This is a genomic window from Actinotignum schaalii, from assembly GCF_028864145.1.
GTDB classification, from domain to species: domain Bacteria; phylum Actinomycetota; class Actinomycetes; order Actinomycetales; family Actinomycetaceae; genus Actinotignum; species Actinotignum schaalii_B.
The window spans coordinates 1-45,454 of record NZ_JARBHJ010000017.1 but is presented as its reverse complement, the minus strand read 5'-3'; the positions used below and the strand labels follow the sequence as shown (position 1 = coordinate 45,454).

Here is a 45,454-nt window from a genome sequence, read left to right as displayed (position 1 = left end):
AGGAACGTTGATACCGACCATGCCAGCTTCAACTTCCAGCTCGAAACGACGTGCCAGGCCACCATCGTTGGTGAAGATCGCTGCTCCGTTACCGTAAGGCGAGGAATTAACAAGAGCGATGGCTTCTTCGTAGGTGTCTACCTCGACGATTGCCAGGACCGGCCCGAAAGTTTCTTCCCGATACAGGATGGAATCGCGCGCGACATGCGTGCAAATAGTTGGGCCAAGGAAATACCCGTTCTCATGCCCGCTCACATTGAGAGAACGCCCATCAAGGATGACTTTCGCACCTTTGCTTTCCGCATCAGTAATCGCGTCAATGATCCGTTCTTTAGCCTGGGCGTTGATAACCGGGCCCATCTGCACGCCTTCGTCCAGGCCGTAACCCACTCGGATAAGCTCAGCGTGTTCTTTGACGGCTTTTGCTAGTTTGTCACCAACCCCGCCCACAGCCACAGCAACAGGTAATGCCATGCAGCGTTCACCAGCAGCTCCGAAAGCCGCAGCTGAAAGGTGTTTGCCAGCGAAGTTGATATCAGCATCGGGCATAACAATCGCATGATTATTAGCCCCGCCCAATGCTTGGACACGCTTGCCCGCCCGCACCGCACGCTCCTGAATCAGTTTCGCAACCGGGGTTGAACCCACGAAAGAAACAGCCTTGATATCCGGGTGGTCAATCATGGCCATCGTGAAATCATTCGACCCGGAAATAACCTGGAAGATCCCGTCAGGCAGACCAGCTTCCTTATACAAACGCGCAATCAAAAGAGAAGCCGAAGGCGTGGCCGGTGCCGGCTTCAAAATAAAAGCATTCCCGGTAGCAATCGCAATCGGGTGCATCCACATAGGCACCATAACCGGGAAATTAAACGGGCAAATCCCGCCAACAACACCAAGAGGCTGGCGCAGCGTGTGAATATCTACCCCCGTGGAAATATTCGAGGATGTTTCACCTTTCAGGGCAACATTAATCCCGCAAGCAAAATCAAGGGTCTCCCGCCCCCGCTGGATCTCCCCAATAGCATCCGAATAATCCTTACCGTGCTCAGCCACAATCGCTTTCGCAATCTCGTCTTGATGATCAAGGACGAGCTGACGCATCCGATACATGATCTCGGTACGCTTCGCCAACGAGGTACGAGCCCAAGCTTTTTGAGCTTCAACCGCAATCTCTACTGCGTAGTCAAGATCTTCACGGCTTGCCTGTAACAAATACCCGCGAATCTCGCCACTCGCCGGGTCGTCAACCGCGATCTTTCCCTCCGGCTGGCCCGTGTACAGGCCACCATTAATCCAATGAGGTATATCCATTCGTTATCACTCCTTTGTGAGTCCAAACCAGCACCCCACCAGCGGGGTGTCTCATTTGTTCCCAAAATAACCCCAGACCCCCTACTTGTAAATACAAAAGACCAGCCAGAATGGCGGGGAAACTTCGATGAACGTGGCCATATAAACCGCTATGAATCGCTAAAACTACAGAAATACTGGCTAAACATACGACGATCGGCTATGTTTACAATTGGGTGAACAAATAAGAGTGAGAGGGTCACGTTAATGTCAAACCCCCATGGAAAAGACGATGCAGATCAGCTGGATGTTCCGGTTGCTCCCCGGATTAGTTTCGACTCTCGGTCTTCCACTCCTTTACATCAGCAAATCACGCAATCATTAGCGAGTCTTATTGACTCTGGCACGCTCTTACCCGGACAACTCCTTGAAGACGAAGTGTCCATGTCACGCAGGCTGGGTGTCTCGCGCCCCACGCTACGGCGGGCATTACAAGTCCTGACTGATGAGGGGAAACTCTCACGGCGTCCGCGTGTGGGAACCAGGGTGATGCCACGGGTTTTCCAAAGGGATCCTTCCCTGGCTAGTCTTTCCGATGATTTACGGGCCGCGGGCCGTGAACCGCGCACGGATGTTCTCCAGTATCGGGTGGTGTTTGCTGATAGTGGTCTAGCTGCCGATATGCACTGCCCGGAAGGTAAAGAAATTGTGGCTTTAGAACGTTTGCGGTGGGCGGAGGGAAACCGTATGGGGATTATGCGTAACTGGATCCCTGCCGATCTGGCTCCCTCGCTTACCGCTATATCATCGGGTGGTCTCTATGATTTCTTCAAGAGTCACGGGATTGTGTTACGGGGCGGGGTCCAGCGTATCAGCGCGCGCAGCGCAACTCCCGTGGAAGCAGAACTTCTCCACGTGGCATCCGGGGCTCCTCTCTTACGAGTGAGGCGTAGCGCTTACGATGAGTCCGGGCAGATCGTGGATCTAGCCGACCACCTCTACGACGCAGAACAATACGACCTCACCCTGCCACTCAACTTCCCCGCATAGCCTGAAGTACGTGCACAAATTTTCTGTCGCAAGCCCCCTCTAAGATAGGAACGTACCGCCCGAGCCGCAGCACCCGCGCCGCGCCCGGGCCCGTCCGCGAAAGGAGCCGGCCGTGGCCATCACCCTCCAGAGTATTGAGGAGAACGTCAAGAAACTCACCTCCCGTGCGCCCTTCACTCGCGATTTCTTCTTCGACCTCCTCCTCGCTTACGGCATCTCCAAATCCAGCGTCACCCGCCTGCGTTCCACCACCGCCAGCTCGCTCAACGTCGCGGCGAACCCGGAGCGCGATATCGTGTGGAAAAACAAGATCTACCTGGCCGAAACCAGCCGTGACCTCATGGCCGCCGCGCTGGAAATGAAAACCAGCGAAGCCGCGCTCCGCTTCAATACCCGCTTCGTCATCGCCACAAATTACGAATCCCTCGCCGCAATTGATACCAAAACCGGCGATTCCCTCAGCATCCCCCTCGCCAAACTCGCCAGCGATTTCACCTTCTTCCTCCCCTGGGCGAATATGGAGAAACAGCACTTCTCCTCGGATACCCACGCGGACCGCCGCGCCGCCGAACACATGAGCAAGGTGTACGACGAACTCCTCGCCGCCAACCCCAACCTCTTCCACGAGGACAAATCTCCCCACAGCCTCAACATCTTCTTCACTCGCCTCCTCTTCTGTTTCTTCGCGGAGGATACCGGCATCTTCGCAAAAGGCCAGTTCACCAGCGCGGTCGGCTCACACACCCAGCGCGACGGCTCCGACACCGCCGCATTCCTCACCGCACTTTTCCACGCGCTGGACACCCCGAACACGTCCGATAAACCCGTCTACTTGCAGAGCTTCCCCTACGTCAATGGTCGCCTTTTCCGCATTAATAACGACGACGCCGCCTCCTTGACAGTCCCCCAATTCACCAAGCACGCGCGCGATTCGCTCCTGGAGCTCGGCACCCTGGATTGGTCGGAAATCAACCCGGATATTTTCGGCTCCATGTTCCAGGCAGTGGTAGATAAGGATCAGCGCGCTAATCTGGGCCAGCACTACACCTCGGTCCCCAATATCCTCAAAACCATCAAACCGCTCTTCTTGGATGAACTCTGGAACGAATATGACAAAGCCTGCGAATCGGTACCGCGACTCAAGAAACTCCTCACAAGAATTTCAAAAATCAAGCTTTTTGATCCGGCCAGCGGCAGTGGCAACTTTTTAGTTATCGCATATAAGGAATTGCGCAAGCTCGAACACGCAATCCTGGATCGCATCGATTCTCTTTCCTCGGCGGGCCGCTGGGGCCTGCTCGGCATGGGTGAGGAAGAGAAGCTCGGCGCTGCCACCCTGGGCTTTGGCTCCTCGGTGATCAATATTGAGAACTTCTACGGCATCGAAATTGATGATATCTCCGTGGAGATGGCTATCCTTTCACTCTGGATCGCCAAACACCAGATGAACCAGGAGTTCAAAGCCAAATTCGGCCTGGATATTCCCCTCATTCCACTTAAGGAAACCGGGCACATCGTGCACGGCAACGCCACCCGCCTCGACTGGAACGAAGTCTGCCCCAACAACGGCACCGACGAAATTTATTTAATCGGAAACCCACCCTATGTAGGTTCGGCGGGCCAAATATCCTCCCAGAAACAAGATTTTCACTTTGTTTTTGGCACTGAGAAGTATCCTAAGAAGCTCGATTATGTTTCCCTGTGGTTCATTAAGGGTGCCAATTACATTCGCGGCAGCCGGGCCAAGCTCTCTTTCGTGACCACGAATTCCATTACCCAGGGCGAGCAGGTTGCCCTGCTCCACCCCCATGTTTTCACGGGCGGTATAGAGATTGGCTACGCCTACACCTCCTTCAAGTGGAGCAATAATGCCTCCCATAATGCGGGTGTGACCGTGGCAGTTATTAGCCTGCGCAATGAATCCTCCGAGACGAAATACCTCTTCACGGACCTCGTCCAAACCACGGTGGAAAATATTAACGCCTACCTCATTTCCGGAGAGGATACTTTCGTAACAGCGCAAGGTAAGGCTCTATCATCGACTCTTCCAAAAATGACCAAAGGCTCCCAACCGACCGACGGGGGTAACCTCATTCTTTCTGCTCAAGAGGCAGAAGATCTTCTTACCAGCTATCCTGAGCTTTCCGAAGTAATTAAGCAGTTCGTGGGCGCTGATGATTACATCAATGGGAAAGACCGCTACTGCCTGTGGCTCACGGAGGAAAACCGGCACGAAGCAGCCAAGATTCCAGAAATAAAGCGGCGCCTGGAGCACGTTTCCGCCATGCGTTCGGCCAGTACGAAGAAGCAGACCCAAGAGTTTTCTGCCATCCCTTGGCGATTTGGGGAAGTCCGCTACAAGCCCACCGATTCGATTATCGTACCGGCAGTTTCTTCCGAACGCCGACAATACGTTCCTATTGGTTATCTCGATCCTGACACAGTTATCTCTAACCTTGCATTTGCAGTTTACGATGCTGAGCCGTGGCTGTTCGCCTTGCTGACCTCGAAAATGCACATGGCCTGGCTACGCGCTGTTGGCGGGAAGATGAAAACCGACTTCCGGTACTCGAATACCTTGGTTTATAACACTTTTCCCGTGCCAGAGTTATCGGCGTCGTCGAAAGAAGAACTCACGAAACGCGCGCTACGCGTACTCGATGTACGCGAATACCACTGCGAAAAAACCTTAGCCGAGCTCTACGACCCAGACCTCATGCCACGCAACCTCCGCGAAGCACACGAAAAAAATGACGAAGCCGTCGATAGACTTTATAAGAGCACCCCGTTCGCATCCGATGAGGAACGCCTCGCGGTGCTATTCGCGAAGTATCAGCAGATGATCGAAGCAGAAGGGAAATAGCCGTGGCCACCGAAAACGTTGTGGACGTGACCTATGCGCAAACCGGGAAATCGGTTGCCACCGATGAGCTCGGGATGCGGGAAATGCAGGCTCGTGCCTATGAACAGCGCGCCTCCCAGTACCTGCTCATCAAGGCGCCGCCGGCTTCCGGGAAATCGCGCGCGCTCATGTTTATTGCGCTCGATAAGCTCTTCAACCAGGGCCGGCGCAAGGTGATCGTGGCGGTACCCGAACGCTCCATCGGTGCGTCCTTCGCGCCCACCGACCTCACCACCTACGGCTTCTTCGCGGACTGGGACGTCAAACCCGCGAACAACCTGTGCACACCCGGCAGCAACGAATCGAAAGTCGCCGCATTTCTGCGTTTCCTGGAAGGGCCGGATGCCACGCTCGTCTGCACGCACGCCACCCTGCGTTTCGCCTTCGAACAGGCCAAACCCGAGGATTTCAACGGCTGCGTGATCGCGATTGACGAATTCCATCACGTCTCCGCCGACCTGGACAACAACCGGCTCGGCTCCGTGCTGCATGCCATTATGGAGCAGTCCGACGCGCATATCATCGCCATGACCGGCTCCTATTTCCGTGGTGACTCCGTGCCCGTGCTGGACCCGAAAGACGAAGCGAAATTCACGCCCGTCACTTTCAACTATTACGACCAGCTCAACGGCTACCAATACCTGAAAACACTAGGGATCGGCCACCACTTCTACCAGGGCCGTTACACCGATGCCATCGCGGAAGTGCTGGATCTCGACAAGAAAACCATTCTGCATATCCCCTCCGTGAACTCCGGGGAATCCACGAAGGACAAGTACGAAGAAGTCGGGAAGATCCTCGATATTATTGGCGAGGTGCTTCCGCCCGAAGAAGTTGCGCAGGTAGAGCCGCGTTTCCCCGGGGACGACTGCATGATCTTCGTGCGGCGGCGCGACACCGGTGCCGTGCTGCGCGTGGCCGATCTTGTGGATGATAGTGATGAGAAAGCGCGCGCTAAGACCCTGGTGTACTTGACTGATGTGGCCGCGAAGAATCGCGATGCCGCCGATATCATCATCGCGCTCGGCATGGCGAAAGAAGGTTTCGACTGGCCTTTCGCGGAACACGCCCTCACGGTTGGTTACCGAGCCTCGCATACCGAGCTCATCCAGATCATCGGGCGCGTTACCCGCGATAGCCCCGGGAAAAGCCACGCGCAATTCACCAACCTGCTGGCCGAACCGGATGCCACCCAAAACGAAGTGACGCTCTCCGTCAATAACGTTTTGAAAGGGATTACCGCGGCGCTGCTCATGGAACAGGTGCTTGCCCCGAACTACAACTTCCGGGCCAAACGGAACACAGACGAAGCCCCGGATCCCGGCACCCTGGAAGTCAAAGGCCTGGTGGAGCCCACGACGAAGCGCGCCAAGGAGATTATCGCCACGGGTATTGATGACCTGAAGGCCAATATTTTGCAAGATGACCAGGTGGCGCGGGCCGCGGCCGGGGCTGCGGAACCCGAAGTCATCAACAAGGTGCTTATCCCACGCATCATTCGCCAAACCTACCCGGACATCACTGAGAAAGAAGTCGAGCAAATCCGCCAGCATGTGGTGGTCTCCTCCGTGATCAAATCCGGCGAAGTACGGACCGTGGGAGACCGGCGTTTCGTGGAAATGGGGAACAAGTTCGTGGATATTGATGAGATCAACATCGACCTCATCGAATCTATCAACCCCTTCCAGAAGGCCTTCGAAGTGATGTCCAAGCAGGTCTCCAGCCCAGTGCTGCGCATCATCCAAGATGCCATTGCCGCTACCCGCATCACCCTGAAACCGGAAGAAGCAATGGAGATGTGGCCCGCAATCACCGACTGGGTTAAGGTCAATGGCCGCCGCCCGGACGTCCGCAGCGACGACCCCACCGAGAAAATGTACGCCGAAGGCCTGCTTATCCTGCAACGTGAAAAAGCAAAGCATGATGCTGAGAAAGCGGCGGCCGAAGCGGCAGCTGAAGCTGCGGCTGGAGTGGAGCCGATCGAACCCGCGGCAGTGCGCAGCGGTGGCAAGCATGCCGAAGACGTTCCGGTACCGGTACGTACCGCAGGCGCCGATGCTTCCCAGGGGGATAAGAACTAATGGCTGATTTCGATTTTGAAGCAGAATTCGCGAAGATCCTCGCCTCCGATACCGAAGGGCTACTTGACGCACCTCCTGCCCCGCGGCGTTTCACCAGCGAAGACCGGCTAGAACGCGCCTTCCTGGAAATCGTGGATTTCCGGGCCAAAGAAGGGCGCGAACCTGACCCCCACACCCGCGCTATCGGGGAGCGTAAACTCGGGGCGCGCCTGGAGGGAATCCGTGCCGATCCCGAAAAGCTCGAAAAGCTCAAGGACCTCGACACCGAATTCGGGCTGCTCACCCGCGAAGAAGCCCCGCAGAGCATCGACGATGTTCTGGCCTCCGATGAATTCAACCTCCTGGACGACGGATACGGGATCACCGATGTGTCCCGGCTCCCCGCTGCGCCTCCGCGGACTATCGCCACGCCGGAATCAGTTGCGAAACGCGAAAAAGCCAGAGATTTCGAGCAGTTCGAACCACTTTTCAAAGCTAAGCATGCCCAGCTGCGTTCCGGCGCAGCCGAACAACGTTCTTTCCCGGGCATCAGTGCTGTACAAGAAGGGCTCTACTTCGTGCTCGGCGGAGTGATGGGCTTCGTTGCCGCTCAAGGAGCTGACCAGAAATACCACACTGGTGGCGAGCTCCGGACCCGGCAACGGCTCCGTGTCATCTTTGAAAACGGTACAGAATCTGCACTCTACCGGCAGTCCCTAGCTACCGCGCTCGGAAAAGATGGTCGGATTATCGTCGAACCGCAGTCAGCCGCCCTTGATCTTCAGCAAGGGAGCGATGCTGCTATCGCAGCTGACGAGGAAGAGAACCCGGACGAAACTCCAACCGGGTGGATCTATGTGCTGCGTTCCCTCTCCACAGATCCGCAAATCTCCAGCCTGCGCAACCTCCACAAGATAGGGTTCTCGCGTGGGCCGGTAGAAAAGCGCATCGCTGGCGCCGAACAATCACCCACCTACCTCATGGCACCCGTCGAAATCGTAGACACGTACGTAACTTACGACGTCAATGCTGCAAAACTAGAGCACCTGCTCCACCAGATCTTCGCGGACGTAAAAGTATCCCTCTCGCAAATCGATAGCGAGGGCAAAAACTACGACCCGAGCGAATGGTTCATCGTCCCGCGCGAAGCCATCGCCACCGCCGTTGAGCTCATTCAAAAGGGGGAAAACACCCGGTACCGCTATGACAAGGGAAGCGAGAGTTTCTTGGAAATCAAGAATGGGTGAAAATAACATTTATTTACCGTAACCACCGGCCACTTACTTGAGCCGGCAAACGCCGAGAGACTCTGGATCCAAAATGATCCTGAACTCCTTGTCAAAGAAGTATATGGACCTACAAATCCATATCGGAAAGGACTACCTCTATGGACGCGCCCGTCTTCATGGCTTATCGACACTTGCTGGGACTTTCCACAACGCAGCTTGCACGCATTTTAGATGTAGATCCGCGAACCCTACGTGCCTGGGAAAAAGCACGTTCAAGAATCCCTGACGGCATCGCGTGTGAACTGTTAGAGTTAGCGCGCGATCACGGCCGCATCGCACAACGATTCATATCGTGCGATGCGGTTATAACAATGCCACGAGAAGACGGAGAGGAATTCCCTCGAAATTATTATGTGGCGGCGCTGGCACGTGCCTTAGAAGCAGAACCCGGCATTAGGGCGGAATGGACTACTCCGACCGTCATGGACCTTCGGAAGCCGCGATAATTTCGTAGGCGACGATAAATTCGTAGATCTGCGAGCATCCCAGCTGTTCGTAAAGAGACACCCCGGGAGCGCGTGTCGTTTGCTCCCGGGTTTGCGCGTTACGAACCGCATCCGCGAGTAGCGGGCGAAGCGTGTCCTGCACCGCCTTGATTGCCTGACCCTTGCTATATGTGGGTACATACTTCCGCACCTCGTCGAGTGCCTGCGCCGCTGTCTTAGCCCTGGGGTGAGGATCAAAATGGAGAGTCAGCCACGTTTCGAAGCATGGGTTCGAGACGAGCACGTGGTGATTCGCGTGCCCGTTCATCCACTCTGAGAGCATGTCCCACCCTGAAGAATCAAGCGTATCGCCATCCAGGATGATCCAGGCATGCTCCCCTTTTTCCAGCGGATACTTCTGAAGCTCCCCGCGCATTTTCCGCAACAGCTGTTTAACAGAACCCTGTTTACCGACCGATACAGGCGTGTACGCGAGGGAACGATCAGCGGCAATGAGCGACGCAATATATAGGCGCTCGGTAGCACCCTCAGAGGCAACGACAACTCGCTTACGGTGTTTGCGGACAGGCCGCTGATTTCGTTTCCGCGCCATCTTCCGCTCCTAAATCTTTCTAGGAAGCGCTCCGACGCGGCCACTCAGATAGACATCCCGCAAAGACATCCCCTTGCGCAGCTCCTGCGGCGCATAGTCAGAAAGCGCCACGAGCTCGGATGCTTGGCCTGCGCCGTCGACCTTTTCCGTCAGCCACACCTCATCCCGGCGAATCAATTCCTGATCGAGTAGCTCCGTTTCATGCGTCGTAAAAATCAGCTGCGTGTGCGTATCCTTGGAGCACCCCTCCAAATAGCGTTCCACCAAAAGCCGGGTCAACGCGGGGTGAAGCGAGCGTTCCAACTCATCCACCACATAAACACGGCGAACGCCCGGTGTCTGCAAATCAAGAAGCATCGGGAGGAGGTCAATGAACCTCTGGGTGCCGTCCGACTCCTCGAGAATGTCGAAAGTGACGCCCTCAGCATGCAGAGTTTTTAGAGCCCTCACCGTCATCTCTTCCGGTGAGTCTTCTTTCTGCGTAAAGAGATATCGCTCTTTATACGCCGAAGCGAGAACATCCCTACCACCAGCGACGATCTCCATAATCTCCATGAGCTCTTTCGGCGTGAAAGGAACCCGCGATAGATCCACTTCCTGCGTGAAGAGCGATTGAATTCCGGTGTCACTTTGAGAAAGTACCGCAGAAATAGATCCACGGAACGCAGAATCACTGTCAAGATTGCCAAGTAAAGGTATGTATTGGGAATCCGGCTCGACGATCTGCAAAGTATCGAAGAACCACCGAAAGGCCGCCTGGATGAAAGCCGGTGCACGATCATCACGCCCGATTACTCCCAAAAGCGACGTACTCTGATACACCGTTTTCCCGAAGGAAAGCAGCACGTCATCCCCGCAATACTTCTCCCCAAACGTAACGGAAGACGCGGGGTACCCCTGCGGGTTACTCCGTTCAAAAACCAGATCGAGGCTGCCATCGAAAAGAACCTGATGAAGAGACTCTTTTACCACACGTGCATTCGTTGCAGCCACGTGATACCGCGCGATTTTCTCACGTCCACCCACCGGAACCGAGTATTCAATCGTAAATTCACACGGCAGCTTGGCATGCTCCCCAAAAGCGTGTGGAGTGAGCGGTTCGCGGGTATCCTGCCGAACCGAAATAAGCCCGCGGAGCGCCTTGAAAGCACGGACTAAGGCCGATTTCCCCGAGGCGTTCGGGCCGAAAATCATGGTGAGTGGAAGCCACCGGGCACGTTGAAAATGCATCAGCGTTTCCGAATGCTGCCGCTCCCTGGTGGCTTGTAAATCTAACGTTGCCTCATCCCTAAACGAAGCAAAATTCTTGACAGTAAAGCTCCTCAGCACCCTCTCACCCCCTACAGCGGTTGTAGTAAGAATCTTACTACAACCGCATTACATTTAGGGAACAGTCCAAGATAGCGACACACCATCACAAGACCCGCTTTTATCTATCAGCCTAATTTCTTAACAAGTCGAGCGACTTTGAAAATAAAGAGGGGCGGCGTTTGCACCCCCCCCCTCAACGGCAGGATTAAGCAACCCGCTCACCTCAGGTTGAGTGATACACATGCCGTGGTGTGCACGCCAATATGGCGACACAGGTCCGTTAATGTAACAACGGGTGAGTACTTGTATAAGTCTAAACGCATGCGCAACAATGCTTGCTGTTTTGAGACGCCCCCGGCCGTGCCATTACTCACATTCAACGGGAATTCAACGATATTCCGGCCATGCACCCGCGTCTACATGCCCCATAGGTCTCGTTTCAGTACGCCATATCGGAACTGAAATAAGCAATGCTACTTCGGCTCAGGAAATAGCGCGCTCACGCACCTTCACCCTCGCGTTCGCGCTGCTGCGGCGTGCGCAAGTCCAGGAAATGCGGCCCGCGCGCATCCAGCTCCTCCATATAGGCCGCACCCCATTGCATCCACGGATCCTTGGAAAGATGGTCATTGGTGAAACGCAGATCGTCCGAAACCTCAGTGGCGCAAAAATCCGGAATTTTCAGATCCACCACCGGCGCGCGCCGCTCCACTTCCGCGATAATGAGCCCCGCGTTTTGCCCGCCAAAAGCATCGAATTCCCAGCCGTCCTCATCAATCCACAGGGAGAAACGATTCTTGAGGACCAGGTCCACCGAGCGCCGCAGAATCTGCACGGCCACATCGGTATCAATTTCCATTTCCTTCTCGTAGCGTTCCGCGCTCACCACCGGGGATTTCACCGCCACCGAGGCGCTCGCCGGGCATCCCGCCCCCAGCATCCGCGCGAGCGCACGGCGTTCGTAACCACCGCGGAAATCTGCAGCGTCGTCGAACTCATCAAAAGGCACAAACGCATCGGGGAAACGCACCCGCACCCGCACCGCGTAACCGTCTTGCGCGAAGGTGTATGCCTGGATGATGACCTGGGTGGAAGCGTGCTCGGCAACGTCGTCGGGGAGCTCACGCACCAGGAATTTACGTTCGAATTCGAAATCAGCGTCCGCGTCGACGCCAGGGCCGTGGCCGGGTTCCATCATGCTTCCATCGTAGACGCGCGCACCCACGTGGTGAAACAGCCACGCCATCGCACCCGCATCCCGGCACAATAGGAGGATGACTCAATTACCTTCACCCGAGCTCATCGCCGCAGCCGCCCGCACCCTCGCGGGCACAGTGCGCCGCACCCCGCTGCAGCTATCAGAGCGCCTCTCCGCCGCCCTCGGACGGCCCGTTTACCTCAAACGCGAAGATACGCAGGTTGGGCGCAGCTATAAAGTCCGCGGAGCATACAACGCGATTCACGCGCTCGGGGAGAAGGAACGCGCCGCCGGGGTGGTGTGCGCATCGGCCGGCAATCACGCGCAGGGCGTGGCGTACGCCTGCAACCACCTGCGGATTCACGGCAAGATTTTCCTGCCCGCCACCACTCCGCGCCAGAAACGCGAACGGATCCGCGATATCGGGGGCGCCTGGGTGGAACAGATTATTGGCGGGCCTACGTTCGACGCCGCAGCCGGCGCCGCCTTGGCTTACGCCTCTGAGCGCGGTGCGACCTTTGTGCATCCTTTCGACGCCGCCCCGATTATCGCCGGGCAGGGCACCGTCATCGCCGAAGCTTACGAACAGTGTGTGGAGCAAAGCGGACAGGAACCCGAAGCGGTACTGGTGCCGGTGGGCGGCGGTGGGCTGCTGGCCGGCACCGCGATCTGGGTGAAAAACGCACACCCGCAGACCCGCGTGATCGGGGTGGAACCCACCGGTGCCGCCTCCATGCAGGCCGCTCTGGCCGCGGGCGGGCCGGTCACCCTGGACTCCGTTGATAATTTCGCGGACGGCACCGCGGTGGCGCGCGTGGGAGACCTCACCTACGCCGCGGCGCGCGACCTGGTGGACGGCTTCATCACCGTGCCCGAAGGCGCGCTGTGCACCGAAATGCTCAACCTCTACCAGGTGGACGGCATTATTGCCGAACCTTCCGGCGCGCTCGCCCCGGCCGCGGTGGGGCGCCTGAACACCCTGGTCGAAACCCGCGTTAGTGGGAACGACGACGCCGCTCTCTCCGGCAGTGGCGCCGATCCCGCCGCCACGCCACGCCCGCTCATCGCGGTGATTTCGGGTGGGAATAATGACGTGTCCCGCTATGCCGATATTTTGGAACGTTCGATGGTCTACGAAGGGCTGCGCCACTACTTCCTGGTGACCTTCGCCCAGAAACCCGGAGCGCTCAAGGAATTCCTCGACCGCGTGCTCGTGGCCGACGAAGACATCGTGTACTTCGAATACACGAAGAAAACCAACCGTGAAACCGGCCCGGCGCTGGTCGGTATCGATATCCAACACCCGGAAAACCTGGCTGACCTGCTGGATCGCATGGACCGCTCCGGGATTGATATTCACAAGGTCGAACCCGGATCGCCCGAATTCCGTTTCTTTATCTAGGGCCGGCACCTGGCCGGCGCTGCGTCGTCGTGCTTAAAAGCGCTGCGCAAGAAGCGGGTACAATACCGGCCAGACGCCACCCTCCGCGAAAGGACCCCCATGGCATTCCGTAGCGCCGCCGCGCGCATTTTCCGCGCCTGCTCCCGTTGGACGTTTGTGCACGAACCCCTCGCGTCGAAAACGATCCTCATTGGCGCCCCGCATTCCTCCAATTGGGATGGCATTTACGATATTGTCGCGTTTTGGAGTTACGGGCGCTCCATGAAATTCCTGGTCAAAAATTCGCTCGTGCAGGCCCCGGTGCTGGGTGCGGTGGTGCGCGCTGTCGGTGGAATTTCAGTGGATCGCAAGCATCCCAGCGGAATCGTGGGCTCGCTGCTCGAACAGGCCGAACGCAGCGAAGAATTCTGCGTGGCGCTCGCACCGGAAGGCACCCGGAAGGACGTTCAGTACTGGAAGTCCGGTTTCTACCGTATGGGCCTGGCCGGGCGCCTACCCATCACCCTCGGCTTCATTGATTCGCGCACTAAAACGTACGGGTGGTGGAAGCACCTGTATCTTTCCGGCGACGTCGAGGCAGATATGGACATCATCCGCGATTTTTACCGCGATTTCGTGGGGAAGAACGGCATCAAGCGCTCGGTGCCGCGTTTGCGCGCTGAGGACGACGCCGCAGCCCGCGCCCACCTCCTCGACGGCATCGACCTGGACGAAGCGCGCGCTTTTGCGATTCGGATGAATCGGGAAACCGGCGGGGTGGGGATTACCGAGTAGCGGCCGGGACCTACCGCGGTGGCGCGGCGTGAGCGGCCGGGGCCGCTGAGCTACCGTTTACCGCGCCCGGTGCACCGCCTCGAGCAGCGCACTGATCACGGTATGCGGATCGCGGCCCAGCGCATCGTGCTGGTAATCATCACTGACCAGCGCGGTCAGGCCGCGGATCCGCCCCGCGGTTTCCAGGGAAATATCGGCCGGCACGTACATATCCTCACGGAAAATCCACGCCGCCACCGGCACCTGGTTGCCACCCAGCACATCCGGGCGATACAGATCATGCCAGGACGTGCGGAAGGCCAGCTCATTAGCCGCCCCGCGCAGCGGAAGCAGCGCCGGATCCTGCTCGAACTGCCAGGGGAAAACACTTTCCCCGGAGAAACGGAAGCCCAGCCCTTCCTTGCGCAGATCAGTTTCACCCACCCCGCCCATCGCGAGCGCGGGGATAGCAAATTCGGGGAATTCCCCGCGGACCCGGTGCGCGGCCCAGGCCAGCGGGCCGGTGCCGGATTGTGCATAAATGGCTTCCTGGAGCGCGAAATAGAGCGGGGCGCGCGCGGCGGACACCGCTTCGCCCACGCGCTGAAGGAAACCGGGGCGTAGCCGGCGTTGCCCGCGGAAGGACCAGACAGGGTCTTCAAGCAGGTAGTGGAGCTGCTCAAAGCCGTAGGTGAAGCCGAGGCGCTGGCCGAGCTGGCGGAACCGCGCCGGGGTGAGGCGCTCCCCGGTAGGCAGGATTTCTTCCACATCCGCCAGGTGGGTGGCGATATACCAGGCGGTATCTTCGTCATTCGGGTAGCGCTCGAAATAGGCGCGATGCCGGGCGGCCAGCCGCGGGAAAGTCTGCCGGTACACGGCTTGCGGGCCCTCGTCCAGACTGGGCAGCCCGCCGGTGATCATGGCTTCGCGCAGCCCCGCGGGTGCGTAGGAAAGATAGGAAACCGCGGCGAAACCCCCGAAGCTTTGCCCCAGCACACTCCACGGTTCATCGCCTTGGAGGTGGCGGCGCAGGTGTTCGGCGTCGTTCACAATAGAGTCCTGGCGGAAACAGGACAGCAGCGCTGCCTGGGCGGCGGGACTGCCGGCCGCGGTAATGGTGAGGGAATCAAGCGGATACGAATTGCCGGTGCCGCGTTCATCGAGCAGGACGAGGCGATAGTGGTTGAGTAGCAGGTCCTGCCAGCCGCTCAGCCCCGCCGGGCGCGGTGCCGCATGACCCGGCCCGCCTTCCAGATACACCAATCGCGGCGCATCCTCGCGGCCGGCCCGCACGATTTCCCGCGCAAACACCGTGATAGTAGCGGGAACATGGGCGATATTTTCATCCGGGGGCAGCTCGGTGAACGCACCAAAGTAATCAAGGGGCACCTGGATGCGGTGCTCGATGACTGTGTAGCCCTGAAAACGATAGGTAACCGCGCTCATACCGTGAAGATTACCTGAGCGAGGCGCAGTTCTCGCCGGCTGTACGGTAGCTCTCATTTCTGCGGGGCCGCGACGGGCGCGAAGTTAGAATAATAAATACGTACGGTTAATGCGAAGGCGGCACGTTCGAGGAGGAACTGTGGGTAAGTGGTTCGATCAAGCTGCGGAAATTGAGCGCTTACGGAAGGAAAATAAACGCCTGCACGCGGTTATCGCGCAGTTGCGGGCGCGGTTGGGAACTGTTTCTGGCGACGACGCCGCAGCTGACTACGGGGTCAGCGCTGAAGAACGCGCTTTGGCCGCCAGCGGGCGCACGGTCGAGGCCATCAAGGCTTACCGCGAGCGCACCGGCGCGGATTTGGTGACCGCCAAAAATGCCATTGATTCGCTCTGAGCTGTGAGTAAGCCACCCGGGCGCCGGGGCGGGTGGCTCGGGGCTTCCCGGTAGCTATAACAGCTACTCTCACATCTACTCTAAAGTACTCTAACATCTGGTGTGAGAGTAGAAATCCGCGCCATAGCAACGTTTTCTCGGGCTCTCCCGGAGCTACTCTAAAACTACTCTAACAATGTTAGAGTAACTGGCCGGGGGCCAGAGTGCGGCTGCGCCGTCGTACCTTCTGCAAGAATAGAGCCATGGCAACAATCCCGCTCCTTCCCCTCAATTCCGGCCATTGGATTCCGCAACTGGGAATCGGAACCTACCGCATGGACGATGCCACCGCGCGCCGGGCCGTGCGCGAGGCACTCGCCATGGGCTACCGGCATATCGACACCGCGCAAATGTACGGCAACGAAGCCGCGGTCGGCCAGGCAATCGCGGAATCCGGCGTGGATCGCGAAGATATTTTCCTCGTCACGAAACTCGATAACCCCAATCACGCCCCGCGCGCCGTGCGGGAAACGTTCGCGCGTTCACTCGCGCAGCTCGGCACCGATTACGTTGATCTTTTCCTCATCCACTGGCCCATGCTCAGCGGCGATTACGTGGAGGCGTACCAGGTCATGGAGGAATTCGTGGCCGACGGGCGCGCCCTGGCGATTGGCGTATCCAATTTCGAGCGTCACCACCTTGAGGCGCTGCGTTTCGCCGCTCATATCCAGCCCGCGGTCAATCAAATCGAAGCGCACCCCTATTTCCAGAACGCCGAGGTCACGCAGTACTGCACCGATGCCGGGATTCGCGTGGAAGCGTGGGCGCCGCTCGCGCGCGGCGCTGTGAACGACGACGCCGTGCTTGCCGAGCTGGCGGCCGCTAAGGGATGCACCGTTGCCCAACTGGTATTGCTCTGGCACCTCTCGCGCGGGCGGATCGTCTTCCCCGGGGCGTCCTCCGCCGCGCACCTGGCTGAAAACCTGGCCTGCCTCGATTTCACTCTCCTCAAAGAAGAAGCCGAGGAGATCGACAATATGGATCGTTTCGAAGCCGGGCGCACCGGGCGCCACCCCGATACCTTCCGGCGCAACGGGGAATAGCGGCTGAGCTGGGCTAATGCCGGAGCTTTGGTGTCCAGCGCATAAAACGTCCAAAAAATATGTCGTAGCCCTTCGCTAGCATAGAAGTGGTGAAAGGCAGGTCACGCCCCGGTGGGTCGGGGCGGAATATCAGGTGAACGTCACCGTGCCAGGAACCCGTAAGGAAAAGGAGCGGAATGTATTTTGCATACACCATCGCCGGGTCTGAAGCTACCGGCGGTGCTGGATTCCAAGTTGATTTGAAGACCTTCCAGCAACTCGGGGTGTACGGCATGGGCACGCTCACGTGTATCGTGTCCTTCGACCCGAAGAATAACTGGAACCATCGCTTCGTGCCCGTCCCTCCGGAAGTGATTAGCGCCCAGATGGAAGCGGCGCTGCGCTCCCAGAATATTCGCACCGCGAAGGTCGGCATGCTCGGCCACCCGGATACTATTGAAGCTGTGCGCGCCGGGCTCGCTTCCCAGGAATGGGACAATGTGGTGGTGGATCCGGTCCTCATCTGCAAGGGTCAGGAACCGGGCCAGGCGCTGGATACCGATAATGCGCTGCGCACCAAGATTCTTCCCTTCGCCACCGTCACCACTCCGAATAATTTTGAGGCTCGTACCCTCTCCGGCTTGGATACGCTGGAAACTGAGGAGGATCTCATCGAAGCCGCCAAGCGTATCGGTGAGCTCGGCCCCAAGTACGTGGTGGTCAAGGGCGGGATTGATTTCCCCGGCCCGGATGCCGTGGATGTGCTCTGGGATGGTGAGAAAGCCACCGTGTACCGCGCCCCGAAGATCGGTGAAGAGCGCGTATCGGGTGCCGGCTGCACCCTGGCCGCAGCCATCACCGCGGAACTGGCCAAGGGCGTGGAGATCCACGAAGCCGTGCAGCGCGCCAAGGATATGGTGACCGCCGGTATTAAGGCCCGCGTGGAAGCCAATACCCCCTTTGCCACCGTGTGGCAGGGCGCTTACCGGGATCAGGACTAGGCCATGCCCGGCATCGATCCGGCCGTCCCGGTCATTATTGTGCTGGGCGGCCGGATCATGCACACCCGCCATGGCTACCTGCCCAGCGGTAGTTTGAAACGCCGCCTTGCACGGGCCCTGGCCGAATATCGCTACGCGCGGTCGCGCGGGGCACGCCCCGCCCTCATCTGCTCGGGCGGGCGGTCCTCACCCAGCGTGCCCAGCGAAGCCCAGGTCATGGCCTCCTGGCTCGCCTCTCGCGGAGTGCCGCGCAGCGCGATCTTGGCAGAAAGCCACTCGCGCACCACCGAAGAAAATATGGGCGATTGCGCCGCGTTGCTCCGCCGGTACGATCCGGTTCCCGGGCTACTGCCCGATGGCACCATCGCCGCGGTCATCGTGACCTCCTGGCAGCACGTACCCCGCGCCCGGTACTTCGCGGTGAAATTCGGATTCAGCCCGGTCATGCGCGGAGCCAGCCTCGCGCCCTCCACCACCCCGAAAGCCCTCATCTGGGAACTGGGCGCGGTGGGGATTTACCTGGCGCGGGTAGTGGCGCGCCGGGTGCGCAAGCGTCGTCGTAGCACTTAAGTACGGAAGGGAGCTGGCGCGGCGTGCCACAATAGAAACGTGACAACGAATCCGTACCTGCGCCCCGCCCTCGCGTTCCTGCGCGAGCACCTGGAAGGCGCCCCGGCCAGCCCGCGCGCCCGCCGCTACCGCTATGAACACTGTTTACGAGTGGCGGCCATCGGGCGCGGAGTTGCCATGTCAGAAGGCTTGGCGGTACATACCCTAGAAATTGCCTGCCTCCTGCACGACGTCGGGAAATTTGATTCCGCCCGCCCGGTAGACCACGGCCGCGCCGGCGCACGCATCATCCGCCCGTTTTTGGCAAGTCTAGGCATGCCGGAAGCGGAGGTCACGGAGATCTGCCAGGGCATCGCCATGCACACCGATGGCCGCAGCGAATATCCGGAAGATTCCCCCGAATACCCCGGCCATCGCGAATATCCGGAAGAAGCCAGCGTGCTGGCGCGCTCGGTTGGCGACTGCGATAACGTGGATCGTTTCAGCGTCTACCGCATCCACGACACCCTGCTGTATCACAATATGGACGCCATGCCGCTCCCGGAACAACTTGATTTTATTGACGGATACCTGGCGCGCCTGGGCCGCGAGCGCCACTACCGCTGCGCCACCCGCAGCGCGCAACGCCTCTGGATTGAAGCGCTGGAATTTCAGGAGTATTACTTTTCCCGGATGCGTGAGCAGCTAGCCAGCGCGCACCCGTATATGGACCTTGCCGAGGGCGAGTCAATACCCTCGGCGCACTCTAGGAGGAATCCATGACAACATTCACGCAGGCGCGCGATTCCATCCGCGGCTCCTACGCCCCGGAATTTGCGCGAGTGGTAGACGCTTTCGCCGCCTCCATCGCCACCAACCAAGATCGCGGCGGGCAAATCGCGGTGCTCTGGCACGGCGAACCCGTGGTCAATATTTACGGGGGCTGGAATCCGCCCGCCGGTGCAAATACCGGAGGCGGGGTGGCCGATGGCGCCGTCGTTGAAGACCCCATCGAGGAACGCACGCCCTACCCTGATAACGCGGTGCAGCTTATTTTCTCCCAAACGAAAGGCCTGACCGGGATTTGCTTCGCGGATTGCGTGGCACGCGGGCTTATCGATCCGGATGCGCGAGTGGCAGATTACTGGCCCGAATTTGCCGCCAATGGCAAAGAAGATATTCGGGTGAGTCAGCTGGCCAGCCACTCCGCCGGCCTGCCCGGTTTTGACCATATTCTGCCCGCGAGCGCACTATTCGATTGGGATCTTATTACCTCCGAGCTCGCCGCCCAGGCCCCACGCTGGGAGCCCGGAACCAAACACGGCTACCACGCACTCTCCATGGGCTATCTGGCCGGAGAGCTGGTGCGGCGGGTTTCCGGCCTCACTCCCAAGCACTACCTGGAAGAAAACTTCCGGGCTCCCCTCAACCTTTCCGTGTGGATCGGTTGCCCCGAATCTGAGCGCTCCCGCATCGCCAAGCATTTCTGGGGGCCTCGCACCCAAGGCTGGGGCGGGGCGCTGCGCCAAGCCCAGGCCGACCCGAAGTCCACAACCTCCTACGCCTACCAGTCCCCGAAGGATACCGATTCGGCCATCACCGACCCGCATTTCCTCGATGCGGAAATGCCCTCTATCAACGGGCATGCTGATGCGCTCTCCTTGGCAACCCTCTACGCGATGTTCTGCGATGGGCGCTATGCGCGCTACGATGCCGAGCTCATTACCGCGGTATCGGCCACCCGAGCCGAAGGCTTCGACGAAGTCCTATGTGATTCGACCTCCCGCTACGGGCTGGTCTTCCAGCTGGGAAGCCAGCGCGAACCCATGCTCTCCCGCGGCAGCTTCGGGCACAATGGGCGCGGCGGCTGCCTTTCCTTCGCGGACCCGGGCACCGGGATCTCCTTCTCCTACGTGGAGAACCAGCTTTCCTCCGAGCCACTGCCGCAGGCGCGCGTCTGCCGGCTGCTGGCCGCGGTGCGAGACAGCCTCGAGTTGGCTTAACTAACCCAGCGGCAGAGTGCCGGTGGTAGAAAAAGTATTTTACGCGGGGGTGCGTTGCAGATCGGCAGCGGCACCCCCGCGATTTTGCTCCACAGGCTTAGTTTTCCGCGAGATTTGCGAAACGCGCATAATGGCCCTGGAAAGCCACCTCTACCGTGCCGGTGGGCCCGGAACGCTGCTTGCCGATAATGACTTCCGCCAGGCCTGCCTTCTCAGAATCCTGGTGGTACATATCATCGCGGTGGATAAGAAGGACGACGTCGGCATCCTGCTCCAGCGAACCCGATTCACGCAGGTCAGCCACCTGAGGGCGCTTATCATTACGCTTTTCCGAATCACGGTTGAGCTGCGCCACCGCAATAATAGGAATTTCCAATTCCTTAGCGAGCAATTTAATCGAACGTGAAAACTCCGAGACTTCCTGCTGGCGCGATTCGGGAACCTTCCCGGCCGAAGCCAAAAGCTGGAGGTAGTCAATCACGATCATCTGAATATCGTGCTGCTGCTTGAGACGCCGCGATTTCGCGCGGATTTCCGGCAAGGTGAGATTCGGAGAATCATCCACAATGAGCGGCGCGGTAGAAATACGTTCGACGGCGCCGGCGACTTTGTCCCAATCCTGCTGTGTCATCTCACCTTTAATCATGCGATCTTGGAACACTCCCGCTTCGGCAGCGAGCAAACGCATCGACAACTCCGTACGGTTCATTTCCAGGGAGAAGTAGACCACCGGCTGGTGGTTATGGATGGCAGCCTGCCGGCAAAAATCCATCGCCAGAGTGGATTTACCCGCACCCGGGCGGGCCGCCACAATAATCATCTGCCCGGCGCGCAGGCCGTTGAGCTTGGCATCCAGGTCGATAAACCCGGTAGCCACACCTTCTAATTGGCCGGCGCGTTCCGCGTTCTTCTCCAGCTCATCCAAAAGCCCGGGAACGATTTCCGCCATCGTGGCGTAGTCCGTGGCCTCACGCGATTGCCCGAGAGAAAAAACTTCTGATTGGGCCATATTAATGAGGCCCATAACATCCGCGCCGTCCGTGGTGTAGCCGAGCTGGGCGATGCGGGTGCCCACTTCCACCAAGCCGCGCAGCTGGGATTGTTCGCGCACAATATTCGCGTAATAACCGGCATTCGCAGCCGTGGGCACCGAAGCAACCAGGGTGTGCAGATACGGCAGCCCGCCGATACGCTCAAGATCCCCGCGCTTCTTGAGTTCCGCACCCACGGTAATGGCATCTGCCGGCTCCCCACGCCCGAAAAGCTCCAGGATAACCGTGAAGACTGTGGCATTTGAGGGATGGTAAAAATCATCGGCGGTCAACACCGTCACCACATCGGCAATGGCATCTTTGGAGAGCAGCATCCCGCCCAAAACAGATTGTTCCGCCGAGAGGTTTTGGGGAGGGGTACGTTCAAAAGATGACCCCTGCATCTTTGCACCGTTATTGACGACGGACATAGCTTCCCTTTCTCGGCGATAGATCTCCACTGGCTTTCGTAACGCGTTTACGAGGTGAATTTCAAGTTAATTCGCCTGCGCGGATGTGTAAACACGCCGGGGTATCCGTGCATAACCGGTGGACAAACTGTGGATAGCTTGGGGATTGTTCACCATTTGTACCCACAACTATCCACAACTGTGGATGGAGTGGGGGAAATCCCCGGTATCCCGTCCCCAAGTTTGTCCACAACTGTGGAAAGATATGACTTCGAGTTCTCCACACACATATGCGGTGATGTCGATCACGTTGAGGCTTTCCTCAAGTAGGCTCGCTCGGGTGTGACTCGGCTAAGCTAGCGGACGTGACGACACCCGACAACCATCCTGACGGCCCCGCTGGGGACCGCGCGAACAGTGCCAACAAAGACGAGTCCTGCACCACTGACTCCGGTACGACCAGCTCCAAGACCCCCACCACCAAGCACGCTATCGACCGCGAGATCGCGCGCCTGGCCCTACCCTCCCTCGGTTCTCTCCTGGCCGAACCACTCCTCGTCGCCACGGATACCGTTATGGTCGGTCACCTGGGCACCGGGCCGCTTGCCGGCCTCGCCCTCGCCTCCACCATCCTCACCACCCTTGTGGGGCTGTGCATTTTCCTGGCCTACGCCACCACCTCCGCCACCGCCCGCTACGTGGGAGCCGGCCGCATGAAAGCCGCCCTGTCCCAGGGCATGGATGGGCTCTGGCTAGCCGGTACCCTGGGCGTGCTGCTCGGAGCGATCCTGGCTATCTGGGCGCCCCAGATTCTGGCGGTCTTTGGGGCGGAGGGAGTCGTTATCACCGAGGGGGCACGCTATTTGCGTTTCTCCGCCGCGGGGCTCCCCGGTATGCTCGTCGTCCTCGCCGCCACCGGAACTCTGCGCGGGCTGGGGAACACCACCACGCCCTTCAAAGTTTCGGTACTCGGCGCACTCGTCAACATTCCCCTCAACTTCGTTTTCATCTACCCGGCCGGGTTGGGCCTGGCGGGAGCCGGAATCGGTACCGCAGCGGCGCAAACGGTCATGGGCGTGGTCCTTACCGGCGTCGTCGTACATCATGCGCGCGAGCACCACGCCCCGCTCGCACCGCGTGGAGTGGGTGTGCTCCGCGCCCTCCACGATTCCGTGCCCCTCATCGTGCGTTCCGCGGTGCTGCGCGTGCTGATCCTGCTGCAAATTACCGGGGCGACCCAACTCGGCACCGAAGCGCTGGCCGCGAACCAAATCACCATGACGATCTGGAATTTCGCCTCCTACGGGCTGGACGCCCTCGCCATGGCCGCGCAGATTCTCGTGGGCCAAGCCTCCGGGGCCGGCGACGAATCACGCCTGCGAACGGTGCTCGGACGCTGCCTGAGCCGCGGCATGAGCGTCGGCGCGGTGCTGGGCGCGGCCACTGTTCTGGCCTCGCCGCTGATCGTGCGGATTATGAGCACCGCGGGGGACGTGCGCTGGCTGGCTTTCTGGGGCCTCCTCGTCATCGCGGTATTTTTCCCCATCGCCTCGGTCGCATTTATTCTCGACGGCGTCCTCATCGGCGCGGGTGATCTTAAAACCCTCGCGTGGATGATGTTTATCCCCCTCGCCCTGTACGGGCCTATGGTGCTCGCTCTGCTGGAATGGACGTCCGGGCAGTCCGGCTTCATCTGGCTGTGGATCGGCTATGCCGGGGTGTGCATGAGCACGCGGGCCCTGCCCATGTACCTGCGGGTACGCGGGGAAAAGTGGGTGCAGCTCGGGAGCTCGAGCTAGGCCATGGCCCAGGGCCGGGGAGGTAGGGCGCCGGACCCGGTATGTGTTTTCCGGGGTGTACTGCGGATGTCGTACATACGAAGTACACCTCCGAAAACACCTAGCACCCCCGCTGGTGCCAGTGTGACTTCTGAGGTTCTTGTGGACGGTGACTCGTGGCCCGTGATTCGTAGAGTACGTGAGACTCGTGGAGCCCGTGGGAGTGCGGACAGGCGTGGTACGGCAACGGGCACGGTAGCAGCGGCAGCACGAAACTTGCCCGGGCAGCACAAAGGCGGGGGAGACCACATCCGGTTCTCCCCCGCCTTCGCGTGCTGATCAGCTAGCTATCAGCTATTACTTCTTGGGTGCGCGCAGCACATCCACCTGGAGGGATGCCGTGACATCCTCATGCACCCGCACCTTGGCGGTGTAGCTGCCCAGGGACTTGATCGGGGAGGCAAGCGTAATCCAACGCTTGTCCACCGGCTTGCCCACGGTTTCGGTGGCGGCTTCGGCGATGTCCTTGGAGGTCACCGCACCGAAGAGGCGGCCGTTTTCACCGGCGGCCTTCTTCACCTGCACCACGGCTTCGTTAAGCGCATCGCGCAGCGCGTGCGCGGCTTCCAGATCGGTGATGGAGCGCTTGCGGCGCGCTTCGGCCATCTGGTCGATCTGCTTCTGGGCACCCTTGGTCCACGGAGTGGCGTAGCCGCGCGGCAGCAGGTAGTTACGGCCGTAGCCGTCCTTGACGGTGACAACGTCACCGGCGGTGCCGAGGCGTTCGACGTCGTGCGTAAGAATGAGCTTCATTATGTGCCTCCTTAGCGAGCGTTGCTCGAGTAGGGAAGCAGAGCCATCTCACGGGCGTTCTTAATCGCCTTGGCGATCTTGCGCTGCTCCTGAACGTTGACACCGGTCACGCGGCGGGCGCGGATCTTGCCGCGGTCCGAAATGAACTTGCGCAGCGTAGCGGTGTCCTTGTAGTCAATATTGCCGACCTTGATGGCCTTCACCGGAGCGGTCTTCCGCTTCAACGGCTTGCGAAGATGTCCCTTCGCCATAGTTGTCTCCTAATGTTGCTGCGACTCGTGCCTAGCGCAATTCCCGCGAATCCCGCGCGTTACACTGCGCGGCGCGCTGCGGGGCGGTAGCCCGAGTCAAAATGTCAATAACTGGTGTGTGCGTAATCCCGAAAATCTAGAACGGAAATCCAGACGAAAATTTAGAACGGGGGCATATCGTCGAAAGCGGAACCGCCCTGCGGGGCTTGCGGCTGCTGGCTCCACGGATCGTAAGCCGAGCCGCCCTGCGGGGCGTTGTAGCTGGCCTGACCCCCGTAGGAGCCCTGCCCGCCCTGGCCGCCCGGGTTCTGGCCGTAGCCACCCTGGTTGCCGCGGTTGTAATTACCGCCGCCGCTGGTTTTCGTAACCTGGGCCTTGGCGTAACGCAGCGAGGGCCCGATTTCATCAACCTGAAGTTCCAGACCTTCGCGCTGTTCCCCGTTCTGGGTCTGGTAACGGTTGACCGTAAGCCGGCCCGTTACCAGCACGCGCATGCCCTTGGACAGCGATTCGGCGACATTCTCCGCGTAGTCACGCCACGCCGAGCACCGCACGAACATTGGTTCGCCATCTTCCCACTGATCAGTTTGGGCATTGCGCTTGCGCGGGGTGGAAGCAACCGTGAAGCTCGCGACCGCCACACCACCTGACGTGAAACGCATTTCCGGATCGGCGGTGAGGTTACCGACGATCGTAATGACCGGTTCGTTTGCCATAATCGCTCCTATTACCCCGTTGTTTTCTCAGATTCGGTTCTTACGCTGGTGGTACGTTTACTTTGCTTCGCGACGCAGGAGCTTGATGCGGAGCACGTCCTCATTGAGGCCGAGCTGGCGGTCAAGTTCGCTTGCAGTTGCGGGAGTCGCCTTCATATCGACGACGACGTAAATACCCTCGGAGTGCTTGTTAATGTCATAAGCAAGCTTCCGGCGGCCCCAAATATCGACCTTTTCCAGTTCGCCGCCCTCATTGGGGACAACCTGGAGCAGCTTCTGAACGTTGGTCGACAAATTACGTTCGTCAACGTTCGGAGAAAGGATGATCATCATCTCGTATTCACGCATGTCTACCCACCTCCTCTGGTCTAAACGGCCGCGGTCCGTCCGCGGCAGAAGGGTTATGCGTTGACCGGCCCGTTCGCATGCTTACGCCCGCGAACAGATAGGTCAGTCCCTCAGTCTAGCCGGTACCGGCAGTGTTTTCCAGATGGTTAAATATGGAGCGGCCCACGCCTTTTCGCCTGTATTTCCGTGAGAATCCCGGCCCTGAACGCAGGGGGAACGGTAGACTTTCCCTAGGTCGCTCCACCGCGATTGTGGCGGCCTACCGGGCACAAACACAGGAGCGAGCTATGAGTGAAGGTGAAGCACCCACCACGCGGGAAAAGCTGCTGGATGCGGCCCGCGCGCAACTTGACCGCGCCGGCGGCGAACAACTTTCTATGCGCGCGATCGCTCGCTCCCTGGAGCTTTCCCCGGGTGCTCCCTACCGCCACGTACGCTCTCGCGAAGAACTCCTCACCGCCCTGGCGGCCGAAGCCTACCGCGACCTGGCCGGAGCGATGCGCCGGGCGGCGGACCAGAAAATATCGGGGCGGGAACGCTGGGTGGCGGCCTGGCGTGCCGCCCACACCTGGGCCCTTGCTTACCCGAATCGTTTCTCGCTTATTTACGGTGCCAGCGCCATTGATTTTTCCAATCCGGAAATGACCACGGCCGCGGCCCTGCGCGTCCCCCTCGAATTGGCTCGCATCGCCAAAGGTGGGCGCAATAAAGCCCTGACCGGCCCGGAAACCCGCGCGCTCGGGGTGGATCTGTGGCGGATTCGCATGACCTTCGGTTCCCTCGATGCGGAACTGGGTGAACTTCCCGACGGCCTCATTGTCTCCGTGATCCGCGCGTGGACGGAACTGGTAGGAACCATCACCCTGGAGATGACCGAAAGATACGCCGGTTTGTTCGACGACCACCTCGGCTACCTCGATACGGTCGCCAACCAGTGGGCGGGCACCCTCCAGCTCTAGGTCACCGTGCAGCTCTAGGTCACCGTTCAGGCAGGCGAAAGGCCCAACTTGAGGCACCCGGTGAACCAGCTTTAGGCCAGCGGTAGGCCGGACTCCGCTCCGGTCACGCGCGCGTGCAGCTCGACCACCTCCGCGGCGCGCCCGGTAGGAGCGGGCCCGAACGCAGCAATGAAGCGCGTGGTGGCGTGGCCGGTGCGGGCGGCGTCGTACTGTGCCAACCATCGTTGCATTTTCTCGCGCGCAACCGGATCGCAGAGCGCCGACGACGCATCGTACTCGGGCCAGCTCACGCTGGGCGCCGCGATCCCAACTCTCCAGGGTTTGGCACTCAGGCGCGCCCGGTACGATTCGTACACGCGGCACAGGCGCATATAGAGCGGGTCGGAACCGAGCTGGTTGAGGATCATCTGCGCTTCCCCGGAGTCCGCGGCAATACCTTCAACCGCCACGATGACGCGGAAACCTTTGAAGGTGCGGTAAACGAAAATCGGCCAGGCCGCATTGAGGCGCGCGAAGTGCTCGATACGGTCAAAGGCAATGAGTTCAGCTTCGATCATGTACTGGCGTACCGGAGCTGTTTCGGTGATGAGCCCCGGGATGGAGGCGGGATCGGGTGCTGCGGGCAATGCGGTAGTCGATGCCGGTTCCGGTGCGGGATCAAAAGCCGATCCGGCGGGCCGCTCCTGTTTCTGCGCGCCGAACCTGAAAAGTCGAGCGAAGAAACCGGGCTTCTTGGGGGATCCTGGCGCATGTTCCCCGGCTCGCCTACCGGCTCGTTTGCGGCCGCGGGCGCGGGCTGCTTCTTCTAATTCGGGAACGTCCACATCCGCGATGAGGATATCCGAGGTATTGAGAACTTCGGCTCCGTAGCGGTTCCGGGTGATCGCACAGGTGGGGGTGCCGTTAACCTCGCTGAGAACAGAAAGAATCTCTTCGCGCAGCGGGGTGCCCGGATAGTATTCCGCGCGAGCTTGCCGTTCGCGGGGAAAATGACCGAGCTCGGTAATGCGATCAACGAGGCGTTGCAGCCGCACCTTCGCGACTTTTTGCGCTTCTTCTTCCGAATTCGCGGACCAGCCCCATTGCGCCACCGTGGCCGGCCCCGAGGTGGTAGATACCGGGGCGCTCTCCCGCGCCCAGAAGGGATAGATCTTCATGTCTCCAGTCTAAAACGCGGGTGGCTCACACTTCGAGAGTGCGGAGCAACCTAGCCCACTAGCCGCACTCACCCGACCGCACCGGGAACGCGCTCACGTTCGGCCGGCTCGGTGGGCAGCGGGATCGTTTCCGTGGGCGGGGCGGGCATCCGGGTGGGCTGCAGCTCCGGGGGCACGGTCGCGCTCGGTTCCGGCTCCTGCGGTGCCTCGGTGGCCGGCGCGGGCTGCTCGGTGGGCTCCGCGCTCGGTTCGGGCGTCGTCGTTACTTCTTCCACCGGTTCGGGGCGCGTGGGGCGGTAGCTGGGGCGCTTGTCCCCAATAAGCTCCGGTTCGGGGAATTTCGGCAAATCCATACCGCCCATAACGGCCTTCATGAAGTCCACCCACATATCCACCGGGTAGCCGTTCCCGCCGATACCCCACGGGTAGGCACCCCAGCCGCCCAGCGATTCCTCCTCACCGTTCGGCCCGATCTGGAACATATTCACCGTGGTAATAATCTTCGGGTTGTAGCCCACGAACCACGCGGATTTCAAGTCCGTGGAAGTTCCGGTTTTCCCGGCCACCTGGAAGCCGAGCCGTCCGGCCCGATCCGCGGTCCCGCGCGGGCCGGTGGGCTCCTGGAGCAGTTCGTTGAGATTATCGGCAACACGCTGGTCGAGCACCCGCTTACCGGCCGTATCCGCACGGTATACCACGGTGCCCTGCGCGTCACGCACCTCGCTGACCAGGTGGAGAGGCACACTCACGCCGCGGTTGGCGAACCCCGCGAACGCCTGGGTGAGTTCCTTATTGGTGGGCGAAGCCGAACCGAGCACATTGGTGAGGGAATTATCCAGGCCCGGCGTGGTCTCCGGGATTCCGGCCTCAATCGCGGCGGCGCGGGTATTGCGCGGCCCCACTTCCTCGTTGAGCTGCGCGTAGTAGGTATTCACCGAGTTCGCGGTAGCTGTGCGCATATTGATATTGCCCATATTGGCGTCGTCGAAATTACTGATCGTGATATCGCCAATTTTCAATTCCGCGGGGGAATTGTAATAGGTGCCGTCGATGGATTTGCCCTGCTTGAGGGCCGCGAGCGCGCCGAAGGGTTTGAATGTTGATCCGGCCTGAGCGCGATCCTGCGTGACGGTATTGCGCTGGCGTTCCTGGTAGTCCGCGCCGGCGTACATCGCGTAAATACCTCCGGTGGAGGGGTCCGCGGAAAGCATGCCCACGTAGTTGTTCTCCGGGCGGTCCTTGGGGAGGGCATTGACGACATCGACCGCGGCCTGCTGCATGGTCGGGTCTATTGTGGTGACAATCGTATAGCCGCCCCGGTTGAGGCTGTCCTCGGTGAACTTTTCCGTGGCGATAAGTTCCTGCTGTGCGGCGGCCAGCAGGTAGCCGTTCGTTCCGCTGAATTGCTTGGCTGCAACATACTCGATGGTCGCGGGCATGGTGGCGGCCGCGGCCTGCTCAGCGGTGATATAGCCGTCTTCGAGCATGCGGTTAATGACACGGTCGAAACGTTGGGCAGCTCGCTCCGGATCAACCGCCGGGTCCCAGGCGGAGGGCGCCGGAATAACCGCGGTGAGGAGCGCGGCCTGGTCCAGGCTCAACTGCGCGGCGGGAATCCCGAAGTAGTTCTGGGCCGCGCTTTCAATCCCGTAGGCGCCGCGCCCGAAGTAAATCGTATTGAGGTAGTTTTCCAGAATGTCCTGCTTGGAGGAATTGCGATCCACCTTGACCGCGAGTACGGCTTCTTTCACTTTGCCGATGTAATCGGTGGTGGTGCCCAGGTAGTAGTTTTCCACGTACTGCTGGGTGAGGGTGGAGCCGCCCTGGCGCGCCCCGCCGCGAATATTATTGACGACGGCGCGCGCGATGCCACCCAGGTCAATCCCGGAATTGGAGTAGAAGGTGCGGTCTTCGGAAGCAACCACCGCATTTCCCACATAATCGGGCAGGGTTTCCAGGGGGACCGGGGTGCGGTTCACCTCGTACATGCTGCCCAATTCGGTGCTGCCATCGCGGTAGTAGAGAGTGGTTTTTTCCGCGGTCGCAATATCATCGGGGCTGGGGACAGGTAGGAAAATGTAGAGGGTCACCAGGGCAACCAGCCCGCCGAAGCCCAGGGTGAAGAACAGCCCGAGCACGAAACGCCACGAGGGAATCCAGCGGTGAATCGGCCCCTTGCCGCGGCGCGGATAATTCCATACGGAGCGCTTGCGGCGCGCGCCAGCGCCCGGTCCGCCCCGGCGCGCTCCGGCACGACCCGCGGGAACTGCGCCGCGCCCAGCTTGCGTGCGCGTGCGCTCCTTCTGTGTCCGACCCGTTCGCGTTCCAGCCATCGTTACTCCCTACCGGCGCGCGGTCGCGCCGCGTATCTAGTCTGCCTCAGGTCACGCGCTCGTGGCTAACCCGCGTGGTCCAAGCTACCCGCGGATCCCTTTCTTACGACGCCGCGAAATCTTCCGCAGGTCCCGCATCTTGGTTCGCACCTCGGAATCCCGCGAGGTGAAATCACGGTAAATTTCCCGCACCGGTTCATCAAGATCGTAAACGCCGCGATCCGCCCGGGTTTTCGCATTCGATTCGGGCACGAGGAAAGCCTCCACCCAGCGCGAACGCGACGAAGAATCCACGAAAATTGCCTTGATAAACAGGGTGAGCGGAACAGCAAGAATAGTTCCTAGCGGCCCGAGCACCACCGCCCAGAACAGCAGCGACAGGAAAGTGACGGTAGTGGATAGTCCCACCGCATCCCCCACGATCTTCGGCTGCAGCACGCCCTGAATCGTGACATTGAGGAAGGTGAAAATCACCAGAATCCACAGCGCGGTGGCCGGCCCGCTATCCACCAGCCCCATGAGCGCCGGCGGGATCACACCGAGGATGAAACCAATATTCGGAATGTAATTCGTAACAAAGGTCCACAGCGCCCAGGCCAGTGCCAACGGAATCCCCAACCACATCATGACGAAATAATTGAGGGTGGAGACCAGCAACCCGAAGAGGGTGGCCACCAGCCAGTATTGGCGCACCCGCCCTTCGAAGGAGGCCAGCGCGCGATACAGGTCCGGATCGTGATCGCGCACGATATGGGCGCGCGCCGGCACGGACAGCGTGTCGATGGTGATGAAGAAAATTGCGAGCGCCAGCACGAACATGAGGCTCCCCACGCTCATGAGCGCCCCGGATGCCTGGCTGAGCAGCGAAATAATTGTGTCCATATTGAGCACGTCGCCCAGGCGCTGGCTGAGCTGATCGGTGCTGAGCCCCAAGCTGTCCAGCCAGGTCATGGTGTCCTGGAAGAGCTTGGTGAATTTATCTTCGTAGCTCATGAGGGTGCGCGGCAGTCCGGCCAGGGACCACGCCGTCAAACCCACCACCGCGAGGAGCACCACCACAATAATGGAGACGGTCAGCGTTCCGGACAGCCAGCGCGGCACATGATGGCGCAGCAGCAGGCGGTGCACCGGGCGCACCGTCAGCACCAGGGTGAGGGCCAGGAACACCGGCCCCACAAAATCGTGAATGAGGTAGAGGCCCACGCAGACGATGGTGAGGAGCGCCGCCGCGTGCAGCAGCTTCACCCCGAAATCCCCGCCGCTACTCGAATCCGCGCCGCGGCTGGCCTCCGAGTTCCCGGAACCGCTTTGTTCACCGCCGCCGGAATTCTCCGCATCGCTTACCTTTCCCAAGGCCGACGCCGCTGCCCCTCCCGCGCTCTCCTCACCGCCACTATCGCTACCCGCCCGGGAGCCAGCAACCTGGGTGGGCAGGGTGTTAATAGCCTGAGCGATACGATCACGTGGAATATCACCTGGTCGAGTGGCGGCCATAGGATCCTCCGTCCTGGTGGGAGTCCCGGTGGCGGATGCGCGCCGGGTCATTTACTTCTTATCTTGCCAGTTTTCCACACCCCGCACGGAGGTCCCACGCCCCGCAGGAAAGTACCGCGCGGGCCGCGGTGGCGGCGTCGTACCGAAAATGTGGCGCCCAGGGTGGAACCGCCGCGGTGCAGCAGAACCGCTCCGGCTAGAGCGTGACCGGGGTGGGCCGCCCGCCGCTGGAACGCACGAAAAGCGCATAAGCTCCCGCCACGCACCACACCATGACGATGAGGGCGAGCTGCACCCCGCGCGACCACCCGATGGTCGGCAATACAAGGATCGCCACCCCGGCCGCGATGCATTCCGAAATATTGAAAAGCACATCGTAAATGGAGAAAGCGCGGCCGCGGAAAGTATCCGCGGTATCGGATTGCACGATGGTATCGACGGCGATTTTGGCGCCCTGCACCCCGATCCCGAAAATAAACAGCCCGACCATCACCCAGGTCAGGTTCGTAGTCGCCGCGATGATCGCCTGCCCGGCGGTGCCGCCCACCAAGGCGCACACCACCCACCAACTCGGGCTCATGCGTTCGTGGGCGAGGGGCGTGAGGATAATCGACACCCCGTGCCCCAGCACCATCATGCCCAGCAGCATCCCGAAATAGGCGATGCCGGCATCGGCATTGGCCGGGTCGGCGTAGAGATTACGGCCGGCCAGCACAATGGTGATGAACTGCATTCCGTAAACGAAACGGTGCAGGGACATGGTGGTGAGGGCCGCGGCCGGGGTGCGCCGGGCAATAAGGTAGCGCAGCGCCGCCACGAGGTCGCGGGCCGCCTGCGCGAGCGCCGTGCCGAAAGAACCGCGCGGGCGGGTGTGCGGACCCAGCTCATCGCGCCCCAGCAGACTCGCTACCCCGGATCCGCCCAGGTAGAGCACCAGTGCGCACACCAGCGCCCCCACTTTTTGCATCGCTTCCCCGGGTAGCGCCAAACGCAGGAAGAACGCCAGAATCGCGCCCAGCGCGGTAGAGGCACCCCCGAGGGTCGGCACCAGGGAATTCGCCACGAGGAGCCGCTCGCGCGATTCCACCACGTTCGGCAGCCCCGCGCTCATGCACGCGAGGAGAATCCGGTTGAGCCCGAGGGTGACGAGAGCCAGCACATAGGTGAGCCACACGATATTGGCCAGGGTGGTCACCACTAGCGCCACCGTGAGCCCAGCCCGGATCTGGTTGCCGTACACCAGGATCTGGCGGCGGCGCCACCGATCAATAAAAGGACCGGTAAAAGGCCCCACCAGGGAGAAGGGCAGCAGCAGCACCACGAGGGACAGTGCCACCCCGTGCACATCCGCGCTCGCGGCCGGGTTGAAGAAGAAAAGCGAGGCCAGGCCGATTTGGAACATGCCGTCCCCGCATTGGGTCACGAGCCGGACTGAGAGCAGCTTGAGGAAGCCCCGCGAGCGGGCCAGGGAGCGCAGATCGCCAACGAGTTTCACTGGGCGTCCCACCATTCCAGCAGGCGCTTTTCGGCTTCTTCCACACCCAGCGGGCCTTCGTCCAGGCGCAGGGAGAGCAGGTACTGGCGGGCTTTACCCACCTGCGGGCCGGGCTCAAGGCCGAGCAGCTCCATAATGCGGGTACCGTCAATATCGGGGCGCACCGCCTCGAGTTCCTCGCGTTCACGCAGCTCAATAATGCGGCGTTCCAGTTCGTCATTCGCGGCGTGCAGCCGCGCCACCCGGCGCCGGTTCTGGGAGGTGATATCGGCGCGGATGAGGCGCAGCAGGCGCGGGAGGAGCTCCCCGGCATCGCGCACGAAACGCCGCACCGCGCTATCGGTCCAGTCGTGTTCGCCAAATCCGAAAGCCCGCAGGTGCAGCTCGACTAGCCGCGCCACGCTTTTCGTCGTCGTTTTATCAAAACGCAGTTCACGCATGCGCGCGCGCGTCATTTTCGCGCCCACCACATCGTGGTGGCGGAACGTGACCGAACCGTCGCTTTCGAAACGGCGGGTGGCCGGCTTGCCGATATCGTGGAAAAGCGCGGCCAGGCGCAAAATGAGATCCGGCCCGGGCACCTCCTCATCTTCCAGGGCGATCGCGTTATCCACCACCTGGAGGGTGTGCTGGTACACGTCCTTGTGGCGATGCTGGGCGTCCACGGTATCGGTGAGCGCCGCGATTTCGGGCAGCACGCGCTCGGCCACCCCGGTGTGTACGAGGAGCTCAATACCCCGGCGCGGGGCGGGCGCGGTCATGAGGCGTTCCAGTTCGGCGCGGATGCGTTCCTGGGAGACAATCTCGAGGCGCTCGGCGTAATCTTCCATCGCCCGCATAACATCCGGGGCCACATCGAAACGCAGCTGCGCGGCGAAACGCGCGGCCCGCATGATCCGCAGCGGATCATCATCGAAGGACTGCGCGGCGGTCACGGGCGTGCGCAGCTGCCCGGCGAGGAGGTCATCCACCCCGCCGCACGGATCCACCAGTTCCAGGCTGGGCAGCCGCACCGCCATCGCATTGACGGTGAAATCGCGCCGGGTGAGGTCACCTTCGAGGTTGTCACCGAAATCCACATCGGGTTTGCGCGAACCGATGGTGTACGTATCGGAGCGGTACGTTGTTACTTCGACGACGACGTCACCGCGCCGCGCCCCCACCGTGCCAAATTCACGCCCGATATCCCAGGTGGTTCCCCAGTGGGCCAGGAGTTTTTCGGTGGTTTCCGGGCGCGCCGAGGTAGTCAAATCAAAGTCGTGAATGGGGGCACCGAGGAAAGCATCACGAACCGGGCCGCCCACGAGGGCCAATTCTTCGCCGTGATCTGAGAAGATAGAAGCTAGTTGCAAGATGTCGTCCGGGAGATTCGCCAGGGCGCGCTGGCCTGCCAGGAGCAGGAGAGCGCGGCGCTGGCCCGGAGGCATATCGTCCGTTGTTGGAGTCTTCGGAGTCTGTTGAGAAGTGGTCACCCTTAAAGGTTGCCACATCTGGGGGCTCTGACCGTTAGTTGTAGTGTTAGAGGTATGTCGAAGTCAGCACCGTTGCCCTCCAAGTTCGGGGGCCGTAGATCCTGGAGGCGCGCCGCTGCCGTGCACCAGGCCTCTGCGCGGCGCCATTCACTTCCGGTGGTGAACGAAACGAGTGCGGGGGGAATCGTGATCGGGGTGCGCGGCGGGAAGGCCTATGTGGCCGTTATCGCGCGGCGCAACCGTGGCGGGCGGCTGGAGTGGTGCCTCCCCAAGGGGCACCTGGAAGGTAATGAAACGCCCGAAGAAGCGGCCGTGCGGGAAATTGCGGAGGAAACCGGGATTACCGGGCGGGTGCTTATGCATTTAGCCACCATTGATTACTGGTTCTCCGGCACTAACCACCGCGTCCATAAAGTTGTCCACCACTTTTTATTGGAGGGGATCACCGGGCATATCACCGTTGATAACGATCCGGATCACGAAGCCGAAAAGGCCGAGTGGGTGCGCCTTGATCGGGTGGCATCCCGGCTCGCCTACCCCAATGAACGCCGTATCGTGGCCTCGGCCCGCGCGATTCTCGCGGGGGAGGAATGATGTGGCGGGGTGCTCTTGCCGGGGCCGTGGCGGCCTGGGTGCCGCTAAGCGCTTGGGTGCCGCTAGGCGCGCAAGCCCTGCCCGCGCAGGTTCTACCCGCGCGCCCGGCGGCCGCCCCCAGCGTGGACATCGTGGACGTGGGCGCCCCGGTTCTCGGTAAGGACGCCACCCTCACCCTCACCGCCACCGTGACGAATTCCACCACGGAAACCCGCCACCTCAATTCGGTCTCGCTCTATATCCAGCGCTATGTGCCGTCCTCGCGCAGCGCGGTGCTGAGCTTCATGCGCGCGGAGCCCGCCGGCTTGGCCCTCTACGACACCCTCACCCCCGATGCGGATCTTGCACCCGGAACCTCCACCCGCGTCACCTTTTCGGTTCCGCGGGAGCGGATTCCCGCCGAGTGGGGACCGCGCGGGGTCCAGGTCAGTGCCGTGGTGGATGGGGAAACGGCAACGGACCGTAGTTTTATTGTCACCGCTCCCGGCGACGACGCCGCGCCTGCCCCCATCAGTGCAATTGTGCCGGTCACGCGCTCCCTGAGCGATGTGAGCAGCACCCCGGCCCTCGAGGAGCAGGTCTACACCAGCCTGACCGCACCCGCGCCCGGGGCCAGCCCGCAGCCGCAGGCCACACCACCGGCACCCTCAGCTCCGGCCGGAACGGCCACTCCTTCGCCCACCACACCTTCCGCCACCTCGGGAAGCCTCGCCGTGCCGAGCCTCACCTCAACGTCCGACCCGGCCGCGAGCGCAGCGCCATCCGCGCCGGCAGCATCCCAGGGGGCGAGTGCCCCAGCTGCGCCGTCGGCCCCAAGCACCGCACCTAGTTCTTCACCAACGGCTTCGGCTCCAAGTTCCGCATCGGAGGCCGAGCGGCTACCCCATCGCTTGAGCACCCTGGAATATTTTGCCCACCCTGGTGTGAGTGCCGCCGTCGATCCGCTTCTTATCGGGGGCGATCCGGAGCGGGCCGCGCTGCGCAATTTTGAATCTGCGGCCGGGACCAGCGTGTTCTTCGGTTTGGGCGCGGACGTGGATGCCGCGGCGCTCACCCATGCCGGGCGTGCGGATAAGCTCGCCCTGGCACGGCAAGACGCGGTGCAGGCGGCGCAGGCATCCGGCTTCGCGGCGCGTTCGGATATTGCGGTAACGGCGCTGGGCGTGGACCGGGCCACCGCACGGGCGTTGCGCGATGCGGGAGTCGCGGCGCTCATCACCACCGATGTGGATGCGACGCACGCCTCCTGGCTCAGCCCGAGCGGGCGGATGAATATTCCGCTCGACGCGGAGGGAAATAAAACGTGTTCTTTGCGTGAAGCTCACGGTGCCGGCGCAGAAGGCGCGGGCCTTGCGGATGCGGATTCCGGAACCGCCACAAACGAAGCGGCGGATTCGGGTGAAATTGCAACGGGTCCGGATGAGGCCGCAGCACTGCGTGCGGACGGCGTGCTCTCTGCCCTGGTGCAGGGATATCTACCCAGCTCAGACGAGGCAAATGTACTAGCCTCCGGAGGTGGGGAAGGTTTGCCGGAAGCCGCCGGGAGCCGCCTCTCCGCCATTGATGCCCGCCAAACGGCCCTCGCGCTCTCGGCAGCTACCTACCGGGAGCTACCCGCCGCACCGCGCGCCCAGGTGGTGCTGGTGGACCGGCCGGAAAGCGGGGCGCTGGCCCGGGCCGGTGCTTTGCCGGATCGCGATATCGGGGCCGCGCTCGGGGCGCTCACAAGCGCACCGTGGCTGGCGCCCACCGCGGCCGGTGATCTTCTTGAGAAACCGGCGGCCGGGTGCGCCCAGCTTCCCGAAGAACGCGTGCTGCCCGGGGAGATTTCCGCGGCGCAGCTGGCCCGGGGTGATGCGCACGTCACCACAATTTCCACCACGGCCTCTCTGACTCCGAGGCCCGCAGATATCACCGGGCCGGTCACGCATCACGCCGCGCAACTGGCAGGGGTGGCGCTCCGCGATCACCACGAGCAACGCGAGGAACTCGCCACGCAGCTCAAGCAGCTGGCCGAGGAGATGTCCGGTGCCGTCACGGTCCAGCCCTCCTCCACGATCAATATCATTTCGGAAAGTGCGGATCTGCCCGTGCACGTGCATAATTCCCTTCCCGTTCCGGTGGGCGCGGTGGTGGAATTGCGTGCCGAAGATTTCCGCATCGTGCCTTCCGATCCCGTTGCGGCAACGATTCCGCCCGCTGCCTCGGTGACGGTAGCGGTGCCGGTGCAGGCTTCCGGCTCGGGGAATGTCACGGTGACGGCCGCGGTGACCGATCCGGTGGGTACGCCGATCGGTGCGGTGCAGGATATTAATGTGCGGGTGCGCGCCGGGTGGGAAACCACGGGGACGTATATTATTGGCGCGCTGCTCGCGGTGCTCCTGCTCGGTGGGATCGCGCGCAGTCTGCGCAGCGGGCGGCGTTCGGGCGGCGTCGACCCTGAAAAACATCTCCACAATTTACGTGAGGCTAGCGCGGCGGAAGAAGCCGGGCCGCGCGCCGTCGATAAACTGCGCGAGGAACACGAAATACCATAGGAGTAATGTGGCCGCGAGGCACGGCAAGGAGGAACTGTGAGCGCCATCGGAACCAGGGGCATGACTCTCGCCGGTCGCTACCGCCTGGAGAATTTGTACGAAGAGCAACTTGATATTGCGGGTACCGAGCAGTGGTACGCCGTGGATGATGCGCTTGGCACCGCGGTGCGGGTGCTGCTCATCGGGGATATTCCCACGCGCGCGGATGCGCTGGACGCGGCGCGGCGCACCGGGCTGCTCGACGACGCGCATATTGTGCGCACGCTTTCCGTCGGCGAAAATTTCGTGGTGAGCGAGATCCCGCTGGGCACCTCGCTCACCGGCTATGTGCACGGGGAGGGTTTCGCGCCCGAGCAAGCCAAGGCCGTGGTGTGTGAACTCGCCGCGATCCTCACCCAGGTATCCGGGCGCGGTATGCGGCATTTGCGCATCACGCCTTCGCGGGTGCGGGTGGGCGATGCCGGGGATGTGTACCTGGACGGCATCGGTATTGACGCTGCTCTGGCCGGTGCGCGCACGGATGAATACGATCCGGCCAGTCTCAATAACGCCGAGGCCGCGGACCTGGTGCTTTTCTTGGCGACCTTGCTCGAAGGCGCGCAGGCGGATGAAACTACGCTCGAGGCCCTGGCGCGCGATGATTCCCTCCCTGATGATATTCGCGAAGTGTTCCGGCGCACCCTCTCCCCCGAACGCCTGCTTTCCCCAGGGGAAGTACTGCGCAGCCTCGTCCCCTTCAATCGGCCTGACCTGCGTGAATTCCCCACTCCGGTGCTGGTGGCGCCGCAGCTTCCCGGCGGCGGGGATTCCCGTTTCGGTTTCGACCCGCTGGGCGGGCACGTACGCGGGGGCGCTATTGGCCGCGTCACCTTGGGTTCCAGTCACGTTTCCTTCGGCGCCGCTGATTCTGAGCACGACGCCGCCGCAGCTGCCACCGATGCATCCGGCGCGGCGGGGGACTTTGGCGAGGCAGCTGATCTTCCTGAAACGGGCGAACGCTCCGCTGATACTGGCGAGATATCCGATGATCCTGGCGAACCGGCCGAAACCGGCGAACCGTCCGAAGCTCATGAGACTCCCGTTGCTCCCTCCGCCGCATCGGCCTCCTCCGCTATTGGATCCCAGGAATTGGATCCCGAAGGTGTGTCCGGGGCGAATTTCGAGGGCGACGTTGATACCGAATTAGGTATTACCGCAGCTCCGGAGGTGGAGCTCCACCCGCAGTGGGTCTCCCCGGAGGAATTCCGCGATGAAGAAACCGAGGTAAACACTGCTTACCCCGATCGGGGAGAAACGAATACTGAGGAAACTCCCGCAGTCCACATTGATAGCCACAGTGCTAACAATGTCGCTGGCGGCGACGTCGCCCAGGATCCCGCAACACCGCGATTCCAGCCGCATTTCCCCTCGTTACGCGAAGCGGAACGTGAGCTGGAAGAATACGAACGCGAGGCTGCGGAACAGGAAGCTGCCGAACGTGCCCGTGCTGAGCGCGATGCCACCCAATATGAAAGCGCAGAGGGTGAAGCCACTGCTCAGGAACATGATCGCGATACCGCACCCACGGTTGCCTTAAACAGTGTTCACAGTGCGGCGAGCCCGCAGCGTCGTTCCATTATGAACGTTGGAGATGACGAGGAAAGCGGGTCATCCCGGGGAAGTGATACGTCCCCGAGAAGTGCAGCGGCAACTACATCCGCAGCCACGGTCGCGCCCGCCGCAATCACCCGGCCACCATCCGCTACCTCTCATCACTCTGCCCCGGCCGCGCCCCGTATTCACCCGATTTCCGAGGTCGCGCGCGCGAGCGGAGCGCCGGCAAAAGTTGCCGCCCGCACCCGCGGAGATCGCAAGCCGGCCACCCGGCCACCCGCTCCTTCGCGGCCGATTATCACCGACGAGGAAAATGGGCGGGATCTCGGATCGCGTATCTTCGACTCCTCCAAGCTCATCGTTGCGGGCGCTATTGCCCTGGTCGCAGTGGCTTTGTACTTTGCTGTGACCACTTTCTTCCGGCCCACGGACGTGTCCACCCGGCCGCCGGTTATTTCTGCCGCGCCCACGGCTTCGGCCAATCCGCAGGCTTCGGAAGGTCAGGGTGCCCAGCCGAGTGCGAGCGCCACGCCCAGCTCCACAACGCCGCAGATTGTTTCAGCGAATCTTCTTAACCCGCAGAAGAGTGAAGCTGACGAAGACTACCCGCAGACGCTTCCACTCGCCATCGATAAGAATCCGGCGACGGAATGGGCCAGCTGGGAATACCTGCGAAATCCAAAATTCGGCTTGCTCAAAGAGGGGATGGGGATAGAGCTGCGGCTGGCGAAGCCGTCCACCGTCAAGGAAGTTACTTTGCAGTTGAGTGGCCAGGGTGGACATGTGCAGTGGCGTGATACCACCGCGGATCAGCCCAACGGCGGCACCGTTGTGTACGAAGGCCCCATGAGCGCGAAAACAACGCTTACTGCACCGACGCCGGTAAACAGTGATCACGTGGTGCTGTGGTTCACGGAGCTGCCCAAGAACGCAGCGGGGCAGTTCAAGCTGCAGATTTCCGAAATCGGCGTGAAGTAAGCGGTGTTTACAGTCGGTGTTTACAACCGGCTGGGAATAGCTGCACATCCCAGGACGTTGTACCCAATGATGTGCCCGATGGGGAGCGGTGTGCTCGCGCAACGCGGCACACTCACTCGTAAAAACACAGGAGAAATATGACCGAGAGCGATATTCGTGACGTCATCATCGTCGGATCCGGACCGGCGGGCTGGACCGCTGCGCTGTACACCGCACGCGCGGGTCTCAAGCCGCTGGTAATCGGCGGTGCCATTGATGCCGGCGGCGCACTTATGACCACCACCGAGGTGGAAAACTACCCGGGCTTCCCGGATGGAATCTTCGGCCCGGACCTTATGGCTAATATGCAGCAGCAGGCCGAAAAATTCGGTGCCGAAATGGAGTACGACGACGCCCTCTCCATGGACCTGAGCGGCGATGTCAAAATCGTGCGCACTGAGGAATCCGAATTCCGGGCCCGTACGGTTATCCTGGCCCTCGGATCGGCCTATAAGAAGCTCGGTCTGGATGGCGAGACCATGTTCGCTTCCCGCGGGGTTTCCTACTGCGCCACCTGTGATGGCTTCTTCTTCAAAGACCAGGAGATTGCCGTGGTGGGCGGCGGGGATAGCGCCGTGACGGATGCTCTCTTCCTTACCCGTTTCGCTACCAAGGTGCATGTGATCCACCGGCGCGACGAGCTGCGCGCCTCGAAGATTATGGCGGACCGCCTCCTGGCCAACCCCAAGATCGTGATGCACTGGAATAGTGAAGTCACGGATATTCGCGGGGAAGACGGCGGATCCATGAACGCTATTACTCTCCACAACAACGTGACCGGAGAAGATTCGAATCTCGATGTGACCGGCCTTTTCGTGGCCATCGGTCATCTTCCACGTACGAAAATTCTCGATGGGCAACTTAAATTGGACGACGACGGCTATATCGTCGTGAACCACCCGCACACCGAAACCTCGGTTCCCGGAGTTTTCGCCTGCGGGGATGTCGTGGATCGGTACTACCGCCAGGCTATTTCCGCAGCTGGCACCGGGTGCCGGGCGGCTCTCGATGCGGAACGCTACCTCGAGAACCTTGCGGCCCCGCAGGCTGCCGCAGCTGGTGGCGCGGCGTAACTCTTGTGATGGGAGCACTACGGGACTCCCGTGGTGAGAATTCCGCGTAATCTAGGGCGGGTACCGCTCATTTTATTATTTCGAACCGGCGAGGTAGATTTCTGATCTGCCTCGCCGGTTCACGTTTAGGATGGTGGAGCTAGGGTTTCTACCCGCTAGGCCGGAAGGACGCACCATGCCCAGGTATCGACCTGAAGTTCCTACTTTGCTGCTCTATACGGCTTCGTGGGTTCCCTATGATCGGCCAATGCGCGTGATTTTCGAGGAGAGCGTCGTCGACCTTCATCGTTTAATGCCGGACGTAAGCTTCGACGCGTGGTGCGTCAACCTCGATGTTCTTACCCAGCCACCCGTGGGCCCGCGGCGCGGTTACGAAACCACCGCTGCTGCTGGAGCGGACGCTGTGACTCAGCATATTCTGCCCGGTGGCGCTCCGGAGCATCAGATCGATTTTTCGGAGCTCTCCGCGGAAGTAACCCGCGCAATTCAGCATGCTCTGGGTTATGGCGGTATTGATCCCGCGGAAGGTGGGCCTGTGAGTGGTTGCCCCGCGGATAGTGACCCTACGGATAGTGACCCCGCGAATGCCGGTTCCGCCGATACTCGCGCGACGAATCCGTGGGACGACATCGCTGCTTTTATTCTGCGGCTCGAGTGGCTGCCAACCTTGCTTCTTGTGCACCAGGGCAGGGAATATGCACGGTTTGCGGGGTTGGTTCCTAAACTTGAGATCCGCGCTGAAATTCTGACGCAACTCTCAAGCCTCGGGAGACTCGCGGAACTCCCGAAACTTGCGGCATCCGAATAAACGCATTGCTGACAGGCACCTTTCTTTGCGGGTACGCTACTGCCCCATAGGGCTCGTACGCCCGGACTGCGGTAGCTCCGCGGTAATCCCGCGATGATGCCGCAATGGTCTCGCGAGTGAGTGATCCGTGAAGCACACCAGCGGACATTGTTTTATCGCGGCCGCGAGCGTGGCACACTTAGTGTGTTAAAAGAGAAGGAGAACGTATGGGCGAGCAGCACGCCGGTCCCGGATTTACCAGACTTGATCCATGGTACAATGTCTATGCTGATCGAGCTTTAGGAATGAAGCAATCTGAGGTTCGTCAGCTTTTCGCGGTTGCAAATCGCCCCGAAGTTGTGTCTCTTGCAGGGGGAATGCCTAATATCAGCGGGCTACCTTTAGACTTTCTCGCGGAAATGACTGCACGGCTCATCCGTAATAACGGGGCTAAAATGCTACAGTACGGCGGTGGCCAGGGCACCGAAGAGCTCCGCGAAATGATCGTGGAGGTTATGCGGCCCGAGGGTATTCGCGCCCACCCGGACGACATCAATATTACGACCGGCAGCCAGCAGGCCCTCGATCTTGTTTCCCAAATCTTCATTAACCCGGGCGATGTTGTTATTGCCGAAGCGCCTTCCTATGTTGGGGCCTTGGGAACTTTCCGTGCGTACCAAGCCCATGTAGTGCACGTAGAAATGGATGCCAATGGCCTAATTCCGGAGCAGCTTGAGGAAACCATCAAGGATCTGGAGGCCGTTGGGAAGCCGATCAAGTTCCTGTACACCATCCCGAATTTCCACAACCCTGCCGGTGTAAGCCAATCCGAGGAACGCCGCCAGCGCATTGCCGAAATCTGCGATAAGCACCATGTTCTTATCGTGGAAGATAATCCCTACGGTCTGCTTGGCTTTGACGGTGACCCCATTCCTGCCATCCAAACCTTCAACCCGGATGGTGTTGTATACCTGGGATCTTTCTCCAAGACCTTCGCACCGGGGTTCCGGGTGGGCTGGGCGCTGGCACCGGCTGCGCTGAGTGCGCGTCTTACCCTCGCCGCGGAAAATGCGATCCTGTGCCCGACCACTTTTGGTCAGCTCGCTATCGCGGAGTATCTGCGTACCTATGATTGGTACCAGCAGGTCAAGGAATACCGCGGTATGTACGCCGAGCGGGGCCAGGCCATGCAGGCTGCGCTCGAGAAATACATGCCCATGTGTACCTGGAATAAGCCACGCGGTGGCTTCTATACCTGGGTAAAATTACCCGGCGGACTGAACGCGCATGAAATGCTGCCCCGCGCGGTGAAGAACCTCGTAGCGTACGTTTCCGGCACTGCCTTCTTCGCCGACGGCCAGGGTAATGACCATATGCGCCTGTCTTTCTGCTACCCCACCCCGGAACGCATTACCGAGGGCGTGCGCAGGCTCGGTGAAGTTATTAGCCAAGAAAATGATCTAGTCCAAATGTTCGGCGTGGATGATTCCTCGCCACAGGCAACGAAGTAATTCGATTGCTATCGGTTCTCATCACTGATGAGTAGAGTGAAGTCCGGAGGGAAAATGGACAATATTCTGACCGTTGCTATTCTTGCCGGTGGTCTCACGCACGAACGCGATGTATCGCTGAGTTCGGGGCGTCGGGTCGCCACGCTCCTGCGGGAAGCGGGCGCGCAGGTCAAGGTTCTCGATGTTGATGCAACCTTGCTCCAGCGCCTCAACTCCATGAATCCTACGGTGGTCTGGCCACTGGTGCACGGCGCAACCGGAGAAGACGGAGCTCTTCAAGATCTGCTTTCTCTCAGTGGGTACCGTTTCTTAGGATCGACGGCGAACGCCGCTCGCATCGCCTCTAATAAAACAGTTGCTCAATCGCTTTTGCGCCACGCCGGGCTTGCTGTTCCCTGGTCGGTTAGCTTCCCGGAAGCTCTTTTCCGAGAAGTCGGAGTCGCGCCTATTCTTGATCTTCTCGGGGAACGCTATGAGTTCCCGCTGGTGGTGAAGCCGAATTTGGGCGGATCAGCGCTGGGAGTAACTATCGTTGATAAGCCGGGGGACCTCCCCCGGGCAATGGTCGATTGCTTCGCTTACGGGGAAGAAGCGCATGTCGAAACCTTTATCGACGGAACTGAGGTTTCTGTTTCGGTTATTGATGGAGCCGATGGACCTATCGCGCTTCCTCCGGTCGAAATTGAAACCGATGGGCCGTATGATTACGACGCACGCTACTTCGCCGGTCGTGCTAAGTACTATGTACCGGCTCGTCTTTCTGATGAGGAAAAGACTCGAGTTACAGAGGCAGCACTCACAGCACATACCACCCTCCGACTTCGCGATGTGTCCCGAATCGACCTGATCCTGAAAGATGGTACTCCGTATGTCATCGATGTTAATATTGCACCGGGAATGACGGAGACGTCGCTACTTCCCCAAGCGGTCGAAGCATATGCAAGGGAAAATGGGACCAGCCCCGAATTGCTTTACCTGCAAATCCTGCACCGCGCAGCGGATCGAGATGTCAGCGAACCGGAGGATCTCCCTGATATGGCGAAGTAGCGCGCATAGTAACTTCAGGAGAATCCCCAAGCAGCGGGCAATGTTTCACGTGAAACATTGCCCGCTCTTTGTTTCTTAGAGCAAGAAGATTCCTAGACCAAGGCTCGTACGCGCCTAAATTTCGGTTTCAGTAAACGGTCAAACCATACACAGCTGGACTACTTTCCAACCGTCGAAGGTCAAGTCCTGGTTAGTGGTGTATCTGTGTTCTCGAATCATGATTGTCATTGTCTGGTTTCGATACTAATAAGGACTGGATATCAGACACAGGTCAAGCAATAATTTCCT

36 protein-coding genes and 1 pseudogene are annotated in these 45,454 nt (G+C 60.5%); 22 read left to right on the top strand and 15 right to left on the bottom strand.

Translation table 11 applies throughout. The features are described from left to right. The coding region (locus PWJ82_RS04995; RefSeq protein WP_274735584.1) for a CoA-acylating methylmalonate-semialdehyde dehydrogenase at positions 1-1,314 on the bottom strand (1,314 nt) is incomplete at its 3' end. A gap of 246 nt (positions 1,315-1,560) precedes the next feature. Here PWJ82_RS04995 and PWJ82_RS09590 point away from each other — a divergent pair. From PWJ82_RS09590 to PWJ82_RS04975, 5 genes and pseudogenes are all read left to right on the top strand, one after another. Further along, positions 1,561-1,830: pseudogene (locus PWJ82_RS09590) on the top strand (GntR family transcriptional regulator); the annotation flags it as partial. Positions 1,831-1,842: 12 nt separating this feature from the next. Further along, complete coding sequence (locus PWJ82_RS04990; RefSeq protein ID WP_274732626.1) at positions 1,843-2,343, top strand: GntR family transcriptional regulator; 501 nt, start codon at positions 1,843-1,845, stop codon at positions 2,341-2,343. Positions 2,344-2,455: 112 nt separating this feature from the next. Beyond that, positions 2,456-5,206 carry a class I SAM-dependent DNA methyltransferase gene (locus tag PWJ82_RS04985; protein ID WP_274732625.1) on the top strand — a complete coding sequence of 917 codons (2,751 nt, stop codon included), beginning with the start codon at positions 2,456-2,458 and terminating at the stop codon, positions 5,204-5,206. Positions 5,207-5,208: 2 nt separating this feature from the next. Beyond that, the gene (locus PWJ82_RS04980) at positions 5,209-7,326 is read left to right on the top strand and encodes a DEAD/DEAH box helicase (RefSeq protein ID WP_274735583.1); all 2,118 of its coding nucleotides are present in this window, start codon (positions 5,209-5,211) and stop codon (positions 7,324-7,326) included. Then, a complete protein-coding gene (locus PWJ82_RS04975) occupies positions 7,326-8,552 on the top strand; it encodes a GIY-YIG nuclease family protein (RefSeq protein WP_274735582.1) in 1,227 nt (408 codons plus the stop codon). The genes PWJ82_RS04980 and PWJ82_RS04975 overlap by 1 nt, the downstream gene beginning before the upstream one ends. Before the next feature lie 462 nt (positions 8,553-9,014). On the opposite strand, the gene PWJ82_RS04970 is transcribed toward PWJ82_RS04975, so the two are convergent. The 3 genes from PWJ82_RS04970 to PWJ82_RS04960 form a co-directional block, all read right to left on the bottom strand. Further along, a complete protein-coding gene (locus PWJ82_RS04970) occupies positions 9,015-9,632 on the bottom strand; it encodes an RloB family protein (RefSeq protein WP_274735580.1) in 618 nt (205 codons plus the stop codon). Positions 9,633-9,641: 9 nt separating this feature from the next. After that, on the bottom strand, positions 9,642-10,961 hold the full coding sequence (locus PWJ82_RS04965; protein ID WP_274735579.1) for an AAA family ATPase: 1,320 nt from the start codon (positions 10,959-10,961) through the stop codon (positions 9,642-9,644). 481 nt (positions 10,962-11,442) lie between these two features. Further along, on the bottom strand, positions 11,443-12,141 hold the full coding sequence (locus PWJ82_RS04960; protein ID WP_274735578.1) for an adenylate cyclase: 699 nt from the start codon (positions 12,139-12,141) through the stop codon (positions 11,443-11,445). A 76-nt stretch (positions 12,142-12,217) separates the two neighbouring features. Between PWJ82_RS04960 and ilvA the strand changes: the two genes are divergently transcribed. After that, complete coding sequence (gene ilvA / locus PWJ82_RS04955) at positions 12,218-13,543, top strand: threonine ammonia-lyase IlvA (protein ID WP_274735577.1); 1,326 nt, start codon at positions 12,218-12,220, stop codon at positions 13,541-13,543. A 99-nt stretch (positions 13,544-13,642) separates the two neighbouring features. Beyond that, positions 13,643-14,317 (top strand): 1-acyl-sn-glycerol-3-phosphate acyltransferase, encoded by a 675-nt coding sequence (locus PWJ82_RS04950; RefSeq protein WP_274735576.1) that lies wholly within the window; start codon positions 13,643-13,645, stop codon positions 14,315-14,317. A gap of 57 nt (positions 14,318-14,374) precedes the next feature. On the opposite strand, the gene PWJ82_RS04945 is transcribed toward PWJ82_RS04950, so the two are convergent. Next, positions 14,375-15,742, bottom strand: coding sequence for an alpha/beta fold hydrolase (locus tag PWJ82_RS04945; protein ID WP_274735575.1), 1,368 nt, complete (start codon positions 15,740-15,742; stop codon positions 14,375-14,377). A 139-nt stretch (positions 15,743-15,881) separates the two neighbouring features. Here PWJ82_RS04945 and PWJ82_RS04940 point away from each other — a divergent pair, with 139 nt between their 5' ends. The 6 genes from PWJ82_RS04940 (at position 15,882) to PWJ82_RS04915 (ending at position 20,750) form a co-directional block, all read left to right on the top strand. Then, positions 15,882-16,136, top strand: a complete 255-nt coding sequence (locus PWJ82_RS04940; protein ID WP_274735574.1) for a 50S ribosomal protein L7/L12 — start codon at positions 15,882-15,884, stop codon at positions 16,134-16,136. Positions 16,137-16,378: 242 nt separating this feature from the next. After that, on the top strand, positions 16,379-17,218 hold the full coding sequence (locus tag PWJ82_RS04935; protein ID WP_274735573.1) for an aldo/keto reductase: 840 nt from the start codon (positions 16,379-16,381) through the stop codon (positions 17,216-17,218). A 176-nt stretch (positions 17,219-17,394) separates the two neighbouring features. Beyond that, positions 17,395-18,198 (top strand): bifunctional hydroxymethylpyrimidine kinase/phosphomethylpyrimidine kinase, encoded by an 804-nt coding sequence (thiD, locus tag PWJ82_RS04930; RefSeq protein ID WP_274735572.1) that lies wholly within the window; start codon positions 17,395-17,397, stop codon positions 18,196-18,198. Positions 18,199-18,201: 3 nt separating this feature from the next. Continuing rightward, a complete protein-coding gene (locus tag PWJ82_RS04925; RefSeq protein WP_274735571.1) occupies positions 18,202-18,768 on the top strand; it encodes a YdcF family protein in 567 nt (188 codons plus the stop codon). A gap of 39 nt (positions 18,769-18,807) precedes the next feature. After that, a complete protein-coding gene (locus tag PWJ82_RS04920) occupies positions 18,808-19,530 on the top strand; it encodes an HD domain-containing protein (RefSeq protein WP_274735570.1) in 723 nt (240 codons plus the stop codon). Continuing rightward, a complete protein-coding gene (locus tag PWJ82_RS04915) occupies positions 19,527-20,750 on the top strand; it encodes a serine hydrolase domain-containing protein (RefSeq protein ID WP_274735569.1) in 1,224 nt (407 codons plus the stop codon). Before PWJ82_RS04920 ends, PWJ82_RS04915 begins: the two co-directional genes overlap by 4 nt. Before the next feature lie 97 nt (positions 20,751-20,847). On the opposite strand, the gene dnaB is transcribed toward PWJ82_RS04915, so the two are convergent. Continuing rightward, positions 20,848-22,212: a replicative DNA helicase gene (gene dnaB / locus PWJ82_RS04910; protein WP_274732598.1), complete on the bottom strand. Its 1,365-nt coding sequence runs from the start codon at positions 22,210-22,212 to the stop codon at positions 20,848-20,850. A 344-nt stretch (positions 22,213-22,556) separates the two neighbouring features. On the opposite strand from dnaB, the gene PWJ82_RS04905 reads away from it, so the two are divergent. Continuing rightward, positions 22,557-23,990 (top strand): MATE family efflux transporter, encoded by a 1,434-nt coding sequence (locus PWJ82_RS04905; RefSeq protein WP_274735567.1) that lies wholly within the window; start codon positions 22,557-22,559, stop codon positions 23,988-23,990. 336 nt (positions 23,991-24,326) lie between these two features. Here PWJ82_RS04905 and rplI read toward each other — a convergent pair whose 3' ends face one another. The 4 genes from rplI to rpsF all read right to left on the bottom strand — a co-directional run bounded on the left by rplI (position 24,327) and on the right by rpsF (position 26,097). Beyond that, positions 24,327-24,782, bottom strand: coding sequence for a 50S ribosomal protein L9 (gene rplI, locus PWJ82_RS04900; RefSeq protein ID WP_016442030.1), 456 nt, complete (start codon positions 24,780-24,782; stop codon positions 24,327-24,329). Positions 24,783-24,793: 11 nt separating this feature from the next. Next, positions 24,794-25,033: a 30S ribosomal protein S18 gene (gene rpsR, locus PWJ82_RS04895; protein ID WP_016442031.1), complete on the bottom strand. Its 240-nt coding sequence runs from the start codon at positions 25,031-25,033 to the stop codon at positions 24,794-24,796. A 161-nt stretch (positions 25,034-25,194) separates the two neighbouring features. Further along, positions 25,195-25,749: a single-stranded DNA-binding protein gene (locus tag PWJ82_RS04890; protein ID WP_274735566.1), complete on the bottom strand. Its 555-nt coding sequence runs from the start codon at positions 25,747-25,749 to the stop codon at positions 25,195-25,197. A gap of 57 nt (positions 25,750-25,806) precedes the next feature. After that, complete coding sequence (gene rpsF / locus PWJ82_RS04885; RefSeq protein ID WP_016442033.1) at positions 25,807-26,097, bottom strand: 30S ribosomal protein S6; 291 nt, start codon at positions 26,095-26,097, stop codon at positions 25,807-25,809. Between the two features lie 287 nt (positions 26,098-26,384). On the opposite strand from rpsF, the gene PWJ82_RS04880 reads away from it, so the two are divergent. Further along, the gene (locus PWJ82_RS04880; protein ID WP_274735564.1) at positions 26,385-27,056 is read left to right on the top strand and encodes a TetR/AcrR family transcriptional regulator; all 672 of its coding nucleotides are present in this window, start codon (positions 26,385-26,387) and stop codon (positions 27,054-27,056) included. Between the two features lie 71 nt (positions 27,057-27,127). Here PWJ82_RS04880 and PWJ82_RS04875 read toward each other — a convergent pair whose 3' ends face one another. The 5 genes from PWJ82_RS04875 to PWJ82_RS04855 form a co-directional block, all read right to left on the bottom strand. Then, positions 27,128-28,213: a hypothetical protein gene (locus PWJ82_RS04875; RefSeq protein ID WP_274735562.1), complete on the bottom strand. Its 1,086-nt coding sequence runs from the start codon at positions 28,211-28,213 to the stop codon at positions 27,128-27,130. A gap of 68 nt (positions 28,214-28,281) precedes the next feature. Further along, positions 28,282-30,546, bottom strand: a complete 2,265-nt coding sequence (locus PWJ82_RS04870) for a transglycosylase domain-containing protein (RefSeq protein WP_274735561.1) — start codon at positions 30,544-30,546, stop codon at positions 28,282-28,284. A gap of 84 nt (positions 30,547-30,630) precedes the next feature. Next, positions 30,631-32,040 (bottom strand): AI-2E family transporter, encoded by a 1,410-nt coding sequence (locus PWJ82_RS04865; protein WP_274735559.1) that lies wholly within the window; start codon positions 32,038-32,040, stop codon positions 30,631-30,633. A 196-nt stretch (positions 32,041-32,236) separates the two neighbouring features. Beyond that, positions 32,237-33,535, bottom strand: coding sequence for an MFS transporter (locus tag PWJ82_RS04860; RefSeq protein WP_274735558.1), 1,299 nt, complete (start codon positions 33,533-33,535; stop codon positions 32,237-32,239). Further along, positions 33,532-35,025, bottom strand: a complete 1,494-nt coding sequence (locus tag PWJ82_RS04855) for a CCA tRNA nucleotidyltransferase (protein WP_416341851.1) — start codon at positions 35,023-35,025, stop codon at positions 33,532-33,534. The genes PWJ82_RS04860 and PWJ82_RS04855 overlap by 4 nt, the downstream gene beginning before the upstream one ends. 36 nt (positions 35,026-35,061) lie before the next feature. Between PWJ82_RS04855 and PWJ82_RS04850 the strand changes: the two genes are divergently transcribed. The 7 genes from PWJ82_RS04850 (at position 35,062) to PWJ82_RS04820 (ending at position 45,166) form a co-directional block, all read left to right on the top strand. Further along, positions 35,062-35,601, top strand: coding sequence for an NUDIX hydrolase (locus PWJ82_RS04850; RefSeq protein WP_081637277.1), 540 nt, complete (start codon positions 35,062-35,064; stop codon positions 35,599-35,601). Continuing rightward, on the top strand, positions 35,598-38,138 hold the full coding sequence (locus tag PWJ82_RS04845) for a DUF6049 family protein (protein ID WP_274735557.1): 2,541 nt from the start codon (positions 35,598-35,600) through the stop codon (positions 38,136-38,138). The genes PWJ82_RS04850 and PWJ82_RS04845 overlap by 4 nt, the downstream gene beginning before the upstream one ends. 36 nt (positions 38,139-38,174) lie before the next feature. Next, positions 38,175-40,709: a hypothetical protein gene (locus PWJ82_RS04840; RefSeq protein WP_274735556.1), complete on the top strand. Its 2,535-nt coding sequence runs from the start codon at positions 38,175-38,177 to the stop codon at positions 40,707-40,709. A gap of 137 nt (positions 40,710-40,846) precedes the next feature. Beyond that, a complete protein-coding gene (gene trxB, locus PWJ82_RS04835) occupies positions 40,847-41,821 on the top strand; it encodes a thioredoxin-disulfide reductase (protein ID WP_274735555.1) in 975 nt (324 codons plus the stop codon). 175 nt (positions 41,822-41,996) lie between these two features. Then, a complete protein-coding gene (locus tag PWJ82_RS04830) occupies positions 41,997-42,629 on the top strand; it encodes a hypothetical protein (protein WP_274735554.1) in 633 nt (210 codons plus the stop codon). Positions 42,630-42,835: 206 nt separating this feature from the next. After that, positions 42,836-44,119, top strand: coding sequence for a PLP-dependent aminotransferase family protein (locus tag PWJ82_RS04825; RefSeq protein ID WP_274735552.1), 1,284 nt, complete (start codon positions 42,836-42,838; stop codon positions 44,117-44,119). 27 nt (positions 44,120-44,146) lie between these two features. After that, on the top strand, positions 44,147-45,166 hold the full coding sequence (locus PWJ82_RS04820; protein ID WP_274735551.1) for a D-alanine--D-alanine ligase family protein: 1,020 nt from the start codon (positions 44,147-44,149) through the stop codon (positions 45,164-45,166). Positions 45,167-45,454: the final 288 nt, after the last annotated feature.

Bases quoted from the DNA above. Each gene is read 5' to 3' on its own strand.
- PWJ82_RS04990 (WP_274732626.1), top strand. From the start codon at position 1,843: ATGCCACGGGTTTTCCAAAGGGATCCTTCCCTGGCTAGTCTTTCCGAT.
- PWJ82_RS04975 (WP_274735582.1), top strand. From the start codon at position 7,326: ATGGCTGATTTCGATTTTGAAGCAGAATTCGCGAAGATCCTCGCCTCC.
- PWJ82_RS04970 (WP_274735580.1), bottom strand. From the start codon at position 9,632: ATGGCGCGGAAACGAAATCAGCGGCCTGTCCGCAAACACCGTAAGCGA.
- PWJ82_RS04960 (WP_274735578.1), bottom strand. From the start codon at position 12,141: ATGATGGAACCCGGCCACGGCCCTGGCGTCGACGCGGACGCTGATTTC.
- ilvA (WP_274735577.1), top strand. From the start codon at position 12,218: ATGACTCAATTACCTTCACCCGAGCTCATCGCCGCAGCCGCCCGCACC.
- PWJ82_RS04950 (WP_274735576.1), top strand. From the start codon at position 13,643: ATGGCATTCCGTAGCGCCGCCGCGCGCATTTTCCGCGCCTGCTCCCGT.
- PWJ82_RS04945 (WP_274735575.1), bottom strand. From the start codon at position 15,742: ATGAGCGCGGTTACCTATCGTTTTCAGGGCTACACAGTCATCGAGCAC.
- PWJ82_RS04935 (WP_274735573.1), top strand. From the start codon at position 16,379: ATGGCAACAATCCCGCTCCTTCCCCTCAATTCCGGCCATTGGATTCCG.
- thiD (WP_274735572.1), top strand. From the start codon at position 17,395: ATGTATTTTGCATACACCATCGCCGGGTCTGAAGCTACCGGCGGTGCT.
- PWJ82_RS04925 (WP_274735571.1), top strand. From the start codon at position 18,202: ATGCCCGGCATCGATCCGGCCGTCCCGGTCATTATTGTGCTGGGCGGC.
- PWJ82_RS04915 (WP_274735569.1), top strand. From the start codon at position 19,527: ATGACAACATTCACGCAGGCGCGCGATTCCATCCGCGGCTCCTACGCC.
- dnaB (WP_274732598.1), bottom strand. From the start codon at position 22,212: ATGTCCGTCGTCAATAACGGTGCAAAGATGCAGGGGTCATCTTTTGAA.
- rplI (WP_016442030.1), bottom strand. From the start codon at position 24,782: ATGAAGCTCATTCTTACGCACGACGTCGAACGCCTCGGCACCGCCGGT.
- rpsR (WP_016442031.1), bottom strand. From the start codon at position 25,033: ATGGCGAAGGGACATCTTCGCAAGCCGTTGAAGCGGAAGACCGCTCCG.
- PWJ82_RS04890 (WP_274735566.1), bottom strand. From the start codon at position 25,749: ATGGCAAACGAACCGGTCATTACGATCGTCGGTAACCTCACCGCCGAT.
- rpsF (WP_016442033.1), bottom strand. From the start codon at position 26,097: ATGCGTGAATACGAGATGATGATCATCCTTTCTCCGAACGTTGACGAA.
- PWJ82_RS04880 (WP_274735564.1), top strand. From the start codon at position 26,385: ATGAGTGAAGGTGAAGCACCCACCACGCGGGAAAAGCTGCTGGATGCG.
- PWJ82_RS04875 (WP_274735562.1), bottom strand. From the start codon at position 28,213: ATGAAGATCTATCCCTTCTGGGCGCGGGAGAGCGCCCCGGTATCTACC.
- PWJ82_RS04870 (WP_274735561.1), bottom strand. From the start codon at position 30,546: ATGGCTGGAACGCGAACGGGTCGGACACAGAAGGAGCGCACGCGCACG.
- PWJ82_RS04865 (WP_274735559.1), bottom strand. From the start codon at position 32,040: ATGGCCGCCACTCGACCAGGTGATATTCCACGTGATCGTATCGCTCAG.
- PWJ82_RS04855 (WP_416341851.1), bottom strand. From the start codon at position 35,025: ATGTGGCAACCTTTAAGGGTGACCACTTCTCAACAGACTCCGAAGACT.
- PWJ82_RS04850 (WP_081637277.1), top strand. From the start codon at position 35,062: ATGTCGAAGTCAGCACCGTTGCCCTCCAAGTTCGGGGGCCGTAGATCC.
- PWJ82_RS04845 (WP_274735557.1), top strand. From the start codon at position 35,598: ATGATGTGGCGGGGTGCTCTTGCCGGGGCCGTGGCGGCCTGGGTGCCG.
- trxB (WP_274735555.1), top strand. From the start codon at position 40,847: ATGACCGAGAGCGATATTCGTGACGTCATCATCGTCGGATCCGGACCG.
- PWJ82_RS04830 (WP_274735554.1), top strand. From the start codon at position 41,997: ATGCCCAGGTATCGACCTGAAGTTCCTACTTTGCTGCTCTATACGGCT.
- PWJ82_RS04825 (WP_274735552.1), top strand. From the start codon at position 42,836: ATGGGCGAGCAGCACGCCGGTCCCGGATTTACCAGACTTGATCCATGG.
- PWJ82_RS04820 (WP_274735551.1), top strand. From the start codon at position 44,147: ATGAGTAGAGTGAAGTCCGGAGGGAAAATGGACAATATTCTGACCGTT.